This is a genomic window from Pseudoalteromonas rubra (assembly GCF_000238295.3).
GTDB classification, from domain to species: domain Bacteria; phylum Pseudomonadota; class Gammaproteobacteria; order Enterobacterales; family Alteromonadaceae; genus Pseudoalteromonas; species Pseudoalteromonas rubra.
In genome coordinates this window covers 1,038,086-1,095,756 of sequence record NZ_AHCD03000044.1, presented here as the reverse complement: position 1 = coordinate 1,095,756, position 57,671 = coordinate 1,038,086, and the positions used below count along the sequence as shown (strand labels likewise).

At 44.5% G+C, this 57,671-nt stretch carries 30 protein-coding genes and 1 pseudogene (2 of these 31 running past the window's edge); 10 read left to right on the top strand and 21 right to left on the bottom strand.

Annotated elements, in window-relative coordinates:
* Window positions 1-986, bottom strand: partial view of a UPF0149 family protein gene (locus PRUB_RS25225; RefSeq protein WP_010380903.1) — the 5' portion only. Its footprint begins 247 nt before the window's first position; the window shows 986 of its 1,233 coding nt (coding positions 1-986); it begins with the start codon at window positions 984-986; its stop codon lies off the left edge, out of view.
* Window positions 987-1,768: 782 nt separating this feature from the next.
* Entirely contained in the window at window positions 1,769-2,083 is a 315-nt protein-coding gene (locus tag PRUB_RS25220; protein WP_010380901.1) for a hypothetical protein, read from the bottom strand.
* A gap of 194 nt (window positions 2,084-2,277) precedes the next feature.
* Here PRUB_RS25220 and PRUB_RS25215 point away from each other — a divergent pair, with 194 nt between their 5' ends.
* The 6 genes from PRUB_RS25215 to dndE all read left to right on the top strand — a co-directional run bounded on the left by PRUB_RS25215 (window position 2,278) and on the right by dndE (window position 9,626).
* A complete protein-coding gene (locus PRUB_RS25215) occupies window positions 2,278-2,445 on the top strand; it encodes a hypothetical protein (protein WP_010380898.1) in 168 nt (55 codons plus the stop codon).
* Window positions 2,420-4,474, top strand: a complete 2,055-nt coding sequence (locus tag PRUB_RS25210) for a DNA phosphorothioation-associated putative methyltransferase (protein WP_010380897.1) — start codon at window positions 2,420-2,422, stop codon at window positions 4,472-4,474. Before PRUB_RS25215 ends, PRUB_RS25210 begins: the two co-directional genes overlap by 26 nt.
* Window positions 4,475-4,580: 106 nt before the next feature.
* Entirely contained in the window at window positions 4,581-5,666 is a 1,086-nt protein-coding gene (dndB, locus tag PRUB_RS25205) for a DNA sulfur modification protein DndB (protein WP_040645631.1), read from the top strand.
* Window positions 5,663-7,291, top strand: coding sequence for a DNA phosphorothioation system sulfurtransferase DndC (locus PRUB_RS25200; RefSeq protein ID WP_010380893.1), 1,629 nt, complete (start codon window positions 5,663-5,665; stop codon window positions 7,289-7,291). Before dndB ends, PRUB_RS25200 begins: the two co-directional genes overlap by 4 nt.
* Complete coding sequence (gene dndD, locus PRUB_RS25195) at window positions 7,288-9,279, top strand: DNA sulfur modification protein DndD (protein WP_010380891.1); 1,992 nt, start codon at window positions 7,288-7,290, stop codon at window positions 9,277-9,279. The genes PRUB_RS25200 and dndD overlap by 4 nt, the downstream gene beginning before the upstream one ends.
* Entirely contained in the window at window positions 9,279-9,626 is a 348-nt protein-coding gene (gene dndE, locus PRUB_RS25190) for a DNA sulfur modification protein DndE (RefSeq protein ID WP_010380889.1), read from the top strand. The genes dndD and dndE overlap by 1 nt, the downstream gene beginning before the upstream one ends.
* A gap of 60 nt (window positions 9,627-9,686) precedes the next feature.
* On the opposite strand, the gene PRUB_RS25185 is transcribed toward dndE, so the two are convergent.
* From PRUB_RS25185 to PRUB_RS25155, 7 genes and pseudogenes are all read right to left on the bottom strand, one after another.
* Window positions 9,687-10,865 carry a DGQHR domain-containing protein gene (locus tag PRUB_RS25185; protein ID WP_010380887.1) on the bottom strand — a complete coding sequence of 393 codons (1,179 nt, stop codon included), beginning with the start codon at window positions 10,863-10,865 and terminating at the stop codon, window positions 9,687-9,689.
* On the bottom strand, window positions 10,865-11,359 hold the full coding sequence (locus PRUB_RS25180) for a hypothetical protein (RefSeq protein ID WP_155946411.1): 495 nt from the start codon (window positions 11,357-11,359) through the stop codon (window positions 10,865-10,867). Before PRUB_RS25180 ends, PRUB_RS25185 begins: the two co-directional genes overlap by 1 nt.
* A gap of 511 nt (window positions 11,360-11,870) precedes the next feature.
* A pseudogene (locus PRUB_RS25175) lies at window positions 11,871-12,742 on the bottom strand (phosphorothioated DNA-binding restriction endonuclease).
* Entirely contained in the window at window positions 12,739-20,055 is a 7,317-nt protein-coding gene (gene dptH, locus PRUB_RS25170; RefSeq protein WP_010380876.1) for a DNA phosphorothioation-dependent restriction protein DptH, read from the bottom strand. The pseudogene PRUB_RS25175 and the gene dptH overlap by 4 nt, the downstream one beginning before the upstream one ends.
* Window positions 20,036-21,349, bottom strand: a complete 1,314-nt coding sequence (gene dptG, locus PRUB_RS25165; protein ID WP_010380874.1) for a DNA phosphorothioation-dependent restriction protein DptG — start codon at window positions 21,347-21,349, stop codon at window positions 20,036-20,038. Before dptG ends, dptH begins: the two co-directional genes overlap by 20 nt.
* A complete protein-coding gene (dptF, locus tag PRUB_RS25160) occupies window positions 21,346-22,959 on the bottom strand; it encodes a DNA phosphorothioation-dependent restriction protein DptF (protein WP_010380872.1) in 1,614 nt (537 codons plus the stop codon). The genes dptG and dptF overlap by 4 nt, the downstream gene beginning before the upstream one ends.
* Window positions 22,960-23,108: 149 nt before the next feature.
* Complete coding sequence (locus PRUB_RS25155; RefSeq protein WP_010380871.1) at window positions 23,109-23,714, bottom strand: class I SAM-dependent methyltransferase; 606 nt, start codon at window positions 23,712-23,714, stop codon at window positions 23,109-23,111.
* An 833-nt stretch (window positions 23,715-24,547) separates the two neighbouring features.
* On the opposite strand from PRUB_RS25155, the gene PRUB_RS25150 reads away from it, so the two are divergent.
* Window positions 24,548-24,736 (top strand): hypothetical protein, encoded by a 189-nt coding sequence (locus tag PRUB_RS25150; protein ID WP_010380867.1) that lies wholly within the window; start codon window positions 24,548-24,550, stop codon window positions 24,734-24,736.
* 8 nt (window positions 24,737-24,744) lie between these two features.
* Here the strand turns inward: PRUB_RS25150 and PRUB_RS25145 are convergent, their stop codons facing one another.
* Complete coding sequence (locus tag PRUB_RS25145; protein WP_010380865.1) at window positions 24,745-26,676, bottom strand: hypothetical protein; 1,932 nt, start codon at window positions 26,674-26,676, stop codon at window positions 24,745-24,747.
* A gap of 461 nt (window positions 26,677-27,137) precedes the next feature.
* On the opposite strand from PRUB_RS25145, the gene PRUB_RS25140 reads away from it, so the two are divergent.
* Entirely contained in the window at window positions 27,138-27,302 is a 165-nt protein-coding gene (locus tag PRUB_RS25140; protein WP_155946410.1) for a hypothetical protein, read from the top strand.
* Window positions 27,303-27,622: 320 nt separating this feature from the next.
* Here PRUB_RS25140 and PRUB_RS25135 read toward each other — a convergent pair whose 3' ends face one another.
* Both PRUB_RS25135 and PRUB_RS25130 read right to left on the bottom strand, forming a co-directional pair.
* Window positions 27,623-31,600 (bottom strand): hybrid sensor histidine kinase/response regulator transcription factor, encoded by a 3,978-nt coding sequence (locus tag PRUB_RS25135; protein ID WP_010380863.1) that lies wholly within the window; start codon window positions 31,598-31,600, stop codon window positions 27,623-27,625.
* A 34-nt stretch (window positions 31,601-31,634) separates the two neighbouring features.
* Window positions 31,635-31,844, bottom strand: coding sequence for a hypothetical protein (locus PRUB_RS25130; RefSeq protein ID WP_010380860.1), 210 nt, complete (start codon window positions 31,842-31,844; stop codon window positions 31,635-31,637).
* 88 nt (window positions 31,845-31,932) lie between these two features.
* Between PRUB_RS25130 and PRUB_RS25125 the strand changes: the two genes are divergently transcribed.
* Complete coding sequence (locus PRUB_RS25125; protein ID WP_010380858.1) at window positions 31,933-32,646, top strand: helix-turn-helix transcriptional regulator; 714 nt, start codon at window positions 31,933-31,935, stop codon at window positions 32,644-32,646.
* 1,334 nt (window positions 32,647-33,980) lie between these two features.
* Window positions 33,981-34,154, top strand: a complete 174-nt coding sequence (locus PRUB_RS25120; RefSeq protein WP_155946409.1) for a hypothetical protein — start codon at window positions 33,981-33,983, stop codon at window positions 34,152-34,154.
* Window positions 34,155-34,159: 5 nt separating this feature from the next.
* On the opposite strand, the gene PRUB_RS25115 is transcribed toward PRUB_RS25120, so the two are convergent.
* The 9 genes from PRUB_RS25115 to PRUB_RS25075 form a co-directional block, all read right to left on the bottom strand.
* Entirely contained in the window at window positions 34,160-34,363 is a 204-nt protein-coding gene (locus PRUB_RS25115; RefSeq protein ID WP_155946408.1) for a hypothetical protein, read from the bottom strand.
* Window positions 34,364-34,645: 282 nt separating this feature from the next.
* Window positions 34,646-35,803 carry a prohibitin family protein gene (locus tag PRUB_RS25110; protein ID WP_010380853.1) on the bottom strand — a complete coding sequence of 386 codons (1,158 nt, stop codon included), beginning with the start codon at window positions 35,801-35,803 and terminating at the stop codon, window positions 34,646-34,648.
* Window positions 35,800-37,461: a cyclic peptide export ABC transporter gene (locus PRUB_RS25105; protein WP_010380851.1), complete on the bottom strand. Its 1,662-nt coding sequence runs from the start codon at window positions 37,459-37,461 to the stop codon at window positions 35,800-35,802. The genes PRUB_RS25110 and PRUB_RS25105 overlap by 4 nt, the downstream gene beginning before the upstream one ends.
* Before the next feature lie 188 nt (window positions 37,462-37,649).
* Window positions 37,650-37,826, bottom strand: coding sequence for a hypothetical protein (locus tag PRUB_RS25100; protein WP_164487838.1), 177 nt, complete (start codon window positions 37,824-37,826; stop codon window positions 37,650-37,652).
* Window positions 37,827-37,923: 97 nt separating this feature from the next.
* Window positions 37,924-38,484: a YcjF family protein gene (locus tag PRUB_RS25095; RefSeq protein WP_010380848.1), complete on the bottom strand. Its 561-nt coding sequence runs from the start codon at window positions 38,482-38,484 to the stop codon at window positions 37,924-37,926.
* Window positions 38,485-38,795: 311 nt separating this feature from the next.
* The gene (locus PRUB_RS25090) at window positions 38,796-40,163 is read right to left on the bottom strand and encodes a serine hydrolase domain-containing protein (RefSeq protein ID WP_010380845.1); all 1,368 of its coding nucleotides are present in this window, start codon (window positions 40,161-40,163) and stop codon (window positions 38,796-38,798) included.
* Between the two features lie 73 nt (window positions 40,164-40,236).
* Window positions 40,237-41,190 (bottom strand): TauD/TfdA family dioxygenase, encoded by a 954-nt coding sequence (locus tag PRUB_RS25085; RefSeq protein ID WP_010380842.1) that lies wholly within the window; start codon window positions 41,188-41,190, stop codon window positions 40,237-40,239.
* A gap of 128 nt (window positions 41,191-41,318) precedes the next feature.
* Complete coding sequence (locus tag PRUB_RS25080) at window positions 41,319-53,354, bottom strand: non-ribosomal peptide synthetase (RefSeq protein WP_010380839.1); 12,036 nt, start codon at window positions 53,352-53,354, stop codon at window positions 41,319-41,321.
* Window positions 53,354-57,671: the end of a non-ribosomal peptide synthetase gene (locus tag PRUB_RS25075; RefSeq protein ID WP_010380836.1), read on the bottom strand. 5,594 nt of this gene lie beyond the right edge of the window; 4,318 of the gene's 9,912 nt are visible here — the last part of the coding sequence; the start codon falls outside the window, past its right edge; it ends in the stop codon at window positions 53,354-53,356. Before PRUB_RS25075 ends, PRUB_RS25080 begins: the two co-directional genes overlap by 1 nt.

Genomic DNA, 57,671 nt, shown 5'->3' with positions numbered 1-57,671 from the left:
TGAGTAAATGTTGAGTACTCGCTAAACTGGCCCAAACAGTCTCTTAGCTGTGCCCAGTCCTGCATAACAATAAAGCAATTCAGCAATAAATACCGGTTGCCCTGGTTATCATTGGGGTTTAGTTTGAGCAGATCCTGCAACTCTTCAGCAGCTTTATCAGCGTTGCCATAACACAGGTTTAAATGTGCCCGCTTAGCACGCAGCATCATATAAGGCCGTGTCTCATGCATTTTCCAGAAAACCCCCATGTTTTCAGTTCTAAAATCAGGGGTGATCATGTTCTCTTCAAACCGTTTAACCAGACTGTCGAACTCCGCAATCGCAGCCTCATCGTCGCGATCTAAAACTTCTTCCAGCATGTCGTTAAACACTTCATGGGCCTGCTCAAGCATTTCTTCATCGGTAATGCCATACTCGCCCAGCACTTCAACCATATCGTCTGCAAAACGCATGGCATAAGCCGTATTGGCGACATACGTTGGGATCATACGGCGCTGTTTTAACAGCACTTTAGTAAAGTCCCCGCAGTCGTCTTCAAACTCTTTTTTGGCCTGCTCATAACTGGTAAAGCCACGCAGAATTTCTTTCAGCCACTGTAACTGCTGACGCTGCTCTGCATTGATATGCTCTGTATTTATCCAGGTGAGCGCACGCAACATCCCCATGCAATAAAGCGGTAAGGGTTTGCCAGCGCTCAGGCTGTCTTGCGGATCCGTTTTAGAAACTACGCATTGCTTAGGTAAGGTATTTTCATCTCGAACCATTCTGCGAAAGCACAAGGTATAGAAATCCATCACCGCTTCTAATTGCTTAGCATGTTCAAGTGTGTAGTGACCAAATAAGTGCTCAAGCCATTCGCTTGGCAAAGGGGGCTGCAACGCAACACCCAGCCCCATTAAATATCCTTCAATGTAAAGAATATCTGGCTGGAGCTCACTATTTGCCGAAAAGGCTTTTACAGCTTTTTTAATCAACTGAATAGACATAGAAAATTGTTTTTGCATGAGTTTAGTGTGTTATACCGCCCAGCAGCGCGAAGGTAAAGGCATTAACCATTAAATAACAGCTGTTATACAAAAAAACCGGTTGTTCGCTCATTAAGTATGCACTTATGCAGCGTTAAAGATGGCTAGCCTTGTATAACCACGACAAAGTACGACATAAAAAAAGCAATGCCACACAGGGAGCCTGGCATTGCTATAAAGGCCATCTGAATTTCCAGATGGTTCACATGAGACCGGAATCAACAAACACCCGATTTGTTAAAAAACCTATGGCGTAGATCGCATAAGCGGCGAGCATATACGCTCAGCTTTGTGTAACTCACAACCACAAAGACATCGCTATCATTTAGCCAAATAATGAGTGCGTAGTAATCCGTGTTCGCAAAACCAGACCTGTAATCTGCTTATCACCATTACATTCACTTGGGTACCACGCTATTGGCAGGTACTACAGTCGCACAGCATCTACAGCAAAAGCAATTACAGACGATTACAATGTAACCACATAAAAGGTACAAGCAAAAGCCTGACGGCATTAGATTTTGGTCGTATAGTGCACACTATTCATGTTGGCCAGGCTGTGTGTATTCAAAGTGCATTGCGATACCAGGCGCACCTATTCGAAGGGAGTCAAAGGAGTATCTCCCGCGGCAAGGAAAGTAGGGAAATAAAAAAGCATAAAAAAGGCCGCTTACGCAGCCAAAAGCTCAATTAAAATAGTTACTTAAATTCAGCCAGCGGGCAATGCCGCCAACATGCTGTTATTAATTATCTGTACAAGTAACTGTTTCAATTAACTCATAACAACGATTTTTTGAACCGCTGTCTTTTTGAACCCACTTAGTGCCACCGGCATAGCGAGCAAAAGTAGACTCGTCTTCACCACACTTAGTGGTAAAACGAACCGCATCATCAAACCCATTGATATGGCAATAACCATATGCATTGTAGGCAGTCGCCCATACATCCAACTTTACTGAGCTGTTGGCATAAACACCCACGTTATGTAGCACCACTTCTCTGGCCGCAGAAGAAAACGCACACGTGCTAAGCGCAACAGCAATAATCAGTTTTTTCATTTCTTAGTCCTTTCACTTATTTTTAGAGTTTCATTAACGGGTAATTTGCTACCCAACCTGATGATAAAATGTACTGATTGATTTTTTGCTTCATTATTGTGAATAAAGAGTTACCAAACTCTACAAGAGAACTTCAACCGCGCTATGATTTTTAGCTGGCTTTGCTATGATGCTAAAACACATAGGAGCAACCCATGACACACAAAGGCCACTGGCTCACCAGCAAACAAACACAAAAGCATTTAAAGATCAGTGGCTGCGAACTGATGCATCGCCGCGAACGTGGTGAACTTAAATTCGAGAAGCGTGGCAGGGCTTACTATTACTATTTTGAACATGTCGACCTCTCTCAGCTTTCCTGAATATAAGGCGCAAATCAAAGCGCTTAAAACTGGCAAGGTATTACCCAGTGCTATTTACCTCCATAAGAGTGCGTTAGAGACTGCCCTACCCGCACCGTTAAAAGACTTAGTTTTTGAGGCGATTGAATTCCTTCAGTTGGATCAGCCCTGGAATGTGCTCAAGCTCTTTAAACGAGACTTAAAGTTTACCTTGCTACATTATCCAGACTTTGATAGCTACGCTTATCCAGCACTATATGCCAGCACAACGGTAGATGTAATCGCACAATCCGTAAAATGTACCGACTATACCAAGTCTGCAAACCCACCTATTTTGCACCGTAAAGAAACCTTTGTGCTTCCGTCACACCCAGGCATCGATACATTCAAAGCCATCACGGCGGAAGGCGAAGCCATTGGCCTGTATGAAAACACCAAAACCATTGGCTTTAAGCAACAGTGTGAAAAACTGATAAAGCGAAAAGGCTATAAGCTGGACGAACAAGGAAGACTTCAAGCAGTTCAAGAGCCAAAAGAATGTGCGCAGCAAGCGTCTAAGACCCCAAAAAATAGCATTCAGCGCCACCTAACCGCGATTAACCGAGATCGATTATCGGCTCCTTTCCAAAAACTAGCGAAATTTGGCTATTTAGCTGGCGATCACAGCATCTTAGATTATGGCTGTGGTCTTGGTGATGATACAACAGAGCTTGAAGCGCACGGCCTAAACATTAACGCCTGGGACCCGGTTCACCGGCCAAATGGCAACAAAGTACGAAGCGATATTGTAAACTTGGGCTTTGTTTTAAATGTGATTGAAGACTACCCTGAGCGGGTAGATACCCTGCGCCAAGCCTTTGAGCACTGTAACAAACTCCTTGTTGTGTCTGTGATGCTGACCAATTCCTCGGTGCTTAAACAGTTTAAGCCTTTTAAGGATGGTGTGATCACCAAACGCAATACCTTTCAAAAGTACTACAGCCAAGCGCAGATCCGTGAGTTTATAGAAGACACTTTGCGCGTAAAAACAACGCCCTTTGGCCAAGGGATCATCGCGGTATTCAAATGCCCGGAGCTTGAAGAGCAGCATCACGCGGAACTGCAATTTCGAAGCTTTAACTGGCAGCATATTACCCAGCGCCCTACTCCGAAGAGTTTACCCACCGCAGCAAAGCAATCGCTGTTTGAAAAACACAAGCCGCTATTTGAAGAGTTTTGGCAATACTGCCTACACTATGGCCGCATTCCTGCTAACGAAGAATTTGAACAAAGCGATGCACTACGCGCACTTATAGGTAGCCACAATAAAGCCTTTGCGCTATTGCAATCTCAGTACGACCAACAAGACATGACGCTTGCCAAAGACAAGCGCAAGCAAGACCTCCTTGTGTATTTTGCACTGAGCTTATTTGGTAAACGCCAGGCCAAAAGCCACTTACCAACCCAATTAATGCGAGACATAAAAAGCCATTTCGAGAGCTTTAACCAGGCAATTGATTCAGCCAAAGCACTACTCTATTCAGTATCTGACACACACCAAATAGGACAAGCCTGTCATGATGCCTATGCAGAGCTGCAATTAGGCGAACTCATTGATAGCCATAGTTATATTTTGCCAAGAAGCTACCTAAACCAACTGCCCGCCATCTTGCGCGTGTATGTTGGCTGCGCCGCCCAGCTGTATGGCGATTTAGACGACATAGACCTCATCAAAATCCACATGCGCTCGGGTAAAGTCACCCTACTTAAGTACGACGACTACAACAAAAAACTCCCGCTACTCACAGAGCGAATTAAAGTAAAACTACTAGAGCAAGACATAGACTACTTTAACTACGGCACCGACTACCCGCTGCAACCTTTGTACAACAAAATTGACTTTCTGACGCCTGGCACCAAAGAGCACAAAGCCCAACAACGCTTTGATAAAAAACTGGCAGACATGCTCAAAGGCGTACCAAAAGCAGAATGGCCCAACTGGGACATTCTGCAAAAAGTGTTTGAGTATTGGGGAGTTGAGTTTAGATGCAATAGGTTTTGTAAACTATAAAACCAGCCCATTATTGATTTAATATCAATAAAATTAGAATCCATGATGACAAGTAACGTAATGTACGTAATAATATTACGTACCACTCATTATTACGTAAAGCAAAATGGGCAACATAGATACTAATTATTGCTACAGCTTCCCGGCTGTCCGCGGTCAGCAAGCAGGTAAACCTTTTTACATAGCTACTTGCCCACTTCGAATAATTCCAAAAATTTTCATGTATGACGAAGAAGAAGTGCCAGCAGAACTACGCTCGCAACGAACGCTTAATAAAAGCCGCATTCCTGAAATGACGCGCTACCTTTTAGATTCACCTGATGATTACGTATTTTCAGCTCTTACTGCATCAGTGGGTACCGATGTGGAATTCAAAAACTCCGACGAAAATCCAAATTTAGGCACGCTTGTAGTACCCATGGATGCCCAAATATTAATCAATGACGGCCAACACCGTCGTGCAGCTATTGAAGAAGCAATAAAAGAAAACCCTGAACTTGGCCAAGACAACATTGCGGTTTTATTTTTTGTCGATGAAGGCTTAAAACGTAGCCAACAAATGTTTGCAGACCTTAATAAATACGCTGTAAGGCCCAGTTCATCTCTAGCCACGCTTTATGATCACAGAGATCAAGCTTCAGAGATTGCCCGCTACCTTGCTATGAATGCAAAACCTTTTATTGGCTTCACAGAGTTTGAACGTTCATCAGTCTCTGTCCGCAGTAATAAGGTCTTCACTTTAAGTGGCATAAAGCAAGCAAATCGCACACTGTTCGGAAAAGGGTCAAAAGAAGGCTTTAGTGAAGAAGAAAAAACAAAAGCGGTCGCTTTTTGGAACAAAGTGAACGACAATATGCCCGAATGGCAACAAGTCCAAAATAAAACTTTGTCAGCACCGGAGTTTCGCCAAGAATTTTTAAGTGCACACGGTATTGGGCTTCAAGCTATAGCGAATGTTGGTCACTACATCTTAGAACTAGAAGAAAATGAGCAAAACCAATTATTAGCTAAGCTCGGCAAAATTAATTGGCTAAAATCAAACCCTGCATGGTCAAACCGCGCAATGCAGCACGGTAGACTCTCTAAAGCTGTATCAAATATTTTCTTAACAGCAATGCAGATCAAACGCGAGGTCGGAATTACGCCTACGCTCGAAGAATTAGAGAAAGAAAACAAGTTACTAAACGCATGAAGTTAATACACCAACACGACTTGGAAGAAGAGTACGTAGATTTTATAGAAAGCGAAAAGTTTTCAGGTCGTTATTTAAGTGAATTTATTGCAGACACACAACGGGTTTACCTTGCTGATACCCGCCCATGGGTTATTGGCTACAGTGGTGGTAAAGACTCATCAGCAGTGATGGCGCTCGTTTATATGGCGCTATTAGGTTTAGAGCAAGAGCAACGTCATAAACCTGTATTTGTAGTAGCTTCAGACACACTCGTAGAGACACCTGTGGTTGTAGACCATGTAAATAACTCGCTAAAAGCAATCAACGATGGTGCTAAGCGTGATAACTTGCCGATTACAGCACACAAGGTCACACCAAAAACCGACCAAACCTTTTGGTCGAACTTACTAGGTAAAGGCTACCCTGCACCCACTCGTAATTTCCGTTGGTGTACAGAGCGCATGAAGATTGACCCTGTAAGCACCTTTATTACCGAAAAAGTCAGCCAATACGATGAAGTCATTGTTGTATTAGGCTCTCGCTCGCAAGAAAGTGCATCGCGTGCCCAAGTAATTAAAAAGCACAAAATTGATGGCTCTGATCTCGCAGTACACACCACCCTTGCAAACGCATTTATTTATACCCCTATCGACACATGGCACGTTGATGATGTTTGGAAAATCCTGCGTTTATGCCACTTAAAACAAGAAGAAACACCGTACGGCCCGCGTAATAAGTGGATAGATAAATACGACCTAGAATGGGAAAACCCATGGGGTGGTAAAAACTTACTGCTTTGGAACCTTTACAAAGACTCTTCTGGCCAAGGTGAGTGCCCGTTAGTCATCGACGAAACAACACCATCGTGTGGTAACTCACGATTTGGTTGTTGGACATGTACCGTAGTAACAAAAGACCGTGCAATGGAAAGCCTCGTAGCGAACGGCGAAACATGGATGGAGCCATTACTTAAATACCGTAATATTTTATCGCGTAGTACGTCACCCGCACTTAAAAAGAAATACCGTAACCATATTCGCCGTAATGGCCGCTTAGCGTTTAAAACCCTAAAAGAAGATGGCGAAAAAGTATTACTCGACGACTACACTACAGGCCCATACCTGCTTAAATATCGCCGCTTTATGTTACACGTTTTACTGCAACTACAAAAAAAGCTCGAAAAGCATTTAAGTGGTCAAGCACTGATCACTATTCCAGAACTTCATGCTGTGCGCCACGAATGGTTGAACGACCCTAACGAGCCTGATTGGGATGATTCATTACCTACCATTTTTAAAGAAGTGTATGGCTACGACCTTGATTGGACAATGGATGACGCCACGCAATTTAGCCGTGAAGAAAGCCAGCTACTAAATACCATAGCACCTAAGCACGGTATTTCACCGCACATGGTTAAAAAGCTTATTGATATTGAAACATCAATGAGTGGTCTAACACGCCGCACAGGCATATTTAATAAACTTGGCCGATTAGTACAGCAAGACTGGGAATCTGCCGAAGAAATTATTGAAGAACATTTAGAAAGTCGCCAAAACCAAATGCGCCAATCAAAAGAAGTAAAAGTAATCTCACAAGAGCTTGATGACTTAAACAAGCTACTTGCTAAAGAGGGCTTATCATGATTTTTAAAAGCCTAACACTGCACAATTTTCGTGTATTTAACCAAACCATACGGATAGACCTCACACCAAAAAAAGATGAGTTTAACGATAAGCCCATTATTTTATTTGGCGGTTTAAACGGTGCAGGTAAAACCTCTATTTTAACGGCCATTCGTTTAGCCTTGCTTGGTCGCCGTGCACTTGGTAATGCAGTGCATAAAAAAGACTATGCAACCTTTTTAAGTGAGCAAATAAATAAAAAAGCGCTTAAAGATGATAACCAAAGCCAAGCCAAAGTAACGCTTGAGTTTACCCATACACACCAAGGCCAACACAACGCTTATGTTATTGAGCGCACGTGGGCAAGTAATGGTGATGAAGTTGTCACGCTAAGTGAAAACGGCAAACAGGACCAAACCCTTAATACAGAGCAAGTTCAAAGCTTTTTACATGAACTTGTACCACCGGGCATTGGCGACTTATTCTTTTTTGACGGTGAAAAAATTGCTGAGCTGGCAGAAGACGACACCGGCACCTATTTAAAAGAAGCTGTACAAAAACTACTTGGTCTAGATGTAATCAATCGCCTTGGTGATGATTTAGATATTTACATTAAACAAATTACCAAAGACAAAGCATCGGCTAGTACAGTACGTAAAATTGCCGAGCTTGAAGAAGAGAAAAAACAACTTCTTAAACAAGCCAATGCTGAGCGCGAACTCGAAGCCAGTATTCAAAGCGAGCTTGCGGGTATCAATACTCAAATTGAGCTGATCGAACATAAAATTGAATCGCGAGGTGGCGCTTGGGCTAGAACCAAGTCGCAAGAAAAAGCCCGTGCCGATGAGTTATTAAAACAGCAAACCAAATTAAACACCTCAATACTAAACGAGCTTAGCAGCGAATTCCCAATGGCATTAGCGCCAACAGCCATGCAAGGTTTAATTAAAGAGCTTGAAAGCGAGCAACAAATAAAAGCAAAACGCGCCTTTAACGAGCAACTTAGCCAAAATATGCAAGGCCTAGAAGCCGCACTTCACCAGCAGTTTGCAGATAATGCATCTGATATATACAAAGAGGTAAATAGATACTTTGCACAATTAAACGCAGGTGCTGCGCTTGAAGTGTTAGAGCTCGATATATCAGATTCTGACTTTGCTGTTATTAAAGCGCAGTTTGAAAGTGCAAACTCAGCTAAACAAACCATTGCAGACCTTGCTGAAGAGCTTAAGGCTACAACCATTGAATACGAAAACCTGTCGTTAAATATTCAACGTGCCCCTGATGAAGAAGAGCTAAGCGCCCTTTATACATCGCTGCGTGAATTAGATGCGCAAAAATCAGCACTTAAAACTAAATACACAAACCAGCTTTTAAAAGCTAAAAAGTTAGTTGAACAAGCACTTGAAAACGCAAAACGCCTAGAAAAACTCTATGTAAGCCAAAAAACTGAAAGCTCAATTACTAAAGCGGTTACTCGCGTTGATGCAACCAATGCTGCGCTTACAGAGTTTGCTAATGAGTTAACTCAATTGCGTGTTATGCAACTTGAAGAATTGTTTGCTAAGTCTTATAGAAAACTAGCGCGTAAAGAAGATTTAAAACTCAGCGCAAAAATAGACCCAACCACCTTCGATGTTAATTTGGTTGATCAAGATGGCATTACCATTAACCGTAAATCGATGTCGGCGGGTGAAAAGCAAATTTTTGCTTTTGCAATTCTAGAAGCGCTTGGCAAACTTTCGGGTAAAGTGCTGCCAGTGGTAGTTGATACCCCGCTTGGCCGTTTAGACTCTAAACACCGTAATAAACTGATTAAACATTACTTCCCAGAAGCTGGCGAGCAAGTGATTTTACTTTCAACCGATACCGAGGTAGATCAAGACTACTTCGATATTATAGCAAGCAAAGTATCACATGCCTTTGAGATTGAGTTTGACCAAGTAACTAAGTGCTCAACGCTTTCAGAAGGTTATTTTTGGGCAAGTAAAATTAAGGAGGCCGTATAATGCTACCGCAAACCATGTGGCTTAAAAAATCAGTTGAAGAGCAACTGCAAGCCCTAAAAGCCAATACAGGAATTACACCCAATGTAGCCGCACGTATCGCTTTTTTTCGTTCGGTTGAAAGTGGTTTTATGTTTGATAACACAACTGAGTACAAACTTTCTGGCAGCTTAAAGCTCGATAAATTCACTTGGCTGGGCAAAACCCAGCAAGTGACAGAGTTACTGCTAAAACAGCGCTATCCTGAATACTCTGATAAAGAATTACAGATGGCGTGGGCAGCGCATGTTGAGAATGGTACACCCTCTATTAGAACTATTAACAAATTAAATGATTTGACCAAAATTTAACTCATATATGCATAAATTTAAATTGTACTAGTTCTATCAAAAAGAACTAGTACAATTAAATTACAATTCTAAAGCTAGATTTTCATATACCATATCGTAAATAACTTTTACTGTTTTAGATGTTGGATCAATTGTTTCAAATTCATTTTCATCAAGAGCTCCACCATCAAGCATTTCATAGTATTCATCACTAGTTATTATTCTATCTTCATCAACTCCTTCAATTTTACTTATCTCTTGCAAAATATTTCTGAGAATTCTCATTAAAGCTATAAATCCAATAGTCTTATTTAACGCTGACCTCTTATTAGTTTTGTCCCAGGCATTAGGCCAAAGTGTTTCAACAGCAGTAAAAAAGTGATTTATATTGGCAGCAATTACAGAATCTTTATCCTTCATAAAACTCTTCCTAAAAGGATATTTATTAAAATCTTCAATTCCAACCTTCTCTAGTGTTGCTCCGGCTGCAAGTTTTCCGCCTTTAGATTTAGCTAAATAATAGTTTCTGTCACTTTTTTCATCATGTGTAATTAGTTTTAATAAGTTTTGAACAAAAGCAGCTTGAGTTAAAAGCTCATTTTCTACATTTGGAGTTGCAACACCTAACCGCTTTATACGTTTATAGAATGGTCCAGCTTTACTATTTAAAAGTACCGCTACGTCATGCGCCGTTTTTTCAGGACTTCTGGAAATTGCAAGCGACTCTAAATCATATACCAAACTTCTATTTACTTTTGTTTGAGCTAAATTGACTGTAGCAAATATATTAGCTTGTGTTGAAATGTCTGCATCTACAAATATAGTGACTAGTAACTCAAAATTTTTCTTTGCATCATCTTCATCTAAAAAAACTCTATTTGCACTATCAAAACCCGCAATCCTGTGTTGGCCATCAAGTATCTTAGCTAAATGCCTCTTATCATCATCTGTTTCATAAGCTATTGTGAATTCTGATGTCTTTTCACACCAACTAGCAGACTTTTCATTTATAGAAATAATAATAGAGTTAGGAAATGTTGCATCTACACTTGTTACATATTTGTTAATTTTCTTAACTCTAGTTTCGTTCAGAGGCCTTTGTATTCCAATAAAATCATCTAGTTCTCTAGAGCCATCGTCTGATAAACGCCTAACATCAGAATAAGTAATTTCACTTAATGTCTTTGCATCAATGACACCACAATAAAAGTTACCAATAGGCTGCGTTACTTTAAGCGCTTTTATTACTATATTTTCCATTAAGCTGCCTCCTGCGTTGCATCATATTCTTTTGACAATTTATCATATTGATTCTTTCGAATGTTCTTATACTCACCGGTACCTAAATGATTCATATAGGACGCATAGTACCAGATACATAGTGAGACTAAATAAATTGCCCAAGCCCAATAACCAAATTCAAAGTTAAATAGTTCATTTGCAGGACTAACTGAGTATTGATTTTTTATTATCACTCCAATCCGGTAATAAGAAAATGCAAACAAACCTGCAATTGTTGATACTAGTGTTACAGGGAGTATTAAACCGAAATAAGGTAGTTTATTTTCTTTCTTATACTCATGATCAGACTTCACATAACGGTATAATAAAAAATAGAAAGGAGTTATTAGCGCTGATGTTAAAAGAAAAACTTCTCCCCCTTTTACATTCGAAGCAAATGCTTCTATGAAAGTTTTGTCTAGCAAGACTATTCTTAATAGTGAATCGAAGATAATTGGTAAAAAAGCACCCATTAGCATCCAAAAACATTCAATAGCCGCTATTTTATGAACTTCAACTCTATTAATGGTCAATTTAGACAAAAGCTCTAAAGCATTTACACATGCCTTTTCAAACCAAGATTCGTTTTTCTCTTCGTTCAGAGGTAAGTTTTCACTCGATGTATCTACAACCTTTTCCGAAGGTAAAATAGGTTGTTCGAGTAAGGTAAATAGCTCATCTTTACCTCTCCCCCCCCCTCACTTTTAAAGTATTTCTTTGTCATTTTCGCGCTTTTTATATTTGCGTTTGAGCAGTGAACTCTTAATTTAACTCTTACAACTGAAACCGGATTTTCTGCACCAAAATTATAATAATCATTATCAATTATATGCTGATAAATTTCTCCATAAGTGGACGCCCTATTCATATCAATAAGAGCCTTACTTATGGCTTCGACTATCGTCACTAAACACCTCCAAACTATCCTTTTAAAACTTTTTAATAAGTATTTAATTCAAAACTTTTGATCTTTTACAAAATTTATTAACTACAAAAAACATTTTCAAAGTGCCACTGAAAAAAAGTACTAAACGGTAAATAATCTTTTTGACGCGGTAGCTGTATTTGCTTAGTGTCAAAATTCCAAATCAATTGTTCAACCACTCCATCACCATTAACCGCACTTGAAACTCTAACCCTCATTTCAGGGGTAATTGTGATAGCCCCTTTATCTAGCGCTTTATGATGAATAGAACACAGAGCTAAGCCATTATTTACAGTGCATGGGCCGTTAAATTGTTTCCATTTAATATGTGCAGCTTCAAGTGCAAAAAATCATCGTTTAACCGCGCATCAAAGCCACAAATAGCGCATTTACCGTTGTAGGCATTGAGCACTTCACGCCTAAAATTTGGGTCACGCTTTTGTACTTGCCGAAAGGTAAACTCTAAGCCAAGTTGTGACGTGATTTCTGGAATAATGCTTTCAGGAAAGCTTTCACTTAAAATGGTTTGCAAAAGCTCCATTGCTAATTGCGTATCATTTTTCAGCAGCTGGTAAGCCGCATTGTTAAAGCCACCCATTACCCCATACTTGATTAACTCAGATTTAGGTGGATCTGTATTACTTTTTCGTGGCAAACACTCTTCGGCATTATCTAAGCGCCAAAACCCATCGTTGATTAAACGCCAAAACGGGTATTCTGGATGAACAACTTTTCGAGCAGGGCCAAAGCGTTTTAGTAAAAGATGTAAGTCTTTATCTACTTCATCTTCGTAACTGAACATTTGGCCATGACCTTTAATGTAATTCGCTAACGCATAAGCCATCATAAGTGGCTTGTTGGGCGCGCGCTGATCAGCACGGCTCCAACGCTTTACACCGAGCACAGCCGCACGTAACTCATTGGGTGTCATGATCTTTCACCCAATGCGGTTACCTGCACCTTTTTAGCACCTTGTTTTATTTGCCCTTCTTTATCGACATAAAGACCAACTGAAATACATTCACCTTTTTGCAGCGTTGCAAGTTCATTAGCCCAATATTTTTTACTTGTACCGGGTACTGCTTGCTCGAGCAATTTCGCATAGCTGTCAGCTTCTGTCTCTGCTGGTGCAAAAAATAGCTTATGCGCAGCTTGAAACAAACGGTCTTGCTCTTCTTTTTTCAGGTTACTGAGTGTTTGTGTCGCTAAAATAAGTGACAGGCCATACTTACGACCTTCTGTGAGCATTTTGGCCAGAGGGCTATCGAGGCGATGATCTAAGTTTTGCACTTCATCTAATACAACGGGTAACGGTTTAGTTTTATTACCATGTAAGCACGCATGAGCATATAAATCCCAAAGTATAAATTCGGTAGAAGCTCGCCATACATCTCTTGAAAGATTGGCCATTTGAATTAATCGACAAACCGACTCGTTGTCTTCAAATATTGCCTGCCATCCGTTTTCATTATCTTTACATGCAAAAATATTCGCTTTTACAATTGGCATAAGCTTATTTGCAAGTTTTGCGCCTGTCGCATCATGCTCTTCGAGCTCTTTAAGCATTTTATTAAAGTTATAATCAGCACCATACAGCTCAATGCCCTCTTCAATCACCCTTATTAAGGTTGGTAATTGTTGCTCACCAATACTTGAGAAGACTGAGTTAAAAACAGAGGCTACACGGGTTGCAACATCATGTACTTTATCTTTGAGCTCAATGCCTGCAATCACACTTTTTTGCTTTTTAAATGGGTTTAAATCTATGGGGGCATGTACGACTAAATCAGTTTTAGGGTTAACTAACTGCTTAAATTCTTTCTCTAATTGTTCTGGTAAAAAGCCATTTGTGTAGTCTACGACTAATGAATTTACATGCACTCTCGCAAGCTCACTTAAAAGCGCCTGTATACAATAGGTTTTACCTTGCCCTGAACGACCAAAAACAATGAGGTGCCTATTTGCGAGTGCTTTATTACCATACTCCCAATAAATATCTTCATTAGTATTTAAGTCTCGACCTATAAGTACGCGAGTGCGCTCAATGTTAAATGGCTCAACATTACCTTTAATGCTACTTAGGGTACTTATTTGCTCAGGTGCTTGAGGTGCCTCGATGTCAAAATTTTCTAAAGTGTGGCTTTCTTCAACATTAATTTTGCCATCAAGTTTTTTACTTTGTTGCTCAGTCTCTGACGAATCAGCTTCGGTTTGTTCACGTTTGGTTGCATTAGCAACTTGGCTTAAAACACGTTTTACAACATGATCGTAGACGCAAATTATTGCTTTAACCCATTCAACTGCTCCGGCATTTGAATCGGTAACAAGCAATGCTTGACGGCAAAAATCTGCTAAGCCCTTTTCTTGTAACTCAACTTTTGACACTAAGTTTTGAACAAAATAAAGGTTTAACCCGAAGTCGCCACTATGGACTTTTAACAAAGAGATATAAAAGTATTTGTTTAATTGGAGTTCTAGCTTACGGTTTAAGTATGTCTGTAAGCTTTCTCCTTCGATGATGTCTTTTTCTCTTTCAATAAATACAGCGGCATGCTGCATAATTTCTTCGATGTTATAGCCTTTGAAAGCATTATCAACATGAGAATAATGGGTTTCATCTATACGGACAATGACACCTTCAGTTAATAAAATATCCATATAAAAGGCTGCATGGCCTAATGAATTACTGCGAATTCTCGCTGCGACATCGTGCTTATTTAGTGGGCTTAAACTATCTTTAAACACACTGACTAAAACTGACCGTTGTGAAGCTAGACTAAATTCACTGTTTAAACTTACCGTATCAGCGCCAGATTTACCATTGAAGTAAATACCAGCAGTTTCACCAAATGTTCTAACCACATAGCGTATAACAAAATAGTCATGGACAAAGCGAGTTTGGTCACAAATATCTACAGATAAATTCACTGCATCTCTATTTGTATGCTTATATTCTTGTAGTTTTGATTTGACGGTAGTCAAAATATACTGAATATCTTGGTCACTGATATGCAAATAGCATAGGTGCCTATAAGTACCACGACCACTTTGATAAATTAATTCACGATCACAGCCATTGGCAATACCTGGCTCAGGTCGCTCAAGCAACATTTCATTTGCACTAATGCCTTTTTCTTCCGCTTTCTGTTGAAGCAATTGCCATGCTGCACCATTTGGAAAATCTAGCAATGTATTTGCAATAGCCTCAACTTTAGGTAGTTTTAGCGGTTTAACGTTTTCGTTTACTAACTCAAGGTGGCCACTTTCTTGCCATCTTAATATTTGATTTTCAGCTACCGCCAAATCAATATCAGCAGTTTCATGCAAATACCAAATAAAGTCTTCAAGCGGTGCTGGCGACTTGTTAGCTATCCAAAATTCGTTAAAAGTGTCTCTAGATAATGATGGGTTTGTAATGTATTGAATTTCGTTTTCTTCAAGGCCACAGCAAAGTTCTAAAAACATATAAAACTGTTTTTGGTTGGTAAAACTGTGCCTTAATTGAGGAAATAAAGGCTCACGCAATTCACTCAAATTTGACTGCACAACTGCTTTAATGACTTTTTGAGATACGGTTAATTTAGAAAGAAAGCTCTTTTTGGCTTTGACTTCTAATTGTCTAATACGCTCTCTTGTTACATCGAAGTCTTTGCCTATCTCTTCAAGTGTTTCACTCTGGGTGTTTATGCCTAATCTACGAGTGAAAATCTGTTTATCACGCTCTTTAGCTGATTCTAAATAGCTTTGTAAACTATTGCTTAACTCTGTTTCTAAGCGTGCCAAGTCAATATCATAATCTTCTATTAATAATGTGACTTCAACGCTGGCCGCTACCGCAAATGTATCCTCAGCTAACTTTTTTTTAAATTCATTAAATTTTGCAAGCTTACCTTTACCAAAACCAGTTAACGCTAACATTTGAGCGTCTTTTAACTCGGTAACTTGCTCAACTGTAATTTCTTCACCAAATGAACGAATAATAAAGTTTGAGAGCGCATTAAATTCTTGGTCAATTAGTAAGTCTTTAAGTAATACAACTCTTGCTTTGGCTTTTTTTTGAATTGGATTGTTGAGAAAATCCTTTAACTTATAGAAAGGCAATAAATAATTATTATCGTTGTTAACTAAACCTAAGAAATCACTTTCGGTAAGTGCAAACAGGTCTTCTTTCGTTAAATTACACTGTAAGCATTCGCACAGTAGAGTAATTAATTCATCAAACTCTTCTGGATAGTCAAACTGCGCATTCCACGAAATTTCTGTTTCTTCGCTGCTTTCTATATCGCTAATTTCTATATCATTGTTGTATTCACTATCAAGTTGCAGAGCTTCAATTTCTTTGGCGTTAATATCTTCATTAAAATCGTTGCTAATAACCAACGGCTCAGACTTTAATAATTTGGGCTCGGTAGCAAATAATGTGTACTTGCTTAACTCAGGCAACTCTTGGCTAACAGTTAATTTTTCATTTATTAATTCAATTGAGTTACTTTGTAGAAAACGCATCCAGCCAAATGAAATCTCAATTGTAAGTATGTTGGTTGCTTCATCTACTTTAGGCTTTGTCCTTGCTGTTTTTAAGTCGTTTTTGAAGGCTATAGCAAAACCATCAACATAATCTTCGACATCACATAATTCAAACTGACCTTGCTGGTAACTCTCTTTATTATCCACGAGTTTTTCAAAGTAACTCTCTGGAAAAAGCTTATATAACTCAAACCGTTCCACCTGAGCGAACACGTGCTGAACAAATAGAGTTCGGTATATTTGCGCTTTTAAATCATTACCAGAGAGTAACTCGCTCATAAACGATTTTAATTCTACAGCTTGCGCTATTGCTTTACTGAAGTCATTCCCTGTTTCGCGTGTTTTTACTTCAAGTGAGAGCAAGTACATTTGGTTTTGTTTGAATCCAACAATCAATAAATCATCGCTCATCACTTTATGCTTTTTATTCTGCAAACGAGCTGAAAAATCAGACTCAGATATTTTTAATCCTAAATTGCCTGTTACTCTAATTAATTCAGCAATAGATAAAGGGACCCACGTAATGTCACTTTTAGCCAAAAGGCCTGAAACGAATTTATAAGCAGCAACAATACCTTGCTTCTCTTTCAATTGGTTTTGAACACTGACAGTTTGCGGTTTGCTCACTGCTTTAACTACATCTAGTAACCATTGACCACTAATTGCATTAAATGAATTAACCAATTCTGTTGAGGTTTCTTTCAGCAAGCCGCGATACAAATCCGTTTTAGTAGAGATAGTAATCGCATCATAGCCAGTACAATTTGTGTATTTATCTGAATAATGGATCAGAATAGTATCTTTATCATCAAAAAACTCTAGCGTTACTTTTGGATCGACAATGCATGTCCATATACTCGATGAATAAATCGAATTTAATGACTGCCTGAATGTATCTTTAACAGCCAATGCTGGAACAATAGAGGGATTATAACTCGCGGTATTATCGCGAAAAGGCTTAAACAAGCTATTGTATTTCAGTGCAAATCTTACTGGTGCGCTTAGCTGCTCAAGCCCTTTAATACCAAAACCAGTGTAATAGTTTTCATTTTCTAGATACGAAGCTTCACCTGCAATTAAACCATTACAACCAACACCAGAATTGGCGCTATTTGCAGCTTTGTCGACAAGCTTAACTTTTTCATTGTTTTTGAAAAAGGAAATGTGAGCATAAACATAATCTTCTTGATTAACCTTCTTACTGTAAATAAGTTTACTTTTTACAAGATTTATCAAAGAATCAGTTTCGTCTACTTTTTCGCTTTCTTTCTTTCGTACTAGCTTTCTAAGTAAATTAATATCTGTGGACTCAGTAAATGTATCAAACGCTGTGTTGTGCAGCCTGTCATCATACAGAGTGATATGAATTCGAAGTGCCTTTTCCTTATTTCGGCGATAGTAATCTATTATGCCTTCAAACACATATTCATTCTTTTGGTTATGTATTGAGTTTATTAGTACTGGCGTACTTTGATTTCTCTCAAATAACATGTTGAAACAACCGATGAAATCATGAAGCTTTTCTTGTACTAACTTAGCGACATAACTTTGATTACTTTGCTTCTGAGGTACTATTTGCAACCAGAGTCTATTTGCTGAAGCTGGCTTGCTATATGCGTAGTCATAGTTAGCATCATAAACAACAGGAAGAAGACCTGCTGGTGTCAATTTATCAATGGTTACTTTTGGCAGCTTGCCTATCACTTTATTGCCGTCATTATTTTGCTTTACTAGTTGCAATAAATAACTCAACACCATAGGGTGAAAAGGCGTCAACCAATCTGTCGTATCTTCTTCTTGCTCAAATTTCCCATGGTACATGCCCACTTTAACTAGGGCTTTATGATGAGTAGATAAGGAGCTTTCTGGAATACTACTTAAGGCTGTTTCAAAGTGCTCAAGTAAGCTCTCAACTATTGTTTGTAATTCTTCGGGCCAGCTTGTTAATGACAATATGGTATTGTTAGTCGAAAGCCAGTTATAAAGAGTTTGATATGCTTCAGCTAAATTGGCGTTAATATCTTTTAATTCAACTAGCTTGAGCTGCTCATCTGTAGTTTGGTGCTTATAAAGTAAATTACTTTCTATAAATTCAGCTTCTATCCTACATAAGCCTTTTGCGCTTACAGAAAGCTCTTTCTCTTTACCTGCGTAAACAACACGTTGAGTATCTGTTTTATAATTTGCTTGACCATCTAAACTATAGATATTGTTTATTCGACTCTCATCAAGAATACTCGGTAGTTTAATTTTTCCTAAACTGGCTTTACCAAACAGGTGTACTGGTAATTCATGAAATTCATAAAAAAGAGTCGCTGTGCTTGCGGTTTCAGCTTCAAGTAAAGGTAAGAAGTTTACTTTTCCTATTTTTAGTAAATCTACTTTTGAGTCAACGGCTGATACATCAAGGGCTTCATTTAAATCTTCATAAAATACAAGCGGCTCAGTGACATTATCTAGGTTTACCTGCCCTTTATTACGATTAAACTCTATTGTCATTTTTTCCCATATGTTTATTAATGGGAGTGTATTTTTGGGGATCAACAGAATATTAAGTTGGATCTTTTCAGGGCCACTCGTGCGGTTTAACTTAATTTGGAATAACTTAACGCTACCATCATAGTTAAAGTTAGTTGTCAGAATGCTATATTTTTCATGATTGCCGATACGTGGTTCTAACCTGCTTAACGCATAATCACCGACCACTTTAACTTCATCCATTTTAAGTAAAGTGTCGCCTTTATTGTATTTAACCTTTATTTCCAGCGGGCCTGCTTCGGCTTCAATCAAAATACTATTGACTTTGCATTTTGCATCATGGGCTTTGATATGTTTATGCTTTTGACCATTTACTTCTAATTGCTCAAAAGTGAGTTTTCTTGTTTTGTTATTTTCTATTTCAGTCTCTAAAGCACTAAACTCAAGCTCTTTCCATTTATCACCCTTGAGAAAATTGTCTTTTGTAAATTTCTCACCAAAACCTAGCTTTTCAAATTTTTCTTTGGCGCTATTTTCATCAAGGTGATCGTTTTTGATTGCCTCTATCTCTGTATAAAGCCTGCCATTTTTATTAATGTCATTTTTAATCGCTTTTCTATCAGTGAAATCTAATAAGCGACTATCTTGAAAAAGACCGTGCTGTTGGAATTTTGTTTCATTATTGATTATAGAGTTATATAACGCTTCATAACCAAATACACTTAAATTTTGTTCTTCAACGTCACGCTTTTGCTTCTCTGCAATAGCTTCAATGACATTTGTATGTTTGTGCTTTTGAGCTAATTTATCCAACTGGTTTTGTACATACTCAGGTGTAAAAACGCCATCGCTTACACTTATATCCTGACAGCTTGTTAGTATTGTCTCTAGAGCACTATTATGTATTACGAATAAGCTTGTATTTTCGAGGTTATTGATCGCATCTCTTACATTTGCAATAAAATCTTCGCTATAAGTATCTTTTTCTTTTGCCGCACTATCATGCAGCATAATAATCAACTTTAACCCACATTCAGCTTCAACAACTGGTACTGTGACATCGTCTATTATTAATGAGCTATTTTTTGTATTCAAAACACCTAGTCGCGCATTAAATAATTTTTTGGCTTTATCAGGAACAGAACACACATAATGGAATTTCGTTGAACGAGTATTACCAAGTTCAATACTTTCAAGAAAAAGCTTTAAGAGAAACGACTCAAATGGTACTTGTGACATACACTGCATCCCCACTATCACTTAATTTAATTACATTTCCGATATTTTCATAAATCGCTAAAAGTGCTTGTTTAGATTTGAGATCGAAATAAATCCCACGCTCATTAAAGCCTTCAACTACATCATCGATTAATAGCTTTTTCTTATTTCCAATAATTAGATTCGTGATAAGTAATACTGTCTTAGTTGATAACTGGAAGTACCAACCACCAGCTCTGCCTTTATTGACTTTAAAGTTACTAGCAAAATTAGTTGTTGCAGCAGTACAAACCATTTGATTAGCTCTGTAACGCTCTGACTTTTTGTTATTTTCTTTAAAAATTTCTTTATGATAGGTCAACCCATCATTTATAGCGTCTTCAAAAGAGGTGCGATTTCCAGCAAAGTGAATATTAAACTCATTACAAAATGAGGAATTCAATTCGTTTATTTGGTCAATAAAAACTTGTTCATGGGCTTGTTGACTTACAGCCCAAAGAGGTTCGGTTGCAATTAACTCTAAGTAACCTAAATGAGGAAAAATATCATAACTAGCTCCTACATCTTTTTCAAAAACCCTTTTGTAACCTTTTAAAAATGTAAAGTGTCGTTCTTTACTTGCTTTTTCTCCTTCTAAGATAAAGTACATTTCCTGACTGGTTGGCTCACTGAAACGTAATTTAGGAGAATATAAATGAAGTGATAACTGAGTAATGTATAAAAAGGCGTATATCTCTATAAGATGTTCCATTGACTCATTGAGTAATTCAGGCCTCGCGCTAATAAATGAAAAATCTTCTTGGCATTTTTTTGCTAAAAACGGCAAATATGGAGCCTTTGATTTAATTTTTACAATTTCATTACACAATTGCTTAGCAGTATTATTTACTATCTCTTCGAGAAAATTATTGCCTATAAAATCTACATTTTCAGTAGTTAAGCCGCACAGCATAGCATCAAACACATCTACCATTGTTTTAGTTCTGGCATGTACTTTTTCGCTATTTATAAGCCTAGAGTATGGTGTAATTTCAAAAGACTCAGTATTTTCAAAGTAAACTTTTTCAATAATTGTAGCTAAATCTTTTGTATGCCTATTCTCTTTAATGTCTCTTAATATATTTTCATAAAACTCTTTTCGTGTCTGTATATTGCATTCAAGTGAAAATATATTTCGGCATAAGCTTTTATAAACAATATTCCAGTTCAAGTTTTGTGCTGTAGGTAAACTAGGACCTATTGGGAGATAACGAGCTGCGTTATTTTTATAGTTACTACTAACCCTATTTTTTGATTGAATTAAATGTTCATTCATTTGAAGTCACCTACCACTGTGTAGCCTCTACGACTCTTTTTTGCTTCAGCATAGAAAGTACCTTGCGCTTTTTTATCTATAATTCGCACTTCCTTAGCCTTTGAAGTAGCAGCGATTAACTCAGATATAAACTCTTCGAGTTTTGTGTACTCATTATGCAAGTTTCTGTTTGGCAAGTACCCGTTTTGGATATTTCTTATGAGAGTAAATACTTTTATATCAAGGTTTAAAGTAACAGCCTCATCGCCATTAACTAAAAACCGTATTGGCATTATATCTGGAGCTTTTAGTTTATTTTCCTCTAGCCAATCGAGGTCTATTTCCGCTTCTATTTTGTTACAAATAGCAAAGTCTTTTAGTTCTCGACTGATCACAAAGCCACTGACATCGGTATTAACTTTTCTATTTACATAGTTAGCTACATCAGCCAGTAAATTTTCTTCTAAAATACCGATTAATAAATCTACCTCTTCCTCGTTAAACTCACTTTTAATAAGTATTTCATAAAGAGCGCAGTAACTTTCTAAGACTTCATTATTAATTAAATTGTTTAACTGACTTTCAGGATAGAGGTCACCTAACTCTTTATTTAAAACCCACGCAAACCTAATTAGATTATTTTTGCTTAGCTTACAACCAGCCATTTTTTGAAGATAGTTAATGCTTTCAAGAGTATTTTCACTTAACGAACCGGTTGCTAGCGCGAGTAAAAAGCTATCAAGCTTTTGGCTACTGGATTGGAGCGGGTCTTGACCAACTATTTTTTCCGAAAGCTGGTTATCTAGGCACGTGAAAATATTACCAATTATTCCGTCATCATTTTCTGTTGTGATTAATTGATAAATAAAATCAACAAAAAGTCTAGGGATTAGAAATTGCTCATCATGCAACCTAATCAGGCCAAATAAGTAAACAAGCGCACTTTGAAATTCTGACAAACTTATTATTTGAAAGTTATAAGCTATCTGATTTTCTTTCTCTTTTTCTGAAAGATATAATTCGTAAAATGGATTAGAGTCACATTCTTTTGTTAAGTTTTTTAAGTAAGAAAAAACAAACTCAGATTTCACACCGCCTTTATCGAAATGCAATCTTGGGTAACTTTCAAAATCATAAAAATATGCATTCTCTATTTGATACCCTTTTTCATGTCTATTTTCTAAAAATTTAGAAAATAGCACTTTAATGTCGCTATGCTTATCAGAGCCAAACTTAATAAACTTTTGGAACATACCAATATTAATACCGACAGCGAGTTTATGTTGTTGTTGCTTCTGTTCATCAAACAGCTCATCAAGGCTTTCAACCGCTGTACCGTGTTGGGTTTTTCCATGAGTGGCATCTAAATGAAATACTACATCTTGAAATTCGGGTTTATTACAAAGCCGAGTTAGGATTTCTGACTTACCATCCCCTGAGCTACCACACAAAAACAAGAGGCTACCTTCAGGGCTATCAAGTAACAAAGCTTCAAAGTCAATTGCAATTTGAGGCTTAATGTATAAGTACTCTTTATATTTGTAGTCTTCAGGTTGTTCACCTGTTCTTAGAGTGGATACTGAATAAGGTGAAGACTTAGATAAAACACTTAAAGCTTCTTTTAAACGCATAAAATTCCTGTCTTTGAGAGTTTCCTATCCATTGTTTCGCTTGTGGGGCCGACTGGCGTTCCTAATATCTAAAACTTTCCTACTATATCATAAGGTTATGTTTGGTTGTTCTGATTGAGGTCAAGTTCCAAATTACACCACATTACACATCAGCCTGACCCAGCCCCCACCCTTTCCAACAAAGCATTGAGCCAGCGTTTGTGTTCGCGGCCGGGGCGTTGGTCGCCGGTTTGCCAGGTTTTGCAGGCTTTAAGACCGGTGTTTTGGGCAAGTAAGGCGCTCAGGCTTTGCTCTGTGAGATCGGTGAATGCGCGGCCATCTGTAGTGCGTTCGCCTTCACCGTATTTAAACGAGATATAGATTATGCCTTCTGGTTTGAGTGCGTTTTGCAGGCGCTGAAAAACCGCCGGGAGCTCTGCCATGGGGACATGTAACAGGCTTGCGCAGCACCAGATAGCGTCATAAGTGTTGATGTCTCTGAGTTCGTCGAAACTGAAGCAGCCTACGGGTTGTTCCAGGTGGAAGCTGGCGATGTTGGCCAGTTCGGCGCAGGCATCGAAGGCTTCCACCCGGTAGCCGAGGTTTTTAAACGCCAGTGCATCGCGGCCTGAGCCGCAACCGGCATCGAGGATTTTACCGCCTTTGGATATGGCAGGTAAAAACACGTCGTACAGCGGCTGCATATCTACCGCGAAGGTTGCCTCTGCAAAACTGACTGCGTTGCGGCTGTAGTATTCTAATGTGGAGTCAGACATCACTCACCCGTTTACTCAATGGTGTAGCTGGTAAGGAGATGATGCATGGGACAGGTAATGGCATTCGGGGAGTTTCCCGGCTCACAGCCTGTTGTTCGGCGGTTACAACTTCCTTTGCGCGACACTTTAAAACTATTCTTGTTAACTGTTCTTGTTAGCTACTCTTGTTGGCTGTCTGATGCAACTTTGATACCGGATCGGGAATCCGATATTTGGTGCAGACACAAGAATAATCTACAACACTTTTGTCTGATTGAGTAGCTTTTTATCCGCCGTTATTAGCGATTTTAATACAAGTGTTCAAATTTTGGTTACAAATTGGATAATGGGTCCAGTTTGTTTTTCTCAAGGCCGCTTCACCCTGGCTTTGGAAAACTTTATAAAATAACTTATGGTTATTTTTATTACTATTACAGGGCATTACACACTGGGAATGGCGCTTTCTTCAATGTGAATAGTACAAGCTATTGGTGTCGTCGGTGGTTGGTTCCCGGCTCGTTGGCCGGGATGACGCTACGGGCTCGTTGGCCGGGCAGACGCTATGGGCTCGTTGGCCGGGAAGACGCTATGGGCTCGTTCGCCGGGATGACGCTACGGGCTCGTTGGCCGGGCAGACGCTGCGGGTTCGTTGGCCTGAGTTTCGCTGCGGGCGCTATGACTCGGATGGCACGATGGGTTACTTGGCTGGTGTGAAGATGCGAACTCCATGGCCGGGATCACGCTACGGGCTCGGTGGCCAGAGTGACGCTGCGGGTGCTATGACTAGAATGGCACAATGGGCTACTTAGCTGGGGTGAAGATGCGAGCTCCATGGCCCGGGTCAGGCTAAAGTCTTGTTAACCAAGGTGAAGCTACGGAGCTTTGCACGGGATGACGAACTGGCGCTGTTGGCTGTGCGGATAACTAAGGCTTTTGAGGTGGCGATGGGTGGTCCTCAACTCATTGGCAATGATGGCAAGTTCCAGGTCATGTCCGACTCTGGCATGTGCGCGCCAGAGTCGGTGTTTAGATACTTATTTTAAGTATGTCATCAGTTTGTACAACGGTTAAACACGTAGCGCGTTGGGCAAGCCATTTTCTTGTTTGTACCAAAGTTGCCTGTCAACTGTACTTGCTGGCCTTTACGTCCGGCCAATACAAGATCAACGCGAGAATTAGTTTCACTTTGCGCCCAGAAGTAAACAGGCTCGTCACCCGTTACAGATTTGGCATTGTGTACTTTGCGGATGTAGTTTACATCGTTCGGGTCACGGTAGTCTTGTGCGCCCAGATAGCTCCACACTTTTACGTCACCCGCGGTTTTTAAGTTACTGCTATACAGGTGAACTTTACCGCCAGCCAGCATGTCGCCAGCTGACATAGGGAAAGCAAGCTCACTGTAACCGTATTGAGTATGGGTGATAATCGTACCAGATGAATACGCATGGTCAGCCCAGCAATCAGCCGAATTGTAACAACCTACGTAGTCTTTTTTGCCATTATGATCGATAACCAAGGCCCGGATCATTCGACGAGACTCAGCAGATGTTTTCGGCACAAAGCCGTGAATACCATCACTTTCTGTGATCAGTACTTTCAAAGAAGTCAGGTAACCGCGATAGCCATTGGTGTTAAAGTCCAGATCTTTGACATAAATACGCTTTTTGATGGTTGTGCTGTAAGGGTTGTAACCGTTGACGATGTCAACACTGGTATCTGGCTGATACAACAAGGCTTCGTTGAGCTTACTCAGCGTATTAATGTATTGGCCACGACTTGTGTCAATAAGCGTCTTGTGTTGACTGTTTAACCAGGTTTTACCGCCATCTCTGGAGTATATAAAGTACAGGTTAGTGCGGTTGTCATTGGGGTAATGACGATTCTCTAGCCTGCCGTTAAGGCCTTTTGCTTCGCAATCAGCTTGCTTTATGTCACTGCGAGTACAACGATCAGGAACGTGTACATTAAAAGCCATGGCCAGTACACCATTTCGCTCTGTACTCACGGCATAATGGCCGAAGCTCCGTTTATCATCCAGTGCAACCAGCTTTTTAGTTATCGGCGCCTCCAGCCCTCCTGGCTGTACCTTATATTCTGTCATATATAGCTGACGACGCGCTGTTTGCCGGAATGCCGCCTTCATATCATCAGACGTTTGTATATAACGGGTGTTAAGCAATACAAATTTATTGTCCACCCACCAAGCCTGTGGATAGGTAAAGCCCAGGTTATAACACTTATCGCCGCTACTCGGACAATTATGGCTGCTATCTAATTCGTTACCGACTTCGTTAACTGCATCAACCAGCTTAAATGAGCCTAAGTTTGCAAAAAAGTTGTCATGCGTGTTCGAGGAGCGATAAACCAGACCACCCCGGGTCGAATTACGCCCGGAGATAAATACATAAACATAGCCCTGGCTGTCTACATTGATGACTGCCGTGTCATGAAAGTCGCTAGTATCCTTTACATGCACTATCACAGGCTCTTTAATCATGCCCGATTTATGATTATAGGCACCCACTGCGTATACCAAACGCTCATACCCTTTATTTGGTGCGGGTGCATTGAGTGCACAATCTGAATGCGCGCCATTGATAATGTAATACGTCCAGTCGCCACGCTGAACCGCCATAGGAGCTGCTTTTGCGGAACCTGTCGCTGCCGGGCCGGAATATTTAGGCACATTTTGCCCGCCCACATAGAAAAGCTGATTGTCCAGACTGTAGTAGCTGCCACGCAGTAAACGTTCATTCAAAGTGGTATTCAAATGGTGATACGGCGAGACCTTATTTTTGATATAGTTGATGTAGTTGTAGTCAGAATCATCTGAATAGCTCGGGCCAGAATCGTTGAAGCTACACTTACCATGATTGTTAAAATTGTAGGGATCGGCATATCCTTTGGTTGCGTCTGCATGCGCATAAAGTGCAGGCGTGAGTAATAACCCAGCAATCAGGGCTTTTGTTGCTTTTGTCTTCATTATCATTCCTTTTTTTATGTGATTTGTACCTAAACTGCACAAATTCACGGCTATTAAACTAGAGTAAAGACGTAACAACAAGATAAACATTAAAAAAGTTGTTCGAAATCGGTTCACGTACAATTCCATGTACTGTGATGAAGCGAGTAGTTTTTCAAGTGAGTCATCGCGACATCGACATATGCAGCCATATGTTCAAGTAAAAACAGTGACGAGTAAGCTGTTCCCGGCTCTATATCGAGGATGACACTTCGCGCTTGCTAGAGGGGGAGTGCGACTTGATAGATACTTTCAATCGGCCATAGAATCCAGGTTCTGAAGCTACAATAAGTTACCTTTAAGGCTTTACTCCCCCCCCAAATGGGGGTAAGAACAAGTACTTATTTTAGAGACGTGACCATTTACATAGTTCGAATAAAATGCAAAAGTGGCGTCGGTGACATAACAAAAAGGAAACCATTATGAAACTTAACCTCAAAGCAAAAAAATTAAAGGTTTTATCTACTAAAACGGGTCTACAAAGCAAGTTAACGCCACTTGTCCAGGGGGGCGCTACTAACCAGGATGCTGCTGGAACACCAATCGACTCCAATGGCAATATCCTTACATGTACCTTGCCCGATTAACCAAGGAAGGTGTCAAGATCAGGCAAAATAATGCCTGATCTTGGACATTGAGTAGAACAGATTAACCGCTTCCAAACCGCAGGGCATATTCAATACCAACTTCACTTAATACCTGGTCTATTTGAAGGAGCAAATAGGACGCTAACATCGTTAAAATTTTCTCATTTAGAACCTTATACCTTAGACACAAGTTCACAAATTTTTGCCTCGCCTATATGGATGTAGGTGCCTCAGCGATAGCAGGACGCGGAAGCGGTGTTATTGACCCTATTGTCTCGCCTCAAAATAGAACACTTCATTAAGCAAATTGGTGTAACAGTTCACTGACCCGCCTCATCCTCATAAGCCGCTTTGGCAAATTGCCTGACATACTGCTGTGGAGACAAGCTAAACTCAGCTTTAAAACAACTACTAAAATAACCCGGAGAGGAAAAGCCCACCTGATAGGCTACGTCAGCTACCAAAGCCCCGGCTCTGAGCTGTTTACAGGCCTGCTGTAGCCTGTATTGTCTGAGCAAAGCAATAGGTGATAACCCAGTTAGACTCCTTGATTTACGCTGTAGCTGTCTGGTACTCAAAAATACCAGACTGGCCATGTGCTCAGTATCAAACTCCGGGTTCTGATAATGTTGTGCGATCACATGATGTAGCTTATCTATAAAAGGTACACGTTTATCTTCTTGACGGGCCTGCGCTATATCCTCGCCGTGCAAAATATGATGCCGATATAAATGTGCCAGCTTCTTGCGACCCTTGATCAGGTTTTCAATTCGAATTCTCAATACATCGATATCAAATGGCTTGCCCATATAATCATCTGCTTCAGCTTCAAATCCAATGATACGACTGGCATCATCTTCTTTGGCTGTGAGCAACACAACAGGAATATGGCTGGTCATTTCGTCTTGTTTAACCGCACGTAACATATCAAGACCTGTCATAACCGGCATCATGACATCACTGACTATCAGGTCCGGTAAAATGTTCTTTGCCATTGCCAGGCCTTGTTCGCCATCCCCGGCTACCGTGCAATTAAACCAGACCGATAGCGCCTCATTTAACATCATTCTGAGATCGGGGTTATCCTCAACAATTAAAATTCGTTCTAATGTATCCGCGCTTTCCGATTCAGACGCATTGTCTTGGATTGCTGAGAGATCTTTTTGATAAAACTCATTATGCGAGTTAAGAAAAATTGGGATATGTAAGGTAAACAGACAACCTTGCCCGGGCTCACTGGTCAGTTCAATTGCGCCACCGCACCCAGATATCAACTGATGAACCACAGATAATCCAATTCCCTGCCCTGCTATGTCATTGTGTGTGCCACGCACATAACGTTTAAATATGTCCGCCTGAAGTGCAGGCTCTATACCGGGTCCCGAGTTCGTAAACATCAGCACCAGCATATTACCTTTTTGCTGTGCACAAACCTGAATTATTCCTCCATCTGGCGTATATTTCACCGCATTAGACAACAGGTTTGTCACAACCTGCTCAAAATCGGCTTCGTTAAGCACAACTTCCTGACAGGTCAGACATATGTCTGTTTTTATCTTGATCTGTTTCTCATGTGCAAGCAGATCAAAAGCCTGTATCTGCTTCATTAGCACGACCCTGGCAGTAAACTGGTGATTTTCAGGCGGTGCGAAGTTGTCTTTCCTCGCATAACGGATCAAATTATCAATTAATTTTTCCAGCCGGACAGCCTGAGAATATGCGGCATGCCATCTGATATTTTCTTTGTCCGGGTTCTGTTTTAGCATGCTTTTTATTGGCAGCATGATTACAGATAAGGGCGTGCGTAATTCGTGTGAAATATTGCCGAAGAGTTTGTTCTTGCTTTCCATTAGATTGGCAATTTGCACCCGCTTTTGTTCAATTTCCTCTGTGCGTGCCCGAACTTGTGTTTCAAGTTGAAGATTGTGCCGTTTCAGCTGATGTGTTCTAACAATCAATATTAATGCGATGAGTAATATCAAACATACCGCATAAAACAGAAATGCCCAAACAGTTAAATAGTAAGGAGTTGCAATGGAAAATTTAAATCTAGACTCAGTCCATTCACTCGAAATTGAGCGACTTTTTATTACAAATTCGTAATCACCTGATGGCAGGTTAGTATAAGTTGCATTACGCTGAGTTTGGTCAACTTCTGTCCACTCATAATCAAACCCAATTAAACGATATTTATAGTAAATATCAACATTAGGGTCACGTTTAATATTTACAAACTCAAACTTTACGTTTCTTTGCGCACTCGTAAATTCAGTGCCTAGAGAAATCGTATTTACCAACCCGGGTTCTGCTTGATATACAGGATAACTTTGTCCTTGAACAATGACACGGCTGAAGTGCACACCATAAGGTGCAATGGTTGTGGTATTTTCAAGCGCGGCAAATCCACTAACGCCACCAAGAAACAAGGTGCCCGAAGATGACTCCGACACGCTACCATAGGTCTTCGCACCAATGTTCAGTCGCTTGACGGGTTCTGTATAAACGACTTCCATTGTCTCTGGCTCAACTTTGTATATATTAGTCATATCAATCAGCCAGATGTGCCCCCCGTTATCCCGGTAGGTAAAAGCAAAAACCACATTGGGATAAACGCCGTTTAAATCGAGTTTTCGAGTACTTTTAGTGTCCAGTTCATGCAGCAATAGTCCGTGTGAAGTTGCTGCCCATAATCTCCCACTTTGGTCTACTGACGCATCGTATACAACTAAATGTTTAATTGATTCTTCTAACTGAAAATCTACTTTTTCTGCTTTACCTTTGCCGAGGGTGTAAGTTTCAAAACCACAGGCCAAAACGGTGCCATTGGGACCTTTTTTCAGGTTTTTAAAATGACCTGGCTGAAAAGACACGATTTCGTTTTTAGCTGGTATATATTCAGCGACCCCCTGAAAGGTAAGCAACCACAAGTGACCATTTTCAGATTGCTCTATGTCCCTAACTTCCTTGCCCATCTTAGCCGGGTCTAGCGGTAGTGGTATTCTCCTGAAACGCTGTCGCTCTATGTCATATTGATACAACTCCGACACCCCTCCGAACATAACGGATCCATCTCTGGTTTCAAAAACGGTTTGGACTTGCACATCTGTTCGATTAGCATCGAGCTCGATAGCTTCCGTTAGTCCTGTATTTGCTTTTTTCAGGTAAACTTTGCGCTGGCTGACAATCCAGAGGTTGTCACGCTTATCTACAAGCAAGCTTTCAATCATCGGCATTTTTGTTGCGTTCAGTGATGCCTTAACATATCCATTTGCCTGTGTTGTTTGTGCAAACTTTACCTGGTACACCCCCTTACTTGTAGAGAGCCAAACAGCACGCTCATCGTCAAACACATTTTGGACTCCGAATATATTTTGCTGAAGGCCATCAGAATAATAACTGCTCACGCGATTAACATGATTGTCTGCGTCCAACACAATAAGCGATTTATTTGTACCTATAAATGTAGCATGGTGCCCAACATGAACAGAGGTGATAGAACGCGGGTCGATATCTAGTTTTGTCAGCGACTGCGGACTTGGTTTTGACAAGTCGAGTATGAAAAGACCATGATCTGACACAAGATGCACAGTGTTCGAAAGGCCTGTAGTCACAATTCTGGTGTTCACCAGCCTGTTATCTTGAAACAACACGTAAAATGAGCCTGTTGTTTTATCCAGGCTATACACTTTGCCATCTTTAGATACAAACAATGGCAGATCATTGAAAAATGTAATACCAAAACGCAGGTTATGTTGAATTATTGAACTGGGAAAGTCATAACTTTCATATTGTTCCTGATCAGCCGAAAAGTATATCAAACGCCCATCGTCACCCACCAGCCAAAGCTTATTCTGACTATCCTGATACAACTCAGTTGGACGAAAGGTTTTACTATCAATACGTCGAACAATGCTATAGCTGTCCCGGAATAAGGAGCTATTATGCATATCGTCCTGATGCATGTCGCTCAGGTAACGGTTGAACTTGTCCGTTACATGACAGTATAGATACAGGCCATTGCCAGTCAGAAGCCACCTTCTTCCCTGCGCGTCTTCTATCACTTTTCTGGCTTGTTCAAGCGGGTAAAAGATAGAGTGATAACCATCAAATTTTAGTACACCAGAAATACCACTGACCCACAAATAGCCCTGACTATCCTGAGTGACAGAATTGATCACAGTGACCATATCCAGTTTATCAACGTCTAACGGATGTAACCTCAGTTGGTTTGGCGATTCTGCCAGCGCCTGACAGTGCACGATAAGCAACAAGATCGTTGCCAGTATCCTACTTAACATTATTACGCTTACGTCCTTACTGTAAAATGCGTAATTACTTTCTATAACCTTTATCAGGTACAGTCAACTGATTTGTTAAAAATTTGCCAACAGAATTCATCAAAAAAGCGTGAGCTTTTTGATTTGCACAATAATCAAACATCCAAAGTCGTCCCATACCAACAAGAAAAACCAATAAGACATTGTTTTTTATACTAACAATTATAAATGTCGCTTTTGCAGTACTCGGTGTCGCTTTTCTCATAACAGGTAGTTCTCAAAACTCATTAGCTTAAGGGTGCAGAACGAGAAAACAGAACCTGCAACATTAAAAAAAGCACACAGGAGTTTATATGGACTACTCAGGTAACAAAATCAGCCACCCGGATGCCTTTGCATTGTATCCGGAGACAGCCATCACTACCGCTCTAAGCCGATTTTCAGAACCACTAGGTATGGACCAGTTTCTCATTGTTGGGGTGAATGGCACCGAGCCCGTTTTCAGGTATCTTTCTACTTGTTCCGAACAATTCCTTCGCGCTTACTTTACAGATGGACATTGTTTTTCTGATGACCTGATCGACTACTGCCAGCAAACACTGGCACCGCGCTTTTGGAGCACTCATGACTACCAAAGCGCAACGCTTGCGCCAAAAACATTAGGCAACCTGTTAGCTCAGGAGAATATCAATGGCGGCATAGTCATACCTGTTCATTATGGCGGCGCAATTGTATTGGTGAATTTCTTTTCCAGCCAAACATGTGATGAAATAAAATCTGTTTATCATCAACATAGTACGATATTAAGTGATATCACACTCACTCTGATCCCCAGAATAATCAAAGAGTGCCCTGACTATTTATTTATGCGACCCACTTTAACGCCAAAAAGTAGCGAGTGTTTGCTATATATGGCCAAAGGGATGACTAACCCGGAAATATCTGAGCTGATGCAAGTGTCTAAAGACAGAGTTAAAGAGCTGGTAAGCCAGATCCTTAGTCAACTGGGTGCAGCCAACAGAACTGAGGCAGTACTCAAAGCAAAGCAAAGTTTGCTCATCCCTTAAAAAAGTGGCCAACCCAGTGTATATCCCCTGTGGTTGGCCTACTTATTGACGCTCAATTTACTTAGCTGGATTCTTTATACTAAGCCCTGTAAAACCCCAGGCTGATTATCTGCAAGCTCGCTGGTTAGCGATAACCAGCACCCGATTTAGCCAGGCATCAGAGTGCCATAATCGCTCACTTCATCGCTTTGCTTGTGTCAGCTTTCGACTCCGGCGAAAACCCGAGGTTCCATGCAAGCGCAGCAAATGCCCTCAAACTGCTTAGAACTCACTGCCCTAACTATTCTGGCTATAAATACCAGAATGCATTTCTAATTGCGGCCACCCCAACTAGCGTGGACAACTCAGGACAACAAACATGTATTCAGCACTCGCAACCAAGGACGCATTAGCGCGCATACCAAAGTGCCTTTTTGCACCGTGTTTGATAATTTTATTTTTCTTCGGCCTTCATTCATATCAGGTCTTACCTAAAGGCAGCAATGCGATGCTTGGTCAAAACAGTCACTTTTATAGCGATATTGCCAGTGCCAGGCCACCAAAAGTGCTTAATTACACCAATATAAGCATTATGTTGCTATTGAGTCATATAAAGGTGTGCCGGGCTGTCCGTTTAGGCTCATAGAAATATACGCCTGAAACCCGATATTGATAACTCCCCAAAAAGGGAGTGCAGGAAGCGATGGAAGTCAAACAACCATAGCATGATGGCATTGTTTAAATTTAACACGCCAATAATCGATAGTACGATGAAAAAAATGTGCTTGTTAGTAATAGTGCGGGCGCTTAAGGATAAAAAAGGCACATCCTGTGTGCCTTGATACAAGTACTCTCAATTACAGTCTTTTATACTGACCACCTTTTCAGGCTACCCTGGCCAGTGACTAGACTTATTTATTCTATTTACCCTTAAAATAAAGGCCAAATGAACTATCAAACCATGACTGTCAGACGCATAAAAACGCGCAATATCCCCACCCGGAATATTTACTACTGCGCAGCGTAACGCCGCGCTGGTAATTACCGTCAGTAACAGCTCGAATCATAAGCAGACAATGCTCCCTCAGACCGTCCCGAAAGATTACCCAAAAAATAAGAACAAAATATGGATGTGGTAAAAACCTCTGTCCCCGGCCAACTCTATGTAAAGGCTGGTACGTTAAAATCATACAGAGAACAGTAAATTGCGAGCTATCATTTAGAAACTCAACACACTGAATAGCCCCCCATTCAAGACAATAAAATTAACACATTAGATTCTTTCAATTTACACTCAGTGTACTTTGTGAGAACAATATTACCGAACAATTATTAAACAGAAGAAGGAGATCTCCATGAAGTTACAACTAAGTAAAAAGAACCTAAAAAACCTAGGCAATAAAAACGCGCTGAACTCAGATCAAACACCAATGATCGCAGGTGGTGCAACGGCTATTCCACCAACCAGAGTCCAGAAAGGTTGCCCATATTTTTCTTACTACCCAGTGAATACCTGTAACCCAAGATAAACAGGTTACAACAGGGCACGCTGAGTGCCCTGCATATGAGACACTGTTCTTCTCTCATCATCCGACCATTTCAGCCATTCTCCATAACAAGCCTGTGTTTTCCATGCTGCTGCTGCCCTTAACTCGCCGCTCTGCACACCCGTTCTGAAAAAATGTAAAGCCCCTTTACAAGATCGATAGGCAACGACATCACTATGGGTATCTGGCATATCGAGTCGTTTGTAGGTAGTTCCCGGCTCGGAGGCCGGGATGACGGAGGGGTGAATAGTTTAGGTTACACATGTCACACTTGAGGTGATTGCAAGATTACTTGGTTGCTCCCTTATTAAGTAAAAGCGCATTTAACATGCAATATCGCTCCAAAGACCAGAACCGCCATATAGTTAGCGCTGACGGTATGCAAATGCTCTCGCTTCACTCCTCTGCGTCATCCCTTGCTCGACACGGGAACCATTGGCATAGGATGCAGACACAAAGACGAGGCAGCAATATCACTTATGCAATGGTTCTCCAGATTTTGCAGAGCTCATATGATGCGTGCTCATAGGCTCACCTGGTTTAATCACGCTGTTTACGTAGTCAGGCACAGGCCTTGTTGCTTCCTCAGCTTTAACTAAATTGGCTGTTTCCTGAACCAGGTTAGGGGCAGAGCCATTCAAGCTGCTTTCTGTATTCAGGATCAACGGCAGCCCGTCTTTGCCGCTCCCTATCACAACCACTTTGGCATTGTTTGATTTTGCCAGTTCAATAGTCGCTTCAATACCGCGCCATCTCAGGTAAGTTTCCGAGATACCGCCTGCCACGGTTTCCTGAAAATCGGCAATACCCTGTGCTTCTGTTTTCTTACGCTGCGCTTCTTTCTTTGCTACTTCAAGCCGCATCGCGTATTCCTCATTCAGGTAACTCTGATTTACCTTAGAAATAATCGCCTCATGCACCTTATCGGGCACATCGACACGTTTGATCAGCATATCGTCTAAATTAACTAATGTATGACCATCTTTCATGTGGCCGGTTTGCTCTAAAATCGTTTCTTCCTGAAGATGTAGTTCATGCAGCACTTCTTCCAGCAGCTCTTTTTGCACTTGTATCCGTTGATGACTGTAAACCTGCTCAGCACGATAGCGCGACACTATCATACGTACCGCCGATGCCACCTCAGGTAACACCATCTCCTCCAGGTACCTGGGCCCTACCAGCTGATGCAGATAAGGCACATGCTCAATGACAGGGCGATACCTGACTGTGACATTGAGTGTGATTCTGAGACCCTCGCTGGTGATCGCATCTATGCTTTCATGTGCAGTCTGAAAACGTCCGTTGTAAATTACCAACTTATCCCAGGGCATAACCAGAACTGTACCTTCACTAAAGTGCTGATCCAGATACGTACCTCCACCAAAGCGCTTCCACAAAACAGCAATCTCACCGGAGTCAACCCGGATAAAGATAAATGGAACCAACGCCACGACTAAGAACAAACAAATCAATAGGGTTAAACCAGCTCTGAAGCGCCAGGACAATATGCGTTTACGCCATGCGGGTTTGTAGCGCCTGAGAGCCCGCATTACCAGGTTAGCAATGAGGATCAACAGGCAGGCAGCCGCCAATCCTATGAGCGCCAGATCAGGAGGCAGGATTATATTCATGACGGTACTCCATCTGTTTCTACTTCATGATGTTCCATTAGTTGTCCTTCTACCATCTTCAAATGCACGTCCGCCAGATGGAAATAGGCGTCGTCATGTGTAATTGCGATCACAGTGTTGCCACGGGCCTTAAGCCTGGGCAATACCTGTTCATAGAATTTTCGTCTGAATATTGGGTCCTGATCGGCGGCCCATTCGTCAAAAATATAAATCGGCCGATTTTCCAGTATGGTGCTGAGTAGTGCCAGGCGTTTTCTTTGCCCGGAAGAAAGATCTATGGTACTGAACTCTCCATCAATCACACTGACCTTTGCGTTCATTTCTAAAAAAGTCAGCCATTCATCGATATCTTCCTGTGACGTTGTCTTGATCCCATAGAGCTGTTTAAACAAATGGAAATCCGCAAAGACCGAGGTAAAAATACTGCGGAAGCTCTCTCGATCGGCGTCGTGAACCGCGCGCCCGTCGAGGAAGATTTGTCCGGCCTGAAGCTCATATAAACCGGTTAACATACGAATAAACGTGGTTTTACCGCTGCCGTTACCACCGGTAATAAAGGTAATTTGTCCTCTTTTAACCGTTAGGTCGACCGGCCCGACAAAGAAAGGCCTGTCGCCAGGCTTACGATTATGTTGATAATACGCGCCCTCAAGCCTTAACTCCTCAAAGCTATCAATGGATTGTACCTGGGTATTGCGCCGTACCGTATTTTCAGCTTGCTCCCGTTTAAGGTCTGCCTCAAGTGTCAGTACATTTTGCGCCGCTTCCGTTGCCGTAGTGAACACTGGAATACCACCCACAATACTGGTGATCGGACCGATTAAAAACAACGAGGCTGTCGTCACCTTGATGACCACTTCCGGATAAACATCTGATAACACTGGCACAAAAAACACCATTGCACCGGTTGCAGCGAAAAAGGTTATCTGAGAAAGGACAAAGTCGGTCGCAAACAAGGTCTTGGTCACCGTTTGTGCGCGCCGCGCTTTGCCAGAGGATAGGGAAAACTCGTGTTCCAGGTCGTCTGCTCTCGGTGCGCTCAGTTTTACTTCTTTAAAACCATCGAGCAAGTCCGACAAGCGCTGGATAAGCTGGTTTTCGCTCTGAAATGCCTGCGCCATATTACGCTGAATTTCATTGGCCCTTAAGCGGTGGATACTGCCGCCCAACATGATCAATACACTCAGAACCACAAACGCCATCACCGAGTGATAGGCAATATACAATGAGGTGAAAAACACCAGGCTGATAGACTGACCAATGATCACAAAGAGCTGAGCAGACTGAGAAATGGTTTGCAGCTCTTTGCTGAGCGTATTAAAAATTCGCTCCTTGCCAATTTTTTCAAGCGTCGATAGCTCGGTATGCCGAACCGATTCGAATAGCTCAACTCGCATATGATCAATGGACTTTTCGACCATTTTAGCGGCTTTAGTCATTAACCTCTGCTGGGTTAATCCGTAGATCAACACCGTCAGGGTAAAGAGCACCAGGTAGTAAAATACATGGTTTTCTTTGTGGATATCAGAAATGTTTTCTGCCACGTTGTTGATAAGAGCAAGCACCAGTGCATTGGCAAGGCCAGAGATACAACCGAGTAATACAAAGGTCCTTTTTTTAATTTTAATGTTTCGACTTATTAAATCGTATAATACCATTTTTATTGTCTTTTCATTGTGTTACCAGTGGCCTGAAAGTCCGCCACTGGTCATAATACTGAGCGCTACGACGCAGTCAGAACTGCAATCCTTGTTATCTTATCTTGAGGATCTACATCCTCTGTTTTTAGCTTGCCTGTTTTTTGGTCACAATCAAATAGTGAATTTAGGCAATGCCGGATTTTCTGTTATTCCTCCGCTTCTCTTGGCTCTGCCAGACGTGTTTTGGCAAGTAATAGCACCAGCAAGCTCACCAGCGGCGTGAATACCAGGCCAATAAAGAAAAACCCAACCGGACCCGCAAAGGTATTGCGTCCCCAGTAACCAGAAAGTACACATAACACCAGATACAAAGTAACTAACATGATTTGCTCCTCTGAACTGACTAGCAGTTCCAATTAACCGATGAGCAAATAAACCAACAGACACGCCGTTGGTTTATTTGTGTTTTAGCCTCTCAACTTACGCTGTAGCTTGGTTGTCTTGAGTGCTGTTGCCTTTATCTTTTCGATACTTAGCAGCAATTTCAGAGATGTCTCCCTTAATGCTTGCCAGATTAAGATCTAGCAAAGTGCCGCCGTTTTCGAAGTGTCGGATAAACGTAGAACCTACTGCATTTGTAGATGCAGCTGATACCACTGGCATAAATGCGAGTGCGCTAAGCGTGCCAATGATTGGTACCGACTTTAAGAAACTGCTAAGTCCTGCACCGCCCAAAGACTGTGGGAATGAGCCGCCAATCACCGCACTTACCGTACCGCGGATCTTATTGTCGCTGTAAGACTGACCATATACCTGAGCAATCTCACTGATCATCTTGATTTGTACACCAGTCAAGGCCACCAAATCGATGGCTGGTACTGGGATCAGACCCGTACCGAAAGACCATTTGGTGTACTTATCGACAATAATACGTGCTACGGCTTCGCGATTCTCAACCTCAACATTTGCTGATTCCTGCTGTGGAGCAGCGCCAGCAGCCGTTGTGGCCTTGTCATCCTTCGCTGTTTTTGTCGCTGTCATGTTTTTTCCTCTATGATTGGAATTGTACCAACGTCGTTAAAAATTCAGTTGGCATAAACAGTTGTTAAACCCACCAAGTCAGGTAAAGCCTAGACCCTAACTTGCCCTTTTTCACTTTCCATGTCCTAAAACACAGCAAGTAAATTCGTTTAAAATGCAATGGATACGATACAAAACCGCCGTTACTCACTGCTTTATTTTTGTTTGCAATGGAACCATCGTCCTGCTCCCATTGCTTTGTGAATGTGTACCCTGTTCACAGATCCCGCATCAGGTGCAGGTGTCTGAATGCAGAACGGTCCCATTCACTTTTACGCTTCATCCAATACCGTCTGACAAGCTTCGGTACGGTGTTTATCGCTATAAAAGATGATGTTGCGAATTTCCTGCGCAATACAATCCGACTCGGTGCCCGTTTTAACGTAATTACTGAATACCATTACGTTCTGGTCGCGCTCCAACAGGCGGTTGAAACTGGTCACCCACGAGTAGGGATAGCTGCCTGAGTACTGTAAGAATTTTTCGTATTTTCTGAGATTTGTTTCACTTGGATCATCCGGACAATCGGCCACTTTGCCGTACTGATTTGGGTCGATATAGGTCACAAACCAGCCATAACCATAGTATTCACACGATGAAGAGCTACCGGTGTTGGAATAAGGTGCAAATGCAGCCAGTTTCTGGGCTTCATTAAGTATTTTGTTGGTGTACAAGCCCTGATCCCATTTGTGCATATCTTCTACGGTTGAATACATATCACCGGCTGAGTAAAGCACGAGCGGATTGCTGTATGGGTTCACCAGAATGTCTTCATACGGCGCAGGACCGCCTGTCGCTGGCGGACGCCCATTGGCCAGTGGCAGATACTGGTTATCTTTGTAAATGTATCCTGTCGTCATATCTGGGTAGATACCAATGGCACTAAATGAGCCACTTTCGCTCATGTCCAGCGGATCGAGGATCTGCTCTTTGAGGATATTGCTGAACCAGAAACTGCGGTCGATGTCACCCTGAGTACCCGCTGCAAGCTGTTCAATGATGTTGCCAACCAGGTAATAGTTACAGTTACTGTATTCGTACTTGCTACCCTGACTGAAAGACGGCTGTCCCCCTTGCTCTTCACAGGTACAAAAACGGTTACCAAACCCTTCAGGGCCATTCAGATTAAGGGTTTCGTCGTACAAATAAGGACGCCAGCCCCAGTCGTTATAAACTTCTTCGTTGTCACTGTAGTTCGGGATCCCTGACGACATGGCCAACAGGTTATGCAAAGTGACGTCCGCACACTGGTTTTTAGGATACCAGGGCAGATGATCGCCGACGGTTTCAACTCTGAGGTCCTTTCCTTCAAGCATCCGCATCAGGATCGCAGCTGCAAACGCTTTGGTATTTGAGCCAATCCGGTACTTAGATTTAACCGTGTTATCCACGTTGTACTGCATGTTTTGCGGACCACAGTGGTATTCATAAACCACTTTGTCTACAGAAGTGATATAAATAGTCCCGAAAAACACCATGGCATCACAATATTGCCTGACAGAAGTATCTATCATTTCAATTTGCGATGCGGTGATCGTAGTATCTTTCGCAGTACTTTTATTTTGCAGACACGATGCCAGGGCGAGGCTGATCAGGCACATCACCATGATATTCAGCCTTGAAGGGTTTAACCATTTCATTGTTTGGATTCCTCAAATTTGACTACTCTGTTTGTCAACCGCCGCACCACTAACAAACCCCATTTTGCGCGTCTTAACGCGCAGCTTTTGCCATTCCCACCAGTACTTTACGAGTACCTGTATAGGCCTGACGGCCGTGAGTAAATAGCATGTTATCCAGCAGCAAAATATCGTTGCGCTGCCAAGGGTAAGAAAACGTCAGATCGCGATAGACTTGATTGATGACATCAATATCTTGTTTCGCAATCTCACTGCCATCGCCGTAATAAGCGTTACGCGGTAAATAGTCGGCACCAATGCTGTCAGGCATTTCGGTGTCAACGGCAGAGCAATGAAACAGGTGTGCCTGGTTAAACCAAACCTTTTCACCCGTCTGCGGATGTGTCATCACCGCAGGCCTGAACTGGCGAGTCTGTAACCTGCCATCGTCAAACCATTCGCACTGGATGTCATTCTTCCAGCAGTAGGCTTCCACATCGTCACGGCTTTGAGTCTGGAACACCTCTTGCCAGGGCAAATCTATGTCGCCGTAATTACGCACATACATAATGCCGCGCTCTTCAAAGCGATTTCTTAACGCTTCTGGCAGCTGCTTATAAACTTCACGGCTGTCAGCTAGTGGTGTATCTCCGCCGGTTTTGGCCGGTACAACACAGAAAAAGCCCATTCGCATTGGCCAGCAATTTGAATAAGCATTTTCATTGTGTTGCAGGATCACCTGATCGGCGTGATATTCAGTGGTGGTGTAAATGTTGTTGCGCAGTGCAGTGCGAGGGGAAGAGCGATAGATATACTGGCTTAACTGCTCACCAAAAATCGTTTCCAATATTGTGCTGAACTGATTGGTGCTGACGATGTTGAGACCGCGAAGCAACGCGAACCCATCGCGGTCAACCCAGGCATTAATTTCCTTCACATTCGCCTTGACCCAGGCAAGACCACTTTGCTTTTGTCCTGAGAGATCATGGATCCGTTGATCTGTTTCGGCGGAACTAAGATCCATGTCTGTTGATAGTAACTGATCCATTTTATTCCCATCCTTCTCGTTAGGTATCAAATAAAATTTACATCGCAATTTTGACATTTATTGTTTGTTTTTTACGCACAACCAATATCAAATTAAAACAATTTAAAAACACTTTGCTAAACAATAGACTACAAAACGTAGTAACTCTCTATTATTTCTATAACCCCATCGACTTGCTGATACTGCAAAATCGACAAGTGAGTGCCCTCAACTTCGTGGGCACTCACATTGGCATACAAGGTTCGCCAGCCCATATCAGTTGAGAGCCTTCGGCCTTCAAACTCCCGGGTTTGACTAGCTTTGATCACGGTCAGCGGACAACTCAGCTGTGACTCCAGGTGCACTTCAGCCAGAAGCTGACCGCGAAACACGGCCTGCAGGCGCGATAACTGTTGCGCCGTAAACTGGTAGCCTGACTGAGCCATGGCATCCACCAGGCTTATGGTTTGCTGTGCAAGCGTCTTGGCACTGAGCGCGCTGAGCTGCTCAGCATTCAAGCCCAGTGCAAAGAAGTCGTTGAGATTCTCCAGCATCAACTGATCTGCCTCTGCGGCCGTAATTGACACTGAGCTATGCGTTGGTTTCGGTGTATCCAGTATCGTTATTGACGATACAGCGACACTCTGCGTTTCTCCTTCAGGCAAGGAGGTCTTGTGCAACTGCTGCGCCATTGCCAGTGCAATGAAGCTGCCAAATGAGTGACCAATGAGATGCACAGAGCCTACCTGTGCTTGTCTGAGTACAGACAAGTAATGCTGCGCCGTTGCATCAACCGACCCAACGACATCCGGGTCATGTGCAATCAGATCCGGCTGCAGACCATAAACAGGGATCTGTTTATCTAACCCCTGGACCAGTGCCTGAAAGGCCATCAGCAGACCACCCGCACCGGCTATCAGCACCACAGGTGTAACGCCCGGGCTGCCAGTTTGCAGACATAACAGGCTCTGAAGTTCCGCAGGGTGTTGCTGACTGGCTTGCTGGAAATCACTTAAGGCCTGAGCGAGTGCATCAACACGGGTATGTTGCAGCAACAAAGCGATGGGTACCTGGGCTTTGAGAACATCACACAACTCAGTATGCAATCGCATGAGCAATAATGAATGGCCACCCAGTGCAAAAAAGTCATCACTGAGCCCCACCTGCGGACACTGCAACAATTGGCCAAGATAGTCACATAAGTGACGCTCCAGAGGCGTGGTTGGGGCAACATACTGTTCAGGCTCGGCCAACATTAGCGAGTCAGCCTCACTGGCAAGTGCTTTTCTGTCTAGCTTGCCGTTGTGGTTATGGGGTAGCTGTGCGCGGACGATTATCCATTGCGGTACCATATAAGTGGGCAAATGCTCAGCCAGTGCCGCTTTAAGCCCCGAAACATCAGGCTCAAGCGCAGACTCAACGAAGGCCACCAGCTGGTCGCCGTTGTGTTGATCTCGTTTCACAATTACAACACTGGCAGACACCGCTTCCCGCGCTAACAAGGCCCGCTCAATCTCGCCCAGTTCAATGCGATAACCGCGGATTTTTACCTGCTCGTCCAAACGTCCTAAAAAGTGTAACGCCCCGTCAATCACTCGCACCTTATCTCCGGTTTTATAACAGCGCGTTTGAGTGTGGGGGTTGAGCACAAAGGCTTTATCCGTTTTCGCTTTATCACCCAAATAGCCGAGTGCCAAAGCCTCGCCACTGACATATAACTCTCCGGCAACGTAATCCGGCAAGGGTCTGAACTCGCTATCCAGTACATGTGCCTCTAGGCCGGCCAGAGGCTGACCAATTGGCACGGATTCTCCCTGATAACGCGTCACATCCTGAAGCGTGGCAGAAATGGTGGTTTCGGTCGGCCCATAGGCATTGATAACTCGGATAGCTGAGCCATAATGGGCCTGCCAGGCGCGCAGTGCCGCACTTTGCATTTGCTCACCGCCGACTGTGATGATCCGCATGCGTGCACCAAAATCGACGGGACTGGCCGCCAATTGCTGCCAGTAAGCCGTTGGCAAACTCATCAGGCTTAACTCGGCGTTCCGCGCAAGCGTGGCCAGCGCCTGGCTATCCAGCAACTGGTTTTGCTCAGCCATCACCAGGGTTGCGCCACTGAGTAACGTACAAAACACTTCTTCTGCAAAAACATCAAAACTGCAACTGGCAAATTGCAAATAGTTATCTGCCGGTGAAATGACATAATTGCTTTGCAGACAGGCCACATAATTGAGCACACTGCGATGGGCAACTTGCACCCCTTTTGGCTCTCCCGTAGTGCCTGAGGTGTAAATCACATAACAAGGAGAAGTACTGTCGCACGTGTGCTGTACACAGTCACCAGGCTCAGCTGAGATATCAGCCTCACAGGTTGCCAAATCAACGAGTGGGCAAGTAGGCATATCTCCAAGCCAGTCTTGTTCTGTGCTGATCAACACGGCGACTTCTGCATTAGAAAGCATATACTGACGCCTTTGCTCAGGCAGTGCTGGTGCAACCGGCAAATAGGCTGCACCAAGCTTGAGCGCTGCCAAAATCGCAATGATCAACTGTGGCCCTGGCTGCAGACAAACCGCAATCACGGCCTGATCGGCGGACAGTGAATACCGAGACATCAGGTAATTCGCCAATCGACTGGCGGCCTCATCCAGCTCACCGTAAGTCAGTGTCTGAACAGGAAGCGCTGTGCCCTGTTGATAGAAGCGAATAGCGGTGTTTTGCTTGTGACTGGCCGCAACCTGCCCAAACGCTTGCTGTACGGTCTGATATTGAATGGCCTGCCTGCTCGCACCGGGTAGCTCAAAGTGCGACAGCCGGGCAGTTTGGTCTGGCCTCACCAGCGGCAGCTGCGCCAGCGTACTATCCGGAGCTTCCATAAAGGCGGTCAGTAAATCCGCTATCAGACACAGGCTCTGACGTGCCTGCTGCGGGGTTAACATCGCGTCGCGATAACACAGCGTTAGCGACAGTTGTTTCGCAACACCAACCGCAAGCGTTATTGGATAATGCGTCTGGTCCCGCTCCGAGCATATTGTGACTTTAAACGGCGCGGTGTTGTCAGCCAGCGGATCGCTAGGGTAATTTTCAAACACATAGAGCGCATCAAACAAATCGCTGCTGTTATCAATCTGGCTCCATTGCTGGATCTGCGACAGTGGCGTATGTGCATGTTGTGCCAGTGATGCCTGCAACTCTCTGATCTGCGAGAGATAATCATTGACCGACAGTTGACCTGGAGTATTAATCAGCACCGGCTGAGTATTGATGTACAAGCCGACCCGCTCTTCGACGCGAGGCAAAGACTCGGGACGTCCCGAAACAGTCTGGCCGAACAGCACGTAGTCACTCTGGCAGCAGGTACGCAACCAATAAGCCCACGCCCCCTGCACCACCTGATTGAGCGTCAGTCCTCGTTGCTTTGCAAACGCGCTGAGCTGAGCAGTAAAGTCTGTACTCAATGTTTCTGTCAGCTCACTGACGCTGTGATTGTTTCCATCCCTGATGGCCAGATGCTCTGTCACCAGTGTTGGCGTATCGATCTGTGCAAGTTGCTGTTGCCAAAATGCTTGCTCTGCATGAACATCCCGATTTTCAAGGTATTCAACATAGTCGCGGAACGGATCTATGACAGATTTCACCATCCGGGTTTGCACTCTCGCATGATAGTGCTCAACCAGCTCAGCAAACAGCACGGGCAAGGACCAGCCATCCATGATCATATGATGATACGTCCAGACAAACCCATGACAATGTTCGCCAAATGGCACCAGCCTCAGGCGCATGCAAGGGGCACCTTGTAAGTCGATGGGATGTCGGTATTCCTGTGCAGCCACCTGCGCCAGACAGGCTTGCACTGTGTCGTCATAAGGTTGCGGCTCATCAATTTGCAAAGGCACTGTGCACTGCTCAAATACCACCTGAACAGGCTGATGTGAGGTGACAAAAAATGCCGTGCGCAAAATTGAATGACTGGCTACCAGCTGCGTCCAGGCATAGGCGAAGGCCTCAGTATCTAAAGCCCCTTCCAGTAACATCACTGACTGTTCGAGATAGGCGCTGTTATCAGCACCTTGTGCATGAAACCACATGCCTTGCTGCAGAGGCGTCATTGGATAGATATCGGCGACACCTTGCCCTGCTTTGTCCAGCAATTGATCCAGTTGCAGTCTGTCTAGCTGCGGCAACAGAGGAAAGTCACTGGGTGTATAACAGTGCTCTGTCTGCGCAACACAATGCGCAAGTACTTCTTCAATGGCGTGCTCAAAACGAGTGCTCAGCTGCCCGGCATCTTGTTCAGAATAATAGTCAGACGCGCACTCCAGCGTCACTGACAAACAGCCGCCCGTCACCGCCGCGGTAATTTGTAATGCCCCGAACACGTTACCCAGCTCGCTGCGCAGCAAGCCTGTGGACTCAGTTGCGTCACCAAGCAAGCCATTGTGCTGCAAGACCGTATCAAGCTGCCCCAGATAGTTAAAAAAGACCTGTTCACGGGTAGCTATACTCAATGAATCCCTGATCTGAGGCTCCGGGTGGGCATGGCACAACGCGCCAAATTCGCTGCCATGGTGGGCAGCCCAGGCTAGTTGCTCTTTGACAGCACAGATAATCTCGGTCAGTGTCGACTCCGATGTGGCACTACCACAGGTTAAACGCAACGGGAATAAAGCCGTTAGCCAGCCAATGGTACGACTGGCATCCAGCGCACCTTGCAGCTGCGTGCGGCCATGGCTTTCGAGCATCACCACCTGCTCTGTACGCTGATAGTGGCGTAACGCAAGCCACTGCCACGCACTAAGCAATAAGGTTTGGATGTTACTTCTGTACGGCCGGTTTGCCTCATTCAGCAGCTGCTGCGTTTGAGACTGGCTGAACTGTATTTTATTGATAATGGCCGTTGTCAGCTGGCTGCCTGAAAAACTTGCGCCCAGCGGTCGTTGACGCCGGGAGATCGCCGCCGCGTCCTGCCATCTGGCAAGATATTGGGTTTCCTGTGCGCGGTCCTGAAGATAAAACGCAATGGCATCCAGCGAAGCACTGGCTGGCAGTAACTGCACAGCCTTTCCGCTTTGAACCTGAGCGCAGGCCTGTTCAAGATCGGCCAGCAAAATACGCCAGGACACGCCATCAATGAGTAAGTGATGAGCAATCACCAGTAACCGATCAGCTTGCTCTGTGTCTGGTGTTGCAATATGGCACACGTGCAACAAAGGTGAACCGTCAAAGGTAAACCCCGACTGTGCCGGCGCACAGATCTCCGCCAATGCATCCTGCCAACAAGTGCCTTTGGCGCTAAGGTCGTGAGCATGACACACCGCAGCGCTGTCGAGCTGCTCCAAGATATGTAATTGCTCATCCCCTCTGACAGACAGTCTGAGCGCATCATGACACTGTATCAGCCCCTGTACGGCATCGCACAAATGGGCATAAGAAACAGACTTATCTATGCTCAGCATGACCGCCTGGTTCCAGTGCTCGGGCACCGCAAAAGCCTGCTCGAAAAACCACTGCTGGATTGGATGAGGGGTTAATTTTCCGACAAAATGCTGCTGTTCACATTCACACCCGGCTATGCTGGTTTGCACTGTGTTGGTGATAAAGTTTGCAGCCAGCGCTTGTGCTGTACTGTGCGTAAAAATATCAGCCACAGAAATGGCAATATCTGCTGCTCTGGCCCGGCTGGCAAGCTGAATGGCCAAAATGGAATCACCGCCATTGGCAAAAAAGTCATCCTGAGCTTGCAGGTCCGTTTTATTCAGCAGTGACCGCATCAGCGTTAAAATCGGATTGTGTTCAGCGTTTGCTGTGCCGCTCGTCTCAACCGGTGTGATTTGTTCACCGTCAGACTGCGCAGCCAGCTGCGCCAGAGCACGATGATCAAGCTTTCCATGCGCAGTCAGAGGCAACGCCTGCAAAACTATAAATCCACTTGGCACCATGTAATCTGGTAAACGAGCACACAGTGCAGCACGCCAAGCTTCTCCCGAGTCGTGCTCCGATTGCGCAGCCTCAGGCACCACAAATGCCGTCAACTGTTTATTACCAGGGTGCGTTTGCGTTATCAATACTGCGCAGTCCGCAACACCAGCCTGCTCACGCAACTGGTGCTCAACTTCAGCCAGCTCGATGCGATAACCACGCAATTTAACCTGCGCATCATTACGCCCTATGTAGGCAATACGGCCATTATTGAGCCGCCGAGCCAGGTCACCACTGCGATAAACGCGTACACGTTCCGCGTTATCCAGTGTCAGTTCAGTGAACTTTTCATCGCTCAATTCAGGCTTATTCAGATAACCCAGGGCCAGCCCAGCGCCTGCAATATACAACTCTCCGACCATGCCGTCGGGCACGCTACGACCGTGCTCATCAACAATGAAAATCGTACAATTGTCCACCGGCAGACCAATGTCTGGCTGCCGCTCACCGTGCCAGGCAACTTCACCTGAGGTTGCCACTACAGAAGCCTCTGTTGGCCCATAGTTATTGATTAGTTTGAATTTATGCTGACCACGGACCGGATTAAGCCTGTCCCCCCCAACCAGCAAATAGGCTAACTTTGCGGGCGCAAAGGCAGAGTCTGCCAGCATGACTTCTGCAATGGGCGTTGCCAAGAAGCAATGGCTTACTCCCTCTTCGGTCAACAATGTTGACAATAATTGCGGATCATTCAGTTGCGCACTGCTGACAAACACCAGTTGCGCACAGGCATTCAGATAAGGCCAAATTTCCCAGGTAGCCGCATCAAAGGCGATATTGGCGGTCTGGCTGCCAACACTGTGCTGGTCCAGTGCAAAGGCGCGCTGATGCCAGTGACACAAGTTTGTTAGCCCACGATGTGGGATCATGACGCCCTTGGGTAGCCCTGTGGTACCTGAGGTATAAATCACATAGGCAAGCTGACCAGAATCGATTGCTGGTAACGTCATTTGTGCATAGCTGGCACACTGCGTTTCTAACTCCGGACTATCCAGCCATACCTGCTGGCAGTCCTGATAGGCCACAAACTGACTGGCGAAGCGCTTTTGCGTCAACAACCATCGACTGCCACTGTCGCTGACAATGTGCCTGATGCGTGCTTCAGGGTAATCCGCCGACACAGGCACATAGGCTCCACCGGCTTTGAGGGTCGCCAGCATGGCCACCACTAAATTGATACCAGCATCGCAACTGATCAAAACCCTTTGCTGTGGCTCCAGACCCTGCCCAACCAAATACCTGGCCAGAGCACCGGCGCGTGCATCAAGCTCACTGTAGGTGAGCGTGCTATCCGCTGCGGGATCCTTAATTGCGACTTTATCGGGCGTTTGATGGGCAAACCGGGCAAGTCGCTCAACCAGCGTGGTATGTTCGGACACACTGTGCGACTGCCCGTTAATTGCCTGATAGCGCTGAAGCGTCAAAGGCACATCGGCAATCCGAAGCTCGGCGTTATCCGCCAGTGCGCTGAGCATCACGTTAAACGCCTCACTCATACCGGCAATACTGGCGGCATCAAATATGCCTGTGTTGTAACACCAGGTGAAGCGCAGTCCATCTTCGGTTTGTACTGCACTCAGTTCGATATCAAACTTAGCTGCCACGGATACCGCTTGCTCCGGGGACACTTCTATATCAGCCAGTTGCAGCTGTGTGTCCAGCCGGGGATTAAGTGAAAAGCTCAGCTGAAACACGCCCTGATGACTGAGGTCGCGTGACACATTAAGCGCATCGAGGATCTGCTCGAAGGGCATTGCCTGATGGGCCTGAATGTCTATCATCAGTGCTTTTTGCTGGTTCAGCAGCTCACTGAAAGTCATGTGTGGCGTAAAGTGCGTACGAATGGGCAAGGTGTTGATGAAAAATCCCACCAAAGGCTGTAACTGACTGTGTTCCCGACCTGAAAATGGCGTACCAATCACCACATCGTCGCAACGACTGTATTTGCCCACAAATAATGCAAACGCAGTCTGCAACCAGGTAAACAAGGTGATATTGCTTTGGCGGCACTGGGTTTCGATAGATTCGAACTGTGACTGTTCAAGGTGTGTGATGTGCACCTCGCCATGCGTATCCGATGCATTAGTTCTGACCCGATCCAGTGGCAACTGATGCAGTGGAGGTGCATCTGCCAGGTGCGCTAGCCAAAAGTCTCTGTGTGCCTTCAAGGCTTCGCCATGTAGGGTTTCGCGCTGCCACTGTGCATACTCTGCGTATTGCAATGGCAAAGGTTGCGACAGCAACTCAGGGAGCGGCAACCCCTTGGCATAGTGTTGATAGAATGCCGCTAACTCGGAAGTTAAAATCTCCAAAGAGTGCGCATCTGCTGCGATATGATGCAAATTAACGCGCAGCTGATGCAAGCTATCACTGCATGACATCAGGGTCAGTCGCACCATCAGGTCCTGACTCAGGTCAAAGGTTTGCATGGCATCGTCGCGCTGTGCGCTAAGCCAACGTCGCCGCTGCGCCTCTGGTGCCAGAGCACGTGCATCTATGTAGCGCAAAGGCAGTTCAAAGTCGGGATTAAGCACCTGCTGAGGTCTGCCCGCATCATCGAGCAGTATTTTACTGCGCAGCACCTGATGGCGTTCAATGACAGCCTGCCAGGCCTGCTTAAATGCAGCCAGGTTTAAAGGGCCCTGGAGGGTGAAAGCCGCGGGCATATGATACTGCGCTGAGTCGGGTGTCATGTGTTCGACTGTCCACAGTCGCGACTGCGCAAAAGACAAGGGCAAAGGTTTCGTGGTCTGGGTACGGGGAATATCAAACGCCGAAGCACTTTGAGCACCAGCTTGAGTGACCACTTTTGCCAGCTCAGCAACACCCGGGTTCTGAAACACATCTTTTAATGTGACAGGCAGACTATGGCGGTCTCTGAGTTGACTTACCAGTTGCGTGGCCAGTAAAGAATGTCCGCCAAGGCGAAAGAAATGGTCATCCAGGCCGACCTGCTCCACCCCCAGTAAACTCGAAAAGCACGCTGCGATCGCATGTTCAGTATCCGTAGTTGGTGCACGATACACCGCTTCTTGCTGCAAAACGTCCAGCGCCAGCAGCGCTTTTTTGTCAATTTTGCCATTGCTGGTCAGGGGTAAAGTGTCAACAACAACCACATTGGTGGGCAGCATAAAATCGGGCAGTGAGCTACGCAAATACGCTTGCAGCTCAGTCAGCGGTTCTGCCAGCTCAACACCGGGGCACGGGACCACAAACGCGCTGATCCGCGCACCGTGCTGGTCATTGCGGTTAAGCAATACACTGACAGCTTGTAGTTGCGGATGCTGGCGCAGCTGATTTTCAATCTCTCCCAGCTCAATGCGATAACCCCGTACTTTGACCTGATCGTCGGCCCGGCTGATGTATGTCAGCTCGCCATCCGGCAGAAAGCGCACCAGATCACCGGTTTTATATAGCTTTTTGTCACTTGATGCGGCGAACGGATCGGCTATAAAGCGCTCCGTATTGAGCATTTCTCTTTGCCAGTAACCCCGGCACACGCCCTCACCACCCACATACAACTCACCCACCGCGCCCATTGGTAGCAGCTGTTGATGTTTGTCCAGGACATAACACGACGTGGTTGGAATAGCATGGCCGATATTACTCACCCCCAGCGCTATATCCGCTTGCGTTAGTCGCTTAAAGGTCACATGCACTGTGGTCTCGGTGATCCCATACATGTTTATCAACTGGCAGGTGTCGAATCGGTTAGCCCAGGGCCTGAGCTTGCCCGGTTGCAAGGCTTCTCCCCCAAAAATCACATAGCGCACCTGACAACGCGCCTGCTCCGCTTGTGGCAATGCGCACATGGCTGATTGCAGAACATAAAACGCACCGGGTGTTTGATTGAGGATTGTCACTTTCTCGTTCAGTAAACACTGGGCAAAGGCCTGGGTATCCTGGCTCACGGCCTTGCTGACCACCACCAGTTTTGCGCCAAACAGTAAAGCGCCATACATTTCCCAAACCGAAAAGTCGAAGCAAAATGAATGGAATAAGGTCCACACATCCTGCTCATTGAAGTCAAACAAAGCCGGTTCTACATATAATAAGCGCACAACGTGACGATGTTCTATCTGCACGCCTTTAGGGCGGCCAGTGGTACCTGAGGTATAAATCATATAAGCCAGGTGATGTGGCTCGATATCCAGCGCTAAATTGTCGCTAATCGCAACACCATCGTATAGGGCCTCATCGTCAATGTTGATGAGCTGCTCTGCGCAACTGTCAAAACGTGCCTGAGTATAGTGGTCACAAATCAACCAGCGACTGCCAACATCACCTATGATGTATTCAATGCGGTCCCTGGGGTAATCCGGGTCGATGGGCACATAAGCCGCCCCGGCTTTTAAAATCGCCAGTAAAGTCACCACCATATTCACAGAGCGCGTGACACTGACGGGCAACATGGCTTGAGGTGAGACACCACGTTCCACCAGTACTCTGGCAAGCCGATTTGCCCGGATGTTCAGCGCCTGATAGCTCAAACGCTCCTGCTCATCGACCACGGCAATCCGTTGACCAAAACGCTCAACTTGCGCTTCGAACAGGCTTACCAACGTCTGGCTGCTATCCCAATGCGTGTCTGTGTATTGAGCATGTGCCAGAATTGCCTGAGTTTGCTGCTCGCTGAGTAACGCTACGTGGCCAACCTGCGTGTGCGGCGCGTCAACCAGCTGTTCAAGCATAACCGCGAAACTCTCAGCCCAGTGAGCTATGGTATCGCTGCGATACAGGTCGCTGTCGTACTTCCAGTTAAGCGTCAGTGAATGGGTTTCATTATCCAAAGTGGCACTGAGCTCCAGATCGCATTTAATGTCGATTTCGTCACTGCTGGCTGTTTGCTCTGCCACGCTTAAACCAGGCAGTTCGAGGCTATGTGCCGATGTGTTTTGTTCCAGCGTAAACAAAATCTGTACCAGCGGATGGTGACTCATATCGCGCTCGCACTTTAGCGCCTCAACGACTTTATCGAACGGCACCTCCCGATGTTCAAATACCGCCAGGATTTGTTCTTTTTGTTGCTGCAGCCAGTCGTTAAAGCGCATTGACTCTGTGACTTTGGCCGGAACCACCAGCGTATTGACGAACAGGCCAATCAAGGGCGCTAATTCTGGATGATCGCGCCCCAGTACAGGTGTACCAACAACCACCTGCTCATTTTGCGTTAACCGGCCAATAAACAACATAAAACTACTGAGCAACCACATAAATGGCGTAACCGATTGGCTGGCACACTGAGCCTGAATACCGCCAACCAAGGATGAGCTCAGGGTTTGGCGATAAACCCGACCACAGTGTGTTTGTACCGCCGGGCGAACAAAGTCACCGGGCAGAGATTGGATCGGATCCAACCCTGCCAGCGCTTGCAGCCAGAACGAGAGCTTGTCTGCCAGATACTCAGGAGTCAGGGTATGTTGCTGCCAGTTTGCATAATCCCCATACTGTATCTTCAGTGGTGCCAGCTGAGGGGCTTTATCCTCGTTTAGCGCTGCACGATAAAGCGCCTCTAACTCTGTGACCAACACCTGCATCGACGCGCCGTCGGATGCAATATGGTGCATATTGAACGCAAGATAGTGAGTGTGCTGATCAGATATCACTAAGGCGCGTAACAGTACATCGTGCTTTAAATCAAATGGTTGAGCCAGAAACTCTGTCAGCTGAGTGCGGATTGTCTGCGCCCGCTCTGGCTCCGGCCAGGCGCTGGCGTTGCGCCACTCAAACGGTGTTTCAAATGCCTCAGCCACGTGCACAACAACGCCCTGCTCACCTTGACTGTCGGCGATAAAGTGACTGCGTAAAGCGTCATGACGGATGATAAGGGCGTTGATGCTGGCCTTCAGCGCGTTGATGTCCAGGTGGCCGGTAAGAACAAATTCAGCGGGCATGTAGTACTGACTGCTGCCCTGTAACTGCTCGATAAACCACAGCCCCTGCTGCGCATAACTGGCAGGTAAAGGCCGTGAGCGATCGGCTTTTGCTATCTTGGAGTGCCCACCGGATGCCCGCACCTCATCCTGTTGCTGTTGAAAATAGGCAATGATCTCAGCTTTATTCGCCACTATGCGCTGTTTGAGCTCGTCCGGAAACGCGCCTTGTTGCTTAAACGCCAGTGCACCGTTTTTTTCATACAAAGTGATGCCTGCACGCAGTGCATCTGCGATTAACTGCTCAATTACTATCAACTGTTCCGTCATTACAAAAACATCTCTTCTGAAGTGTCGTTTTCGTTATCATCCTGTGCCTGCTGTGCCATGGCCTGTTGGATTTCAACCCACTGAGCCAGTGCAGCCACGGTTGGTCGCTCAAACAGCGTTCTGACTGACATGCCGACACCCAGTCGCTCTTCAATCAGTCCGATGCATTGCGTCGCCAGCAATGAATGACCGCCCAGGCTAAAGAAGTTGTCTTCAACACTGATTGAAGTACGCTTCAGCACTGACGCCAGAATATTCGCCAAAGCTTCCTCTACCTCGTTGCGCGGTGCGATAAGTTGGGCCACAGAATCACATTGTGCTCCCAGCGCATGAAGCGCCCGCACATCTACCTTGCCGTTGGCGGTCAACGGGATTGTATCGATCAGTACATAACGGTAAGGCACCATATAAGCGGGTAGCGATTCACTCAGTCGCGCTGACAGTTCGGTGGCAATACCGGCACTCACCCGCTCAGCCGGTTCAGGTCGTCCCAGCTCCTCATCTGGCTTTGCAATCAGGTAGGCCTCCAGGTTATCTGCGGCTTCATTCAACACCACCACAGCCTGCTCAATGCGCGGGTCTTGCTGCAATTGCCGAGCAATTTCCTGGGGCTCGATGCGATAACCTCGGAGTTTCAGTTGTGCATCAAGGCGGTGACAAAACAGCAGTGCGCCCGGCGTGCCATCATCATTAACCGACCAACGCACCAGATCGCCACTGCGATAGAAGCGCTGCTCACTTTGCTGCACACCAACGGGTAGCCAGACAAACTTTTCATCACTCAGGTCTCGACGATTCAGATAGCCCTGAGCCAGGTTATTACCCCCAATATACAGCTCCCCCATGACCCCGGCCGGAACCGGCTGCATCTGTTCATCCAGCACCAGCAAATGCGTATTGGCGATAGGCTGACCGATAGGAACCTGGGTCATCGATTGTGCCGCCAGACGGTCAATTTCCTGCTTATCGCACAGGTAAGTGCTGGTGCCCACGGTGGCTTCAGTTGGACCGTATTCGTTAATCCAGCGGACATTTGGCAATCGCTCGCTGAGTTCGGCCAACAGCGCAACGGGTAACGCCTCACCGCCCACTACCACCTTATGTGCAGCGTTAAAACAGCGCTCTTCTGACAAGCCACACTGTTTCAGTACTGCAACAACCCCTTGCAAATGCGCCGGTGTTACTTTAAAGACCCCGGCAATATTGCCGCACAGGCGGTTAGCCAGCTCTTTTAACATTCGCTCATCATCAGCCAGCATATCGATGCTTATTCCCCGCAATAACGCAGGCCAGATGGCGGTTACTGTGGCATCAAACGCCAAAGGGGTACTGACGACGCTAAAACTGGGTTGCTCGTCCAGGTAAGCATGACAAGCATGGTCAAGATAAAGCGCCAGGTTGCCATGGGATATCGCCACACCTTTGGGCTGACCTGTGGTGCCTGAGGTATAAATCACATAGGCCAGATCTGAGGATTCAGTGCTGGCAAAACGCTCGCGCAGCTGTCCGGGCTGCCAGCTCAGTGGACTATCCATAACCAGCACTGACAACGGCGGCTGCTGCACCGCATCAATTACAGGCTCTAACTGTGACAGGAGTTTGTTATTGGTCAGCAACCAGCTTGCGCCACTGTCTCGCACAATAAACTGACAGCGCGACGCAGGCAGTGTCGGATCAATCGGCACATAGGCGGCTCGCACTTTAAAGGCCGCCAGCATAGCAACCAGTTGGTCACACCCAGCTCCGAGACACAGCGCAATGCGTGCTCCCGACTTAACGCCCTGCTCCAGCAAGTAACTGGCCAGGGTATTGGCTTTTTGCTCTAACGCCAGATAGCTGAGCATGCATGCATCCGCATCACGCACGGCCAGTTGGTTTGCGGCACTTTGTACCCGGGCAGTAACCTGACTGTGAATACACTGTGATGATATGGCCGTGTCTGCGCCTTTGATGCTCACCAGTTGCTGCTGACGCGACTGACTCAGCAGGGCTAAACGTTCCACCTGGTGCTCGGGAGATTTAAGAATGGCACTGATCAACACCTCAAAAGAATCAGCCAGTGCCGCGATTGTCGCCCCTTTAAACAACGCTGAGCTAAAGTTCCATTCCAGCTCAATGCCATCGCCCTTTTCAATTGCGTTGACCTCCAGGTCAAACTTCATCATGGGCTCACTCGGCGCTTCGACTTCAATGTGCAACTGTGGCAGCACCAGGTCGGTGGTTTCGTTATTTTGCAGTGCAAATAAAATCTGGAAAATGGGCTGATGCCCCAGGTTACGCTCAGGCTTAAGCGCTTCCACCAACTGCTCAAAAGGCAGCGCCTGATGCTTAAACGCATCCAGGATCACCTGTTTTTGCTGCTCCAGTAACTGATTGAAGTTTTGCCCAGACTGGGTGCGCGTGCGAATCACCAAGGTATTAACAAAAAAGCCAATCAAATTAGCCACTTCATTGTGTTCACGACCCGCAACCGGTGAGCCAATCACCACATCGTTTGTCTGGCTGTAGCGCTGTACCAGCAATGAAAATACCGTATGCAGCCACATAAACAAAGTCACGCCTTGTGCTTTACAGTGTTCATGAATGGCTCGGGTGAGTGCAGCACTCAGACGTTGTGTGTGTCGCGAACCACTTAGCTGTGCCATGGCAGGACGCGGATAATCAAGTGGTAACTGGTGCAGCGGCGGATGGCCTTCTAAGGTTGTCTGCCAGTGCTGTAAATCTGCCTGATTGGCCTCTTTCGCCCAAATGTTGCGCTGCCAGTGTGCAAAGTCGCCATATTGCACAGCCAATGGCTGAGTCAGCTCAGCCGGTAACTGATAGCCGGACTCTTGGGCAAAATGGCGATAGAATGCGATAAACTCTCGCACCAGAATAGCCATCGACCAGCCGTCGCTGGCAATATGATGCATATTGAAGTGCACCCGATAATCGTCTTTGGCAAACTCAACCAACAGTACCCGCACCAGCAGATCCTGAGTCAGGTCAAATCGCGCCGTCGCGTTGTCATGTGCTCCCTGCTGCCAGCGCTGTTGCCGGGCACGTTCGCTCATTTTCGTCAGATCTAACTGAGTTAACGGCAACTCGAATTGATCGCGCACCTGCTGCACAGGTTCAGCCGCCCCCGCCGCTTTAACTATCCGTGACCTAAGCACCTCATGACGTGCGATGAGCGCCTTCAGCGCTGCACTGAAAGCGGCCTTATCGAGCGTGCCACTGAATTTAAATCCGGCTGGCATATGGTACTGCGTGCTCGACTCCTGAAGCTGTTCAATCAGCCACAGCCGCTGCTGGGCAAACGACAGAGGCAGTGCCTGTTCCCGTGATACGGGCTGAATAGCATGCACAGCTGCGATAGGCTCACAGTGCTCCAGTGCCTGCGCCAATGACGCTATGGTCGGTGTTTTAAACAGCTGAGGTAACGTCACCTCAAGGTGTTTCTGTTGACGAATTTGACTGATCAACTTGATGGCCAGTAAGGAATGACCACCGAGGTCAAAAAAGCTGTCGTGCAGATCGATATGCTCTGTCAGCAAAGTGTCGCGATAGAGCTGATACAAATAAGATTGCATGGCTGTCAGCGCTGTCAGATCTATACTTCTGCTGGCTCTGCCTTCCCCCTGTTGTGCCAGAGCTTTGAGGGCTTTGCTATCTACTTTACCATTGGCGGTAAGCGGGATAGCTTCAACACGATTGAACTGTCCGGGGATCATATACGGCGGCAGGTATTGCGCCAGATGAGTACGCAAATGGCTGTCCGGCGGCACATTGCCGTTAAGGTAGAGAAGATGGGCCTGCAACAACTGCTGCCCTTCATCAACTGTCACCGCACAGTCACGCACACCATCCAGTTCGCGAAGATAATGACAAATCGCGTTAAGGTCGATGCGATAACCGCGAAGTTTGATTTGCTCGTCGGTGCGACCACAGTATCTTAGATAACTCAGCCTGCCCTGCTCGTCGCTCTGCCACTGTACCAAATCGCCACTGCGGTAGAAGCGCATTGGCGGCTGATCAGCCACACTCAAAGTGACAAACTTGGTTTGATTCAGCTCGTCCAGATTGACGTAACCCGGGCTGACTACTGCCCCTCCAATCAATAGCTCACCTGGTGTATTAGCAGGCACCGGCTGATCACACTGATCAACGACCAGCATTGCAACACCGGGGTTGGGCAGACCGATAGGTACATCCGGATAACGCAGTGCGGCCTGCGGATTCAGATCCGGGGTCAGCGAAAAGACGCTACAACCTACGGTTGCCTCAGTCGGACCATATTCGTTAACCCAGGTACACGCAGGCAACTTAGCACGCAGC

Coding starts and splice junctions, on each gene's coding strand:
- PRUB_RS25130 (WP_010380860.1), bottom strand. CDS start 31,844: ATGAGAAAAGCGACACCGAGTACTGCAAAAGCGACATTTATAATTGTT.
- PRUB_RS25135 (WP_010380863.1), bottom strand. CDS start 31,600: ATGTTAAGTAGGATACTGGCAACGATCTTGTTGCTTATCGTGCACTGT.
- dptF (WP_010380872.1), bottom strand. CDS start 22,959: ATGCGTTTAAAAGAAGCTTTAAGTGTTTTATCTAAGTCTTCACCTTAT.
- PRUB_RS25215 (WP_010380898.1), top strand. CDS start 2,278: ATGACACACAAAGGCCACTGGCTCACCAGCAAACAAACACAAAAGCAT.
- PRUB_RS25090 (WP_010380845.1), bottom strand. CDS start 40,163: ATGAAATGGTTAAACCCTTCAAGGCTGAATATCATGGTGATGTGCCTG.
- PRUB_RS25100 (WP_164487838.1), bottom strand. CDS start 37,826: ATGTTAGTTACTTTGTATCTGGTGTTATGTGTACTTTCTGGTTACTGG.
- PRUB_RS25125 (WP_010380858.1), top strand. CDS start 31,933: ATGGACTACTCAGGTAACAAAATCAGCCACCCGGATGCCTTTGCATTG.
- PRUB_RS25115 (WP_155946408.1), bottom strand. CDS start 34,363: ATGCCAGATACCCATAGTGATGTCGTTGCCTATCGATCTTGTAAAGGG.
- PRUB_RS25085 (WP_010380842.1), bottom strand. CDS start 41,190: ATGGATCAGTTACTATCAACAGACATGGATCTTAGTTCCGCCGAAACA.
- dptG (WP_010380874.1), bottom strand. CDS start 21,349: ATGAATGAACATTTAATTCAATCAAAAAATAGGGTTAGTAGTAACTAT.
- dptH (WP_010380876.1), bottom strand. CDS start 20,055: ATGTCACAAGTACCATTTGAGTCGTTTCTCTTAAAGCTTTTTCTTGAA.
- PRUB_RS25180 (WP_155946411.1), bottom strand. CDS start 11,359: ATGGGTGCTTTTTTACCAATTATCTTCGATTCACTATTAAGAATAGTC.
- dndD (WP_010380891.1), top strand. CDS start 7,288: ATGATTTTTAAAAGCCTAACACTGCACAATTTTCGTGTATTTAACCAA.
- PRUB_RS25110 (WP_010380853.1), bottom strand. CDS start 35,803: ATGAATATAATCCTGCCTCCTGATCTGGCGCTCATAGGATTGGCGGCT.
- PRUB_RS25200 (WP_010380893.1), top strand. CDS start 5,663: ATGAAGTTAATACACCAACACGACTTGGAAGAAGAGTACGTAGATTTT.
- PRUB_RS25185 (WP_010380887.1), bottom strand. CDS start 10,865: ATGGAAAATATAGTAATAAAAGCGCTTAAAGTAACGCAGCCTATTGGT.
- PRUB_RS25095 (WP_010380848.1), bottom strand. CDS start 38,484: ATGACAGCGACAAAAACAGCGAAGGATGACAAGGCCACAACGGCTGCT.
- PRUB_RS25120 (WP_155946409.1), top strand. CDS start 33,981: ATGAAGTTACAACTAAGTAAAAAGAACCTAAAAAACCTAGGCAATAAA.
- PRUB_RS25155 (WP_010380871.1), bottom strand. CDS start 23,714: ATGTCTGACTCCACATTAGAATACTACAGCCGCAACGCAGTCAGTTTT.
- PRUB_RS25220 (WP_010380901.1), bottom strand. CDS start 2,083: ATGAAAAAACTGATTATTGCTGTTGCGCTTAGCACGTGTGCGTTTTCT.
- PRUB_RS25145 (WP_010380865.1), bottom strand. CDS start 26,676: ATGAAGACAAAAGCAACAAAAGCCCTGATTGCTGGGTTATTACTCACG.
- PRUB_RS25140 (WP_155946410.1), top strand. CDS start 27,138: ATGAAACTTAACCTCAAAGCAAAAAAATTAAAGGTTTTATCTACTAAA.
- PRUB_RS25080 (WP_010380839.1), bottom strand. CDS start 53,354: ATGACGGAACAGTTGATAGTAATTGAGCAGTTAATCGCAGATGCACTG.
- dndE (WP_010380889.1), top strand. CDS start 9,279: ATGCTACCGCAAACCATGTGGCTTAAAAAATCAGTTGAAGAGCAACTG.
- dndB (WP_040645631.1), top strand. CDS start 4,581: ATGGGCAACATAGATACTAATTATTGCTACAGCTTCCCGGCTGTCCGC.
- PRUB_RS25210 (WP_010380897.1), top strand. CDS start 2,420: ATGTCGACCTCTCTCAGCTTTCCTGAATATAAGGCGCAAATCAAAGCG.
- PRUB_RS25105 (WP_010380851.1), bottom strand. CDS start 37,461: ATGGTATTATACGATTTAATAAGTCGAAACATTAAAATTAAAAAAAGG.